This is a genomic window from Pseudomonas sp. GL-R-19, assembly GCF_019956375.1.
Lineage (GTDB): Bacteria > Pseudomonadota > Gammaproteobacteria > Pseudomonadales > Pseudomonadaceae > Aquipseudomonas.
The window spans coordinates 1-56,896 of the sequence record NZ_JAHBDJ010000014.1 but is presented as its reverse complement, the minus strand read 5'-3'; the positions used below and the strand labels follow the sequence as shown (position 1 = coordinate 56,896).

Genomic DNA, 56,896 nt, shown 5'->3' with positions numbered 1-56,896 from the left:
CCAGGCCTCGGTAGTGGTATTCGCTGCTGCGCAGTTCCTGTTCAAGGTCGACCCGGCGGGCGATTTCCGAGCTCAAGCGGCGGTTGATGCGGATAACCACCGCCAGCACGGTAGAAAGCAGCAGCAATCCGGGCAGGCCATACACCAGCAGGTCATTCCAGAAAGTTCGATGATCGAGGACGTTGCCGACCCAATGTTCCTGAATAGCGCTGATTTCAGCGGGGCTCATGTCCGCCAGGACTTTGTCGAGAATGCCGACCAGCATCTTGTTGTCGCGGGGTACAGCCATGGCCAGTTGATAGCGATAGGGGGTTTCACCACTGACATACAACCCATCGAGCTTGAGTTGGCGCAGGCTCCAGACGCTGGAAGCCAGATCGCCCACCACGGCGTCCACTTCGTCGGTGGCCAGCGCCTGTAGCGTCGAGCTGACGTTGGGCATCGCCACCAGGTTCAAGTCGGGATGGTGGGTGCGCAGCAGTTCGTGGGGAGCGTAGTTTTCCACTACAGCGATTTTCAGGCCGTACAGGTCTTGCAGGTTATGTGGCTGGGGGCCCCCGACATGGGCCAGGATGACAATCGGAAAATCCAGATAGGGGCGGGTGAACGACAGGTATTTCTGGCGTTCAGGGGTCGACATGATGCCCGGCAGCAAGTCCAGTTTGCCCTTTTTGGCCTGTTCCAGGACGGCGGTCCAGCTCACCGGCTCGATGGGTGTGAGCCGGGTTGCCAGCCTTTTGCGGATGACCTCGATGTAATCCGCGGCAAGGCCCTGGTAGCGGCCCTCATCGTCACGAAACTCGAAGGGCGGCCACGAGGCATCGACACCCAGGCGCAATTCCGGGTGACCCGCCAGCCAGCTACGTTCTTCGTCGGTTAGAGTCAGCGCGCCAGCCGTTGCGGTCCAGGTCATCAGCGACAGCAAAAAAAGCACGGTCGGCAGTCTGGGCATAACGGTCTCGTTATGGCTCGGGGGAATGTTTCGAGTGTAGACGGCTACAGGGCGGAGGGGGGGAGCGGGGGGATTTAATCTGTACAAAGCAAAACCCCCGGCCTGGGCCGGGGGTTCTGTGATCACTCGTCGAGGAAGGAGCGCAGATGCTCGCTTCTCGTCGGGTGGCGCAGCTTGCGCAGCGCCTTGGCTTCGATCTGACGAATCCGCTCACGGGTCACGTCGAACTGCTTACCAACCTCTTCGAGGGTGTGGTCGGTATTCATGTCGATACCGAAGCGCATGCGCAGTACCTTGGCTTCACGGGCAGTGAGGCCGGACAGCACTTCGCGAGTCGCTTCCTTAAGGCTCTCAACGGTTGCAACATCGATTGGCGACTGCATGGTCGAGTCTTCGATGAAGTCACCCAGGTGGGAGTCTTCGTCATCACCGATCGGGGTTTCCATGGAGATCGGCTCTTTTGCGATCTTCAATACCTTGCGGATCTTGTCCTCAGGCATTTCCATGCGTTCGCCCAGCTCTTCCGGGGTCGGTTCGCGACCCATTTCCTGCAACATCTGCCGGGAAATGCGGTTGAGCTTGTTGATCGTCTCGATCATGTGCACCGGAATACGGATGGTGCGGGCCTGGTCGGCGATCGAGCGAGTGATCGCCTGACGGATCCACCAGGTGGCATAAGTCGAGAATTTGTAGCCGCGGCGGTATTCGAACTTGTCTACCGCTTTCATCAAGCCAATGTTGCCTTCCTGGATCAGATCGAGGAATTGCAGGCCACGGTTGGTGTACTTCTTGGCGATGGAGATCACCAGGCGCAAGTTGGCTTCAACCATCTCTTTCTTCGCGCGGCGGGCCTTGGCCTCACCGATCGACATGCGACGGTTGATGTCCTTGATCTCGGCGATGGTCAAACCGGTTTCGGCTTCCAGCGCGGTCAGCTTCTGCTGGCAACGGATAATGTCCGGCTGCAGACGACCAATGGCTTCAGCGTATTTGCCTTTGCCTTTGGCCAGGGCATCACTCCAGCTTTCGTCGACTTCGTTGCCCGGGAACTGGCGCAGGAAGTCGGCACGCGGCATGCGTGCATCACGAACGCAGAGCTGCATGATTGCGCGCTCTTGCTGACGCAGGCGATCGAGGGCACTGCGAACACGCTCGACCAGGCCTTCGAATTGCTTCGGCACCAGTTTGATCGGCATGAACAGCTCGGCCAGGGCCAACAGCTCGGCAATTGCTGCCTTGTTGTTGCGACCGTGCTTTTTCAGCGCCTTGCGGGTGATTTCCATCTGATCGGCCACAGCGCCGAAGCGCTGTGCAGCGATGACTGGATCCGGACCGCTTTCGGCTTCTTCCTCGTCATCCGAGGCCTCACCGTCTTCGTCGTCGGAATCGTCATCCGCCTTGACGGCTTTCGCGTCAATCGGCGGCGGCACTTCTGCCGCAGGCGGCGCGATGCCGTCGTCCGGGTCGATATAACCGCTCAGGACGTCAGACAGGCGACCACCTTCGGTGGTGACGCGGGTGTACTCGGAGAGAATATGATCAACCGTGCCGGGGAAGTGCGCGATTGCGCTCATCACCTCACGGATGCCCTCTTCAATACGCTTGGCGATTTCGATTTCGCCTTCACGTGTGAGGAGCTCCACCGTACCCATTTCGCGCATGTACATGCGCACCGGGTCGGTAGTGCGACCAATGTCGGTCTCGACCGCAGCCAACGCTGCAGCGGCCTCTTCGGCTGCGGCTTCGTCGGTATCGGCGTCGGCCAGCATAAGGGAATCCTTATCTGGCGCAACCTCGAATACGTTGATCCCCATGTCATTGATCATGCGGATGATGTCTTCCACCTGTTCCGGATCTGAAATATCCTCCGGCAGGTGGTCGTTGACCTCCGCGTAAGTCAGGTAGCCCTGCTCACGACCAAGGGTGATCAACTCTTTGATACGAGACTGCTGTTGCGCTTTTCCGGACATAACACCCTATCCACTGAAGGTCTTGGCGGGCAAAAAACAAGCCGAGGATTATACCTGAGCAATGACCTCACGCGCCAGTTGAGGTCGGGTTTGATGCGGAAACATTGCGACTCAAGAGGTCGCGCAGTTGATTTTTCTCTTCGCTGGTCAATTCGCTTTGACGTGCTTTTCTAAGAAGTTGTTCCAGGTTTCGCTCGCGTTGGCGGGCCGACAAGCTAGTAATGGTGTCGAAAAACTGTTGTTCAAGGTTGTCTCCATCAATCAGCCATTCCTTTTCCGCCAGGGCTTTGAGCAGGCGGCCTTGTTCTGTGCCGTGCCAACGGGCAATCAGCTGAATTGAGTTTAGCTTGGGATTCTTCTGCACGGCTTCGAGCAGCGCCACCAGCAATTGTGTGTTGGTGTGATCTTCGGCGGCGAAGTGCCCGGCATCCTCGACTTTTTCGGCCAATTGCGGGTGATGCAGCAGCGTGCGCAAGGCGGCGAGGGTTGGCGGTTCTACGGCGGCGGGCACCCGTGGCGCGCGGGGTTGATCGCGATCACCGCCTCGCTTGCCATTCTTGTCCCATGGTTTCTTGTCCCATTTCTTGCCTCCTGCACCCGGTTTCTTCGGCGTCCATTCCTGCTGCGGCACATACATTTCCTGTGCCTGCGGCTGATGATAGTCGCTGTAATCGGGCATTGCGTCGTAATCGATGCCCGGGTCGTAGGCCGGCGGTGCTTCTTGCGGGGCGCTTTGTGCCAGCTGGCTCACTGCTTCGCCGCTAAGACCGGTGATTTCGCTCAGGCGCTGACGCATCAAGGTGCGCAGGTTGGCGCCGGGGACTTTGTCGATCAGTGGCGCGGCGAGGGTGGCCATGTGGGCCTTGCCCTCGAGCGAGCGCGGGTCGGCTTCTTCCGTCAGCTGCTGGAAGAAATAATCGGCCAGAGGCTGTGCGTGCTGGTTGATCCGTGCGCGGAAGGCATCGGTGCCTTCGGAGCGGACCAGGGTGTCCGGGTCTTCGCCTTCGGGCAGGAACAGAAAACGTGCGCGACGACCGTCCTGCAGGCTCGAAAGTGTCGCTTCCAGCGCCCGCCATGCCGCATTGCGACCGGCCTGATCGCCGTCGAAGCAGAACAGCACGCTGGGCACGACGCGAAACAGTCGCTTGAGGTGTTCCTCGCTGGTAGCGGTGCCCAGGGTCGCAACGGCATTGCGCAGGCCTTGCTGGGCCAGGGCTATGACGTCCATGTAACCCTCGACGACGATGATCTCGTCGAGATTGCGGTTGGTCTTGCGCGCTTCGTACAGGCCGTAGAGTTCCTGGCCTTTATGGAAAACCGGAGTTTCCGGGGAATTCAGGTACTTCGGCTTGTCGTCGCCCAATACCCGGCCGCCAAAGGCGATGACGCGCCCGCGACTGTCGCGGATCGGGAACATCACGCGGTCGCGGAAGCGGTCGTAACGTTTGCCGCTTTCGGCGTTTTCGATCAGCAGGCCGGCATCGATCATGGCTTTTTGTTGCAGGGTATCGCTGCTCAAGTGCTTGAACAGGTTGTCCCAGCCAGGCGGAGCAAAACCCAGGCCGAAGTCCCTGGCAATTTCGCCGGTCAGCCCGCGCCCTTTCAGGTAGTCCACGGCGGCCTTGCGCGATGGATGACTTTTCAGGGCCTGGCGATAAAAGTCGGCGGCGGCGCTGAGTAGCGGATACAGCGGCGAATCGGTTGGCTGTCGCGGTTTATGCGGGCGGCCGCTTTCTTCGCGGGGGATTTCCATACCGGCGGCTTTGGCCAGCTCTTCGACGGCCTGGACGAAATCCAGGTTGTCGTGGTCCATGATGAAGCCGAGGGCGTTGCCGCCAGCGCCGCAACCGAAGCAGTAATAGAACTGCTTGTCGGGGCTGACACTGAACGATGGAGTCTTTTCCTTGTGGAACGGGCAGCAGGCGGTGTGGTTCTTGCCGGCCTTTTTCAATTGCAGGCGCGAGCTGACCACATCGACGATGTCGGTGCGGTTCAGAAGGTCGTCAATGAAGCTCTGGGGAATTAACCCGGCCATGGCGTTCTCGTCATCTGCGCTGAAAGGAACCCGAAACGTGCGGCGATCGAACGCGGTCATTGTTTGAGGCGCGCAAAGTGTGCGGCTCGACCAGTGTCGTCTGCGTAATCGCTGTCGGGAAGTGTATCTGCCGAAAATCCACTGACGTTAATGCCAATCAGTATTCGACTGTTTGAATGTGTTGCGCTGAATCCGCTGTGGCCAATCATAGGCCCCGGATAGCTCATCATCTGGCACGCAAGCAGGTGCCTTGGGCTGATCGTCGTGAGAGGAATCAGTGGGTGTGCTCGTCAGTAGCCTTGAAAGGCTCGTCAGAAAAGACGTGCACCGCTGGCAAAAGAGCCAGGTCTGACGTGGTGAAGCAGATTTGTCTCGGTCGCGTCTGCGGCTTTGACGGTGAAGCATCAAGCGTTTTACGCAAATGCCATAAGCCCGGCTGAGGGCCGGGCTTGGCAGAAGCTTGCTACGATCGTCTGTGTATTAGTACAGACGAACGGCGCGGCGCTGTTCGCGCTGAACTTTCTTGGCGTGACGCTTAACAGCGGCTGCTGCTTTGCGCTTACGCTCAGAAGTTGGCTTCTCGTAAAATTCGCGGCTACGAACTTCAGCCAGTACACCGGCTTTTTCGCAGGAGCGCTTGAAACGACGCAGAGCTACGTCGAAGGGTTCGTTCTCTTTTACTTTGACGGCTGGCATCCAGAGCTACCTTCATTCATTACCGGGGTCAACATCCTCGCGGCAAAAGAGCACTTGAAGACGTCGGTTTTTAAGGGTTGCGGATGTTAACCCCTCATCGCTCGGAATGCAAAGCCTCTGATCGAAAACCGCTGGTCGGGGCATCACGCGACGACTATTATGCGCGCCTTCGAATTCAGCCTAAACAAGGCGCAAACCCATGCTAGTACTGGGATTAGAAACCTCCTGCGACGAAACCGGTGTCGCACTTTACGACAGTGAGCGCGGCCTGCTGGCCGATGCGCTGTTCAGTCAGATCGACCTGCACCGCGCCTATGGCGGCGTGGTACCGGAGCTGGCTTCGCGCGATCACGTCAAACGCATGCTGCCCTTGATTCGTCAGGTGTTGGCCGAGGCCGACTGCGTGCCGACCGAGATCAATGCGATCGCCTACACCGCGGGTCCTGGCCTGGTGGGCGCGTTGCTGGTAGGGGCTTCCTGTGCTCAGGCGCTGGCCTTTGCCTGGGGCATTCCGGCCCTTGGCGTGCATCACATGGAAGGCCACTTGCTGGCACCGATGCTGGAGTCGCAACCGCCGGAATTCCCGTTCGTCGCTTTGTTGGTCTCGGGTGGCCATACGCAACTGGTTCAGGTCGACGGAATTGGTCAGTACACGCTCCTGGGCGAGACCCTGGATGACGCTGCCGGCGAAGCCTTCGACAAGACGGCCAAGATGATGGGCCTCAATTATCCGGGCGGACCGGAGATCGCTCGCCTTGCAGAGCAGGGTGTTGCAGGACGTTTCGTCTTCCCGCGTCCGATGTGCGACCGCCCGGGCCTGGATTTCAGCTTCAGCGGCCTGAAAACCTTTGCATTGAACACTTGGCAGCAGTGCGTCAGCGCCGGGGACGACGGCCAGCAAGCCCAATGCGACATCGCGCTGGCGTTCCAGCAGGCCGTGGTGGAGACTTTGACCATCAAGTGTAAGCGCGCCCTGAAAGCCGCCGGCATGAAACGCCTGGTGATCGCTGGGGGCGTCAGTGCCAACAAGGCGTTACGCACTTCCCTGGAAAAAATGCTCGGGGACATGAAGGGTGATGTGTTTTATGCCCGTCCGCAGTTCTGCACCGATAACGGCGCGATGATCGCCTTTGCCGGTTGCCAGCGCTTGCAGGCCGGTCAGCAGGAAAGCCTGGCGATCAGTGTGCAGGCGCGTTGGCCGATGGAGCAGTTGTCGGCGTTGTGATGAGCGGCGCTCATGCCCGGCAACTAAAAGTGCCGTTCGCGCCCGGCAAACAGGTCGCGTAGATTGCCGCGATGGCGCCAGACGATCAGCCCGGTGAGCGTGCTCATGGGCAGCAGGGCTGCAGGCTCTTGCCAGGCCAGCAACGGCAGGGTCAGCGGCGTGGCGATCAGGGCGGCCAGGGAGCTGGTACGGGTCAGGTAGAACGTCAGGAGCCAGGTACAGACCGCCAGAAGGGCTGCGGGCGGGTACAGTCCCAGTAACATGCCGGCAGCGGTGGCGACACCTTTGCCACCGCGAAAGCGGAAGTACAACGGAAACAGATGACCGATGACGGCATAGACGCCGATCCAGGCTTGCTCCTGCTGCGAAAGGCCCGCAAGACGCGCAATCAGTACCGGCAGCAGGCCTTTGCAAAGGTCGCCGAGCAGGGTCAGGGTGGCGAGCTTCTTGCCGGCCAGGCGCAACATGTTGGTGGCACCGGCATTGCCAGAACCACTCATTCGCGGATCCGGGTTACCGGTCAGGCGGCTGAGCAAAATGGCAAAGGACAGAGAGCCGAGCAGGTAGGCGAGGATCGCCAATAACCAAAACATGCTAACTATTCCGGGCGAGGAAGCCCTGATTCTAACGGCGCATTGCGCCCTTGTCGTGTAGCGGAGAGAAGTGCTTGGACAGAGTGTTTATCGAGGGCCTGGAAGTCGACACGGTGATTGGTGCCTACGACTGGGAGCGAAGCATCCGACAGTGCTTGCGTCTTGATCTGAGCTTCGCCTGGGATAATCGCCCGGCCGCAGTCGGTGATGACCTGACCCTGGCGCTCGACTACGCCAGTGTTTCCTCGCGCATCCAGGTGTTTGCCGAGCAGGCGCAGTTCCAGCTGGTTGAAACCTTTGCCGAGCGCCTGGTTGAAGTGCTGATGAGCGAATTCAAGATCACCTGGGTGCGCCTCAAGCTGACCAAGCCAGGTGCGATTCCTGCCGCCACCGGCGGCGTGGGTGTGGAGATCGAGCGCGGATGTCGCTGACTCAGGTGTACCTCGGGCTCGGTAGCAATATCGAGCGTGAAACCCATTTGCGGGCAGGGCTCGATGCATTGGCGGAGTTCCTGGTGGATATCCGCTGTTCGGCGGTGTTCGAAAGCCAGCCGGTGGGTATCAAGAGCGGGCCGTTCTTCAATTTCGTGGTGTCGGCGTATACCGATCTGCCATTGATGGAGCTGGATCGGCGGCTGAAATTCATTGAGGCAGATAACGGTCGTTATGCCCCGGATCGCCGAGGTTTGCCGCTGGATATCGACGTGTTGCTGTTTGGTGATCTGGTGGGCAACTTCGATGGCTTGATCTTGCCGCGGGCAGAAATTCTGAAAAATGCGTTCGTTCTGTGGCCGTTGTCGTTGATAGCGCCGGATCGCGTGCACTTGGGTGTAGGCAAGAGCTTTGCGACCTTGTGGAGTGAAGCGCAGATTGATCAAGTGTTGGCGCCAGTGGCTTTCGAGTGGTGTGGTAAACAGCTGACACCCTCTGATTTACTGTAAGGCAAAAAGATCGCAGCCTTCGGCAGCTCCTAAAGGTAAAAAGATCGCAGCCTTTGGCAGCTCCTACAAGGATTGATGCGTCCTGTAGGAGCTGCCAAAGGCTGCGATCTTTTATCCTGTTCAGGCTTTTTCTTTGTGGGTCTTCAGCGCCTTCAGCCGCTCACGCTTGATTGCCTCCCCCAGCTCCGGTCCCTTGAAGCCTTGCTCCAGCAACGGCTGAACTGCCACGTTGCGAGCAGCGGTTGCTGCGCCGCGCAAATAATCCGCCTGTGGATAACTTTTTTCTTCCAGCCCTTTGCGCCCACGCGCATCCATTTCACATGCTGCGATGAACTCCTCGAACCGCTGTGGTCGACGGAAAACGTCGAAGCTTTGCAGCAGTTCCAGCAATGTCGATGGCTTCAGCTCATGGGCGCGATGCCCGTGGGTGTGATACTCGCCCACCAGCAGAGCCAGTTCCTGGCAGTCTCTCGGCACCTTGAAGCGCTCATTGACCGCTTTGATCAGCTTCAGCCCCTTGAACTCGTGGGCAATGTGTCGCGGCCATTCCTGCTCTGGCGTCAGGCCTTTGCCCAGGTCGTGCAGCAGGCAGGCCCAGCGTACGGTCAGTGGTTGTTTGTGTATGGCGGCTTGCTGCAAAACGCTGAGGGTGTGCGCGCCGGTATCGATTTCCGGGTGATGGGCCGGGGGTTGTGGTACGCCGAACAGCGCGTCGACCTCGGGCATCAGTACCTTGAGTGCGCCGCATGCGCGCAATACCTCAACAAACACCTGTGGCTGATCTTCCATCAGCGCGCGGGAAATTTCCTTCCAGCTGCGCTCCGGGGTCAGCGCCTCAAGTTCGTTTGACTCGCTGAGTTGGCGCATCAGCTCCAGGGTTTCCGGGGCAACGGTAAAGCCCAGCGTCGCGTAGCGCGCCGCAAAGCGGGCAACACGCAGGACCCGGAGCGGATCTTCGGCAAATGCCGGGGAAACATGGCGAAGCAGGCGTGCTTCGAGATCTCGCTGGCCGTGGTACGGGTCAGTCAGGTTTTGCTGATCGTCTTCGGCCATGGCGTTGATGGTCAGGTCGCGACGGATCAAGTCTTCTTCGAGGGTGACTTCAGGGCTGGCGTGAAAAGTGAACCCGCCGTAACCGCGCCCGCTTTTGCGCTCGGTGCGGGCGAGGGCATACTCCTCACCGCTTTTTGGATGAAGGAAAACCGGGAAGTCCGCGCCCACCGGGCGAAAGCCCTTGGCGAGCATTTCTTCGGTGGTGGCGCCGACCACGACCCAGTCGATATCGGTAACCGGTTTGCCCAGCAGGCGATCACGAACTGCGCCGCCGACTTTATAAATACGCATAAAAAACCTCCGTTAGCTCGACAGGATAACCGTTGCATCGAGCTTTCGGAGGCGTAAAGCGGATCAAAGATGGATGACGGCCAGGTCCAGTCGGCCGTAATCACCTTCGCTGTGCTCGCTTCTGGGTGGAACATGGTGGGTTTTCATCACCTGATCGCCTTGCAGGGTTTCCAGGTGAATATCGAAGCCCCAGAGGCGGTGCAGGTGTTTGAGTACTTCTTCGGTGGAATCACCCAGCGGTTTGCGGTCGTGTTGCTGGTGCCGCAGGGTCAGGGAGCGGTCGCCACGGCGGTCGATGCTGTAAATCTGCACGTTGGGCTCGCGATTGCCCAGATTGTATTGCGCCGCCAGGGTTTCACGGATGATGCGGTAGCCTTCTTCATCGTGGATCGCTGGCACCAGCAGATCGTCCTTTTGGTCGTCATCGAGAATGCTGAACAACTTCAGGTCTCGGATCACCTTCGGCGACAGGTACTGCAGGATGAAGCTTTCATCCTTGAAGCTGCTCATGGCGAACTTGATGGACGATAGCCAGTCGGTGCCGGCAATTTCCGGGAACCAGTGGCGATCTTCCTCGGTGGGCTCTTCGCACATGCGCCGGATGTCCCGGTACATGGCAAACCCGAGAGTGTAGGGGTTGATGCCGCTGTAGTAAGGGCTGTCGAAGCCCGGCTGAAAGACCACGCTGGTGTGGGATGTCAGGAACTCCATCATGAAGCCGTCGGTGACCAGGCCTTCGTCGTACAGGTCATTCATCAAGGTGTAGTGCCAGAACGTTGCCCAGCCTTCGTTCATCACCTGGGTCTGACGTTGAGGGTAAAAATATTGAGCGATCTTGCGCACGATCCGCACGATTTCCCGTTGCCATGGTTCCAGTAGCGGAGCGTGTTTTTCGATGAAGTACAGGATGTTTTCCTGAGGTTCGGCGGGGAAGCGTGCGTTGTCCTTGTCGCTGAACTTGTCCGCGCCCTTGGGAATGGTTCGCCACAGATCGTTGATCTGCTTCTGCAAATGCTCTTCCCGATCCTTTTGCCGGCGCCGTTCTTCCTCAGCAGAAATCGGGTAGGGGCGTTTGTAGCGGTCGACACCATAGTTCATCAGTGCGTGGCAGGAGTCGAGCAGGTCCTCGACCGCGTCGATACCGTGGCGCTCTTCGCATTGCATGATGTACTGCTTGGCAAACACCAGGTAATCGATGATCGAACTGGCGTCGGTCCAGGTGCGGAACAGGTAATTGCCTTTGAAAAAGCTGTTGTGCCCGTAGCAGGCATGGGCCACCACCAGCGCCTGCATGCAGATGGTGTTTTCTTCCATCAGGTAGGCGATACACGGGTCGGAGTTGATCACGATCTCGTACGCCAGGCCCATCTGGCCGCGGGTGTAGGATTTTTCAGTACTGAGGAAATGTTTGCCGTAGGACCAGTGGTGATAACCCAGTGGCATGCCAACGGAGGCGTAGGCATCCATCATCTGTTCGGCGGTGATCACTTCGATCTGGTTGGGGTATGTGTCGAGGGCGTAACCCGCCGCAATACGACTGATTTCGCGGTCGTACGCCTGGATCAGCTCGAACGTCCATTCGGAGCCGGTGGAAATGGGTTGGCGCTTCTGCTCTTTGGCGGTCATGTCACTAACCTGCGCTGGAAGAGTTCACGGAAGACCGGATAGATATCCCCGGCCGAGACCAGTTGTTGCTGGGCAAAAGTGTCGGAAAAGGCTTCGGCGATGCGTTCGTACTCGAACCACAGGGCCTGGTGTTCGCGCGGGGTGATCTCAACGTAAGTGTAGTACTGCACGAATGGCATGATCTGGTTGATCAGGATGTCGCGGCAGATCGGAGAGTCATCGTTCCAGTTGTCACCGTCGGAGGCCTGGGCGGCGTAGATGTTCCACTCGTTGCTCGGATAACGCTCGGCCATGATCTCCTGCATCAGTTTCAGGGCGCTGGAGACGATGGTGCCGCCGGTTTCCCGGGAGTAGAAAAACTCCTCTTCATCCACTTCGCGGGCACTGGTGTGATGGCGGATGAACACTACGTCGATCTTTTCGTAGTTCCGCTTGAGAAACAGGTACAGCAGGATAAAGAAGCGCTTGGCGATGTCCTTGGTCGCCTGGGTCATCGAGCCGGACACGTCCATCAGGCAGAACATCACAGCCTTGGAGCTGGGGTTGGGTTGCTTGATGAGCAGGTTGTACTTGAGGTCGAATGTGTCGAGAAACGGTATGCGGTGAATGCGCGCGCTGAGTTTTTCTATTTCAGCTTCTATTTCCTGAATATCGCCGAAGTTGTCTGGTTCTTCCTGCTTGATTCGCAGAAGTTCTTCCTTGGCTTCGCGCAGTTTTGCCCGGCTGCTGCCGGACAGGGCGATTCGCCGGGCGTGGGCTGAACGCAGGGTGCGGATGATGTTGATCCGCGACGGGTTGCCCTCGTTGCTGATCCCGGCCCGCACGGTCTTGAAGGTATCTGTGCCGGTCAGGTTGCGCTTGACCAGGTTGGGCAGTTCGAGATCCTCGAACATGAATTCGAGGAATTCTTCCTGGGTGATCTGGAAGACGAATTCGTCCATCCCTTCACCGGAATTGCCGGCCTTGCCGGGGCCTCGGCCGCCACCGCCTCCCGGTGGACGGGCGATATGTTCGCCACTGGTGAATTCCTTGTTGCCCGGGTGCACGACCGTCTGCTTGCCGCCGCGACCGTGGTGGAGCACCGGCTCGTCGATGTCGCGGCCGGGAATGCTGATTTGTTCGCCGTGTTCCATATCGGTAATGGAGCGCCGGCTGACCGCCTCTTCGACAGCCTTTTTGATGTGGTCACGGTAACGCCGCAGAAACCGCTGACGGTTCACCGTGCTCTTGTTCTTGCCATTGAGACGTCGGTCGATCACATAGCTCATGACTGCTCCTTAGAAGCTGTCCTGAAAGGGGCGAGCGGTGATACAGCATCGAACCGAGAGCCGAGGGATATTGAACGCTCCCCCAAGCGCTTTGGATGCTGCCTGAACTCGCTACCGACTTTCGAACACCTCCCAGAGGCCTGTGTAACAGAAAAGCCCACACAGGTCTCTGGCTGACGACAACCGGTCTGACCGGCAGCGGGTTATTGTGATTTTCTGACTCGCAGGTACCACTCGGACAGCAGTCGTACCTGTTTGTCGGTGTAACCGCGCTCGACCATCCGTGTGACGAAGTCGTTGTGTTTTTGCTGGTCCTCTTTGCTGGCCTTGGCATTGAAGCTGATGACTGGCAGCAGGTCCTCGGTGTTGGAGAACATTTTCTTCTCGATGACCACCCGCAGTTTTTCGTAGCTGAGCCAGGTCGGGTTCTTGCCGTTGTTGTTGGCCCGGGCACGCAGGACGAAGTTGACGATTTCGTTGCGGAAATCCTTCGGATTGCTGATGCCGGCCGGTTTCTCGATTTTCTCCAGTTCTTCGTTCAACGCTACGCGGTTGAGGATCTCGCCGGTTTCCGGGTCGCGGTATTCCTGGTCCTGGATCCAGAAGTCGGCGTACAGCACATAGCGATCGAAGATGTTCTGGCCGTACTCGCTGTAGGACTCGAGGTAGGCGGTCTGGATCTCCTTGCCGATGAATTCGATATAGCGCGGTGCCAGGTACTCCTTGAGGAAGCGCAGATAGCGTTCACGGGTCTCCGCCTGGAACTGTTCCTGTTCGATCTGTTGTTCCAGCACGTAGAGCAAATGTACCGGGTTGGCGGCAATTTCGTGCGGATCGAAGTTGAACACCTTCGACAGGATCTTGAACGCGAAACGGGTGGAAAGACCGTTCATGCCTTCGTCGACACCGGCGTTGTCGCGGTATTCCTGGATCGACTTGGCTTTCGGATCGGTGTCCTTGAGGTTCTCGCCGTCGTACACGCGCATCTTCGAGTAGATGTTGGAGTTTTCCGGCTCCTTGAGGCGCGAGAGCACGGTGAACTGAGCCAGCATCTTCAGGGTGTCCGGCGCGCAATGAGCCTTGGCCAGCGAGCTGTTGAACAGCAGCTTGTCGTAGATCTTCACTTCGTCACTGACCCGCAGGCAGTACGGCACTTTGACGATGTAGATCCGGTCGATGAAGGCTTCGTTGTTCTTGTTGTTGCGGAAGGTATGCCATTCCGATTCGTTGGAGTGGGCCAGCAGGATCCCGGTGAACGGAATCGCGCCAAGACCTTCGGTGCTGTTGTAGTTGCCTTCCTGGGTAGCCGTAAGCAATGGGTGCAGCACCTTGATCGGTGCCTTGAACATTTCGACGAATTCCATCAGGCCCTGGTTGGACCGGCACAGTGCGCCCGAGTAGCTGTAGGCATCGGCGTCGTTCTGTGGGAATTCCTCCAGTTTGCGGATATCGACCTTACCCACCAGTGCCGAGATGTCCTGGTTGTTTTCATCGCCCGGTTCGGTCTTGGCTACGGCGATCTGGTTGAGGATCGACGGATAGAGTTTGACCACACGGAACTGGCTGATGTCGCCGCCGAATTCGGCCAGGCGTTTGGTGGCCCATGGCGACATGATGGTATTGAGATAGCGCCGTGGAATGCCGAAGTCTTCCTCGAGGATCGCGCCATCTTCGGTGGCGTTGAACAGACCCAGGGGTGACTCGAAAACCGGCGAGCCCTTGATCGCATAGAAGGGTATTTTTTCCATCAGTTGCTTGAGCTTCTCGGCCAGGGACGATTTACCGCCACCGACGGGGCCAAGCAGGTAGAGGATCTGTTTCTTCTCTTCCAGGCCCTGAGCGGCGTGGCGGAAATACGACACGATCTGGTCGATGCATTCTTCCATCCCGTGGAAGTCTTCAAAGGCCGGATAGCGGCGGATCACCTTGTTGGAAAAGATTCGCGACAGTCTCGAGTTGGTCGAGGTGTCGAGCAGCTCCGGTTCTCCGATGGCCAGCAGCAGACGCTCGGCGGCGGAAACATAGGCGCTGCGGTCTTTTTTGCACAGCTCCAGGTACTCTTGCAGAGAGAGTTCTTCCTGGCGCGTGGACTCGAAGCGTTGTTGGAAGTGGCTAAAGATACTCATGACGTCACCTCGCTCGATACGTGGAGCCGACGCCGGATCACTCAGTCGATGCTGGCAGCAACCGAACAGGCGGTTGCTGTTTACCCCCCAGAACTCCCTCAAGGCTTACCGCCCCGAAAGCTACTCCCGATGATCCGTGCGCCGGTGTACCGGCTCTCCCCTGTTTTGGATGGCCTGCGCTTAAGGATAGTTGGGAATTCGGCAGGGAAAGGCAAGATGCGTAATTGTTTGTGGCAGACCGTTCGTCTGCCACCGCGCCAGCCCGCGGGAGCCGGGGCCTGCAACGTTACAAAAAAATTATTCGGAGGTGCCTTGCGCGGTTTCTGCTGGATAGGTCGTACGCCACAACTCGAATCCGCCATCCATGCTGTAGACGTCGGAGAAGCCCTGGCTGATCAGGTAGGCGGCCGCGCCCTGGCTGGAATTGCCGTGATAGCAGACCACCACGGTCGGTGCGTCGAGGTCGGCACCCTGGATGAAAGCGTGCAGGGAATGATTGTCCAGATGCCTGGAGCCTGCGATGTGCAGGGCGGCAAAAGTGGCCGGGTCGCGGACGTCGACCACCACCGCGCCTTGTTCGCGCAGGGCCTGGGCCTGTTCCGGGGGGATACGTTTGAATTCGCTCATGGCGGGCTCCTGTGGCTCGGCTGATTGGGCAGTCTAGCGCGGGGCGCCGGCTGACGATATTTGGGGTATGGATAAGGCGACTGGCGGCACGGCATGACCGTGTTCGTCGCATTTGCACGAAAGGCGCTCACCGCTGTCGACGTTCATCAGGGTCAGTGCGCCGCCCCAGACGCAACCGGTGTCGAGCGCCGAGATGCCCGGCTCGTCGCACTTGCCTTCCAGTGCTGCCCAGTGACCGAAGATGATTTTCACATCCCTGGTCTTGCGCTCCTTGTGCTGGAACCAGGGCTTGTAGCCGGCGGGCGCGGTATCGAGGCCTTCCTTGCTCTTGAGGTCGAGTTTGCCGTCGGCGGTGCAAAAACGCATGCGCGTGAAATAGTTGGTGATCACCCGCAGACGCGGCACGCCTTTGAGGTCGTTGTCCCATTTCGCCGGATCGTTGCCGTACATGCCATCGAGGTAAGGCGGCAACAGGTTGTCGTCACGCAAGGCAGTCTCGACTTCGGCAGCGCACTTCAAGGCTTTGCGCAGCGACCACTGGGGTGGAATGCCGGCATGGACCAGCGCAATGTTGCGCTGTTCGTCATAGTGCATGAGCTTTTGCTGGCGCAGCCATTCGAGCAGTTCGGCGCAATCCGCCGCTTCAACGATCTCGCGCAGGGTATCGGCCTTCTTCAGGCGTTCGATGTTGCGTCCGGCCGCCAGCAGGTGCAGGTCGTGGTTGCCGAGCACGCACACCAGCGATTCGCGAATGCTGTAGAGGAAGCGCAAGGTTTCCAGAGACTGCGGGCCGCGGTTAACCAGATCTCCCACCAGCCACAGACGATCCCGTTGTGGGTCGAACGCCACTTGTTTGAGCAGGCATTGCAGGGCTTGAAGGCAGCCTTGCAGGTCACCAACCGCGTATGTCGCCATCAGTGCAGGGCTCCGGGCACCGCCAGGCGGAAGGGCGCGATGATGGCATCGAAATGTTTGCCGTCGTCGGAAAGCATCTGATAGGTGCCTTGCATGGTGCCGACCTTGGTGGTCAGGACCGTGCCGCTGCTGTAGGTGTGGCTCTCGCCAGGCTCGATCAACGGCTGCTGACCTACCACGCCAGCGCCGCGCACTTCTTCGACATGCCCGTTGCCATCGGTGATGACCCAGTGCCGTGAAAGCAGTTTGGCGGGTATCTGGCCATTGTTTTGCACGGTGATGGTGTAGGCGAAGGCAAAGCGGTCGTGCTCGGGTTGCGATTGGTCTGCCAGATAGCGGGTGACGACGCTGACGTCGACCTGATAACGAGGATCGGACATGCAAGGGGCCTTAAAAACGAAGCGGGACGCGGGGCGTAGCTGATGGGTTCAGTCTAGGCCAAGTATCGGGTAGTAGACCAGAGTGGTGTCCTACCCGATAGCGCTCATCGCCTGTCAGACTGCAACAGGTGTTTGTGGTGCCTGCTCGCTGAGCTTGTCGGCCAGACGCACGAAGGCGGCCAGGTCGAGTTGCTCGGGGCGCAGGCTGCCGTCGACGCCGGCGGCTTCGATTTCGGCATTGCTCAGCAGCAGCTTGAGGGTGTTGCGCAGGGTTTTGCGGCGCTGGTTGAACGCTTCGCGCACGACGCGCTCCAGCAAGCGGTGATCCTTGGCCGGGTGCGGCAGCACTGCGTGGGGTACCAGGCGCACGATGGCCGAGTCGACTTTCGGCGGCGGGTTGAATGCCCCCGGGCCAACGTTGAAAAGGTGCTCGACCCGGCAGTGGTACTGAACCATGATCGACAGGCGGCCCCAGTCACCTCCACCAGGACCGGCAGCCAGGCGCTCGACCACTTCCTTTTGCAGCATGAAGTGCATGTCGCGGATCAGGTGCGAGTTGTGCAGTAGGTGAAAAATCAGTGGCGTGGAGATGTTGTACGGCAGGTTGCCGACCACGCGCAGGCTACCTGGCGCGGCATTCAGGCTGTTGAAGTCGAACTTCAGTGCATCGCCCTGATGCAGATTGAAGTTGCTCTTGCTGGCAAACTGCTGGTTGAGGATCGGGATCAGGTCCTTGTCCAGTTCCACCACGTCGAGTTGCGCGCCGCTGCTGAGCAGGCCTTGGGTCAGTGCGCCCTGGCCCGGTCCGATTTCCAGCAGGCGGTCGTCGCTCTTGGCATGAATGGAGCGCAGGATACGGTCGATAACGCCAGCATCGTGCAGGAAGTTCTGGCCAAAGCGTTTGCGCGCCTTGTGTTGGTAGTGCTCGGTCATAAACGGGTCTCGGCCATCTGGTAGGCTGTTTCCAGGGCGACTTGCAGGCTGCCGGTGTCGATCTTGCCGCTGCCGGCCAGGTCCAGGGCTGTGCCGTGGTCGACCGAGGTGCGGATGATCGGCAAGCCGAGGGTCACGTTGACTGCTGCGCCGAAGCCTTTGTACTTCAGCACCGGCAGGCCCTGGTCGTGGTACATCGCCAGCACCGCATCGCAGTGCTCCAGATATTTGGGGGTAAACAGAGTGTCGGCGGGCAGGGGGCCGCGAAGGTCCATGCCCTCGCCGCGCAAGCGCTCTAATGTGGGTTCGATGATATCGATTTCTTCATGGCCCAGGTGTCCGCCTTCGCCGGCATGGGGGTTGAGCCCGCAGACCAGGATACGTGGCTGGGCGATGCCGAATTTGTTTTGCAGGTCGGCGTGCAGGATTCGCGTGACGCGTTCCAGGCGCTCCGGCGTGATTGCATCGGCAATCTCGCGAAGGGGCAGGTGAGTAGTCACCAGAGCCACGCGCAAGCCGCGTGTGGCCAGCATCATCACCACTTGCGCGGTGTGGGTCAGGTCGGCGAGGAATTCCGTGTGCCCGGAAAAGGCGATACCGGATTCGTTGATCACGCCTTTGTGCACCGGTGCGGTGATCATGCCGGCAAAATCCCCGCTCAGGCAGCCCTGGCCGGCCCGAGTCAGGGTTTCCAGAACGAAGGCAGCGTTGGCCTTGTCCAGTTGCCCGGTGACGACCTTGGCATTGAGCGGTGTATCCCAGACATACAGGCTGTTGGCGGGCGCGGGTGCATCCGGCCAGTTGTCCGGTTTTACCGGCAGCAAGTCGACAGCCACGCCCAGTTGCGCGGCCCGCTCAGTGAGCAGGTCGCGGCTGGTAATGGCAATCAGGGGGTAGGGCTGGGCTTGCGAGGCGAGCAGCAGGCACAGGTCGGGACCTATGCCGGCTGGTTCACCGGGTGTCAGCGCGAAACGTTGGGGTTTCACTGCGCTGCCTGGTCGGCGCCAGGGAGTTTGATTTCCACGTACGCTTCGTCACGGATCTGACGCAGCCAGGTTTGCAGCTCTTCGTCGTATTTGCGGTTACGCAAAACGGTCATTGCTTGCTGCTCGCGAGCCTGTGTGGTGCTGTCGGTGGCGCGACGGCCAAGGACTTCCAGGACGTGCCAGCCGTATTGAGTCTGGAACGGCCTGGACAGTTGACCTTGCGGGGTCTTGGCCATCACCGCGCGGAACTCGGGCACCAGCGCGTTCGGGTCGACCCAGCTCAGGTCGCCACCGTTGAGGGCAGAACCCGGGTCTTCCGAGTAGTTTTTCGCCAGCTCGCCGAAGTCTTCGCCAGACTCGATACGGCTGTAGAGCGACTCGGCCAGGGCCTTGGTCTTCGCTTCGTCGCGGATTGGGCTCGGTTTGACCAGGATGTGGCGCACATGCACTTCATCGCGCATCTGGGTCTCGCCGCCACGCTTGCCGAGAATCTTCAGGATGATGAAACCGCCTGGCGTGCGCATTGGCTGGGTGACATCACCTACCGGCATGGTGCTCAGCAGGCGATCGAACGGCGGAGGCAATTGAGCGGCTTTACGCCAGCCCATGTCGCCACCTTCCAGTGCGGTTTCGCTGGCAGACTTGGCGATGGCCAACTGACCGAAGTCAGCGCCCTGCTTGAGCTGCTGGTAAATCGCATCGGCCTGTTTGGCTGCATTCTGAATCGCATCGGAGTTGGCGCTTTCCGGCGTAGGAATCAGGATATTGGCCAGGTGGAACTCTTCGGACAGCTGCATTTTGCCCAGGTCTGACGCCAGGAAGTTCTTCACTTCCTGCTCGGAGACCTGAATGCGCTCGGCAACCCGACGTTGGCGCACACGGCTGATGACCATTTCGCGGCGGATCTGCTCACGTGCGTCGTCATAGGACAGGCCGTCGCGAGTCAGGGCGGCGCGGAACTGCTCGACCGACATGTTGTTGCGCTGGGCAATGGTGCCGACTGCCTGGTTCAACTCTTCATCGGTAATGCGGATGCCGGAACGATCGCCGATCTGCAATTGCAGGTTTTCGACGATCAGGCGCTCAAGTACCTGCTGCTCCAGCACGCTGGCCGGCGGCACGGCAGAACCACGCTTGGCAATGGTTTGCTGAACGTCATGAACGCGCTGGTCCAGTTGGCTCTGCATGACCACGTCGTTGTCGACGATGGCCACCACCTTGTCGATGGACTGTACGGCGGCGCTGGCCGCCGTACTCAGGAGCAGCGCGCCCAGCATCAGCGGGCGCAGACAATCAGAAAGCTTGGTCTTCACGTTCACGATAACCTTGAATGCCTTTGTCGAGGAAACTCTCTGCCTTGGCGCCGGTAAGGCCGCCGAGTCCCTTCAGAACAATTTGGAGGAAGACGCCATGGTCGCCTTTTTCGTTTTGCGGTGCTTGCTGGCTGAACTCGTCATAATCAACGAAGTAACGGTTGATCAGGCGCAGTTTCCAGCAGCAGTTGTCGTACTCGAAACCACCGAATGCATCCAGGGTACGGTTGCGATTGTAGTCATACTGCCAACGGCTGATAGCGCTCCATTGCGGCACGATCGGCCAGATCACCGAGAAGTCGTGCTGTTCGATCTTGTAGTAATCCTTCACGAAGCCAGGCTGGCCAGGGGTGCCGTAGTCGCCACCGCCCACAGTCCATTTACCGGTGTTCTGGTCGTAACGGACCTGGTCATTGCGATAGCGGTAGCCGAAGTTGACGATCTTGTTCGGATTGTCTTCAGGCTGGTAGTGGAACATCGCGCTGCCCGAGCGAGGGCTGCGGCTGTCCGGGTCCCAGTTGTAGTCGGCTGTGGTGCGCCAGTCGCGGTTCCAGCGATATTCGTATTCCAGTGCGTACGGCGAAACGCTGGCATGGGCATCGGCGCGGGTTTTTGCATCGATACCCGGCAACTGAACTTCGCGGTCCTTGAAGTATAAGGCCTGGCCGACACTGATGCGTTGACGCTCGAAACCGTTGTCTTCGATCCAGCGGCTGGTCACGCCCAGGGACAGTTTGTTCTCGTCGCCGACACGGTCGGAGCCGGAGAAACGGTTGTCACGGAACAGCGACGCATAATTGAAGGTGTATTCGGTGGTATCGAATACCGGGATGTCTTCCTGGTCGACCTCAGGTACGTACAGGTAGAACAGGCGCGGTTCGAGGGTCTGGCGATAGTTCTTGCCGAAATACTGGGTATTGCGATCGAAGTACAGGCCGCTGTCGATGCTGGCGATCGGCACGCCGCGATTCTGGTTGCTGTCAAACGTTCCCAGGAGCTTGTCCTGTTCTGCGGTCTGACTGGCAATCTGACCTTTGCCAGTGCTGTCCAGATCCAGTTGGTACTGGGTGTACTGGTACTTGAGCTTCGGTGTCAGGAAACCGTACGTCGTGTTCATCGGCAGGCTCATGGCAGGCGCGAGATTCAGGCGGTCGCCATTGGCGCGAGCCAGACCTTGAACGTTGGTATCGAGACGGGGAGAGCCAACACCGTCTTCATCGAAGTATGTTCCGTTCTGCAGATCCCGGTCAAACCGCACGAGTTCAGTGTTGTACGTGAAGTCCAGGCCTTCCGGATGATAAGGCAGCATGCCGTCGAGCGTGAGCTGCGGCAGGCGGTCGTACGGCGTAATGTTCGACACGCTCGCCAGTTCGTATGCCTGGGCGTTCACGCGAGCGGAATAGCTGTCGCCACGATAGGTCACGGAACCCTGTTGGTTCACGTAGTCACTGCTTTTCACGCCAATCTGGTCGGTCTGCAGATCCTGGAAGTAATACGGATCGCTGATCTTGGTGTAGTCGACTTGCGTGAGCACTCGGGAGTCGAGACCGCCCTTGTGCTGCCAGTTGTACATGTAGCGGGTTTTTTCGGCGTCTGACTGCTTGTCGCGCTCGTCGCTTTCGTCGTTGAGGTACGCCGCACCGAACTGGCCTTCGCTGGACTTGGTCAGGTAGCGGAATTCGCCTTCCATCAACAAGCCGTGCTTCTCCATGTAGCGCGGGTACAACGTGGCATCGTAGTTCGGCGCCAGGTTGAAGTAGTACGGGGTGACCAGCATGAAGCCGGTATCGCTGCCGGTGCCAATGGTCGGCGGCAGGAAACCGGACTGGCGACGGTCGTCGATCGGGAAATAGATGTACGGCGTGTACAGGACCGGAATGTCCTTGACCCGCAGCGTCACGTTGGTCGCTGTCCCGAAACCGGTGGCCGGGTTCAGGGTGATGTTGTTGCCCTTGAGTTGCCAGGCGTTGCTGTTCGGTTCGCACGTGGTGTACGTACCATCCTTGAGGCGGATGATCGCGTTCTCGGCACGCTTGGCGTACAGCGCATTACCGCGGACGCGGGATTTGTGCATCACGTATTCGGCGTTGTCGACCTTGGCTTCACCGGTGTCGAGCTGCACGTCGGCATGGTCGCCGACGATCAGCGCGCCGTTGTCGCGAATGCGCACGTTGCCGTTCAGGTCGCCACGGCTTTCGGCCTGGTACAGGTTGGCTTCGTCGGCTTCGACCTGCATGCTGCCCTGGCGCATGACAACGTCGCCGGCCAGGGTCGCGACCTGCTCATCCTGCTTATAGCGGGAGGCTTTTGCGCCGATAAAGGTTGGAGCGTCACTTTTATTCGTCTTGTCATCCATGCCAGGACGAATCGGTTCGATATAGGAACCAGAGCAATAAGGACCGGTTTCGGCCAATTGTGCGGCGGTGAGCTGCTCGCGGGGAACCCAGTCGAGGTGACTGTAGTCTGCGCTACGTGACTTCAGGCCACGGCCTTTGGATTCGGTGACCAGCACCGGCTTGGCGCCAGCGTCTTCGCTGGAGCCGCTCTCGGCCGGGGCTTCGCCGGTGGCGGAAACTGCGCTGCCGTCATGAACGGGACGCGGTGGCAAAGCCGCCGCCGGCGCCTTTGGCGCACAGTCCCAGGAACCCGAAGCAGAGACTGAACAGTCAAACTGTTCCGCGGCGACCACATAGGAAGTGGCAAGGGGTTGCAGCGCCAGCAAACTGCCGGTAACCAACAACGGAAATTTTTTACGAAACGCGGGGGATTTCAATGCCATCTTATTAGTCCGGGCTTCCTGCGTGCCATCTGCCCGCGGTGTGGGCCGCACGCCTCTCGATGGTCTGAAAAAGATGCTGGATAATAAAGCATGACCCGCTTGACGGCTAGCGCCGTCGGAGACCCTTGCAATGCCTGATCAAGATGTACGCTTGCAACACCTGAAAGTTTGGCTCGATGAACAATTGGCGACCTTTTTTGCCGAGCAACGTTGGGGTGCCGTCCCCCCGTCCACGTTGACTGCGGCCAGCAGCGACGCGAGTTTTCGGCGGTATTTTCGCTGGGAAGGCGGTGGCAAAAGTTTCATCGTGATGGACGCGCCGCCACCCCAGGAAAACTGTAAACCCTTCGTGGATATCGCCTTTTTGCTGGCGAAATCCGGAATAAATGTGCCGAAAATTTATGCCGAAGATCTCGAGCGCGGTTTTCTTTTGCTCAATGACCTGGGCAACAAGACCTATCTGGACGTCATCGACAGCGAAAACGCCGACAATTTGTTCAACGATGCCCTGCGAGCATTGCTGGCTTTCCAGCAGTTGCCGATGATTGCGCCATTGCCGAGCTATGACGTGGCCTTGCTGCGTCGTGAGCTGGAACTGTTCCCCGAGTGGTACGTGAAGCGCGAATTGGGCATTGAATTCGACGCGGCGCAGCAAGTGCTCTGGCAGCAGGTCAGCGAACTGTTGATCGACAGCGCCCTGGCACAGCCAAAAGTCCTGGTGCATCGCGACTACATGCCGCGCAACCTGATGCTCAGCGAGCCCAATCCCGGTGTGCTGGATTTCCAGGATGCGGTGTATGGCCCGGTGACCTACGACGTGACCTGCCTGTTCAAGGATGCATTTCTCAGCTGGCCGCAAGAACGCGTTCACGGCTGGCTCGAAAGCTACTGGCAGCAAGCGGGCGCCCTCGGAATACCGGTTCAGCCCGACTTCGAGGACTTCCTGCGGGCCAGCGATTTGATGGGTGTGCAACGCCATCTGAAAGTCATCGGCATTTTTGCGCGCATCTGCCATCGCGACGGCAAACCGCGTTACCTGGGTGATGTGCCGCGTTTCTTTGCGTACATAGAAGCAGTGATCGCTCGCCGCCCTGAACTGGCCGAGCTGGATGTGTTGCTGGCCAGTCTGCGCGCCGGAGTGAAAGCATGAAGGCAATGATTCTGGCTGCGGGAAAAGGCGAGCGCATGCGCCCGCTGACCCTGACCACGCCAAAACCGCTGGTTCGTGCAGGCGGTGTGCCGCTGATCGAATATCACCTGCGAGCACTGGCCGCGGCCGGGTTCACCGACATCGTGATCAATCACGCCTGGCTTGGTCGGCAGATCGAAGACTACCTGGGCGATGGATCGCGCTATGGCGTGAGCATTCAGTACTCGGCGGAGGGTGAGCCCCTGGAAACCGGCGGCGGGATTTTCCGCGCCTTGCCGTTGCTGGGGGATGAAGCGTTTGTGGTGGTCAATGGCGACATCTGGACCGATTACGACTTCAGTGTGCTGCATCAACCCATCAGCGGCCTGGCGCACCTGGTACTGGCCAGCAACCCGCCCCATCATCCGGCCGGGGACTTCAGCCTGGTCGGAACCCGGGTGACCGACGGGCAGCCGCAAGCCGACACTCTGACCTACAGCGGCATCGCCGTGTTGCATCCGCAGCTGTTCGACGGTTGCACCGCGGGGGCCTTCAAGCTCGCGCCGCTGTTGCGCAAAGCCATGGCTGAGGGGCAGGTGACCGGCGAGCAATTGAGGGGGCACTGGGTCGATGTCGGCACTCACGAGCGTCTGGCCGAAGTTGAAACATTAATAGAAGCGAGCCGCTGACATGCTATGGCCAGGGACTCTGATCGGAGCCGGAGCGGGTTTTGCCATAGCCAGCTTTCCGGGGGCCATGCTCGGCGCATTGTTGGGGCAGGCGCTGGACCGGCGCTTGCACCTGCAGAGCTGGGGGCACTTGCGGGAAAAACTGGGCGGTCGCCCGGTGTTGCGTAACGATGAATTACTGTTTGTCCTGTTGGGGCGCCTGGCCAAGTGCGACGGCCAGGTGATGACCGGGCACATCGATCAGGCCCGAGCGGAAATGCGTGCGCTGGACATGTCCGAGCCGGCCCAGCGTCGTGCGATTGCTGCGTTCAATCGCGGCAAATCGGGCCGCGACCGGCTACGCGGTTATCTGCGTCGCCTGAGTGCCCAGCCCCATGCGGCGGAGGGCGTGTTGCGCGCCTGCTGGCGAATGGTCTGGGCCGATGGTCGTGCCGGCAGCAGCGAGCGTGAATTGATCGGCCAATGGGGCCAGTGGCTGGGCTGGACGCCACACCAGGTGCAGGCGCTGGCCCACGACTATGAGCCGCAGAAGCGGCCATTGGCCAACAGCGTGCCAAGTTATCAGGACGCCTTGAGGCTCTTGGGGGTGTCGGCCACTACTGAACCGGCGCAGATCAAGCGTGCCTATCGGCGTCTGCTCAGTCGCCATCATCCGGACAAGATTGCCGGCAGTGGCGCGACGGCGTTGCAGGTGCGTGAGGCTACCGAGCGAACGCGTGAGCTGCATAACGCCTACACACTGATTCGGGAGCGGCGGGATTTTCGCTAGTAAGGAAGGTTCGCGTTGTTTGTGGCTGCCCCATCGCGAGCAGGCTCGCTCCCACAGGGGATCTTCTAACGCTGGAGATCTGATGTGGGAGCGAGCCTGCTCGCGATGAAGGCGCCTCGGTCTGTCAATTAGCCAGGTTCTGCGGATTCAACCAGCCCCGCACCCGCCGGAACAGTTGCTCCTGTTCGGCCTTGGTATCGGGCAACGCCTTGAGCGCGACCTGGCTGAATGCCGATGACTTCAAGCGCTTGCTGGCCTGCAGGCGTTCCAGTGCTGCGTTGCGATCTGGCGCTTTGTCCTTGTAGTAAATATCCGCGGTCGGCAGTTTCAGGGTCGGGGTCAGCTCCGCCAAACCGGGCTTCGCTGCCACCGGTGTCCGGGCGGCGACCATCACCAGCTTTTCGACTTGCGACGGTTGCTTCTCGCTCAGGTAACGCGTGGCCCAATAGGCGCCGGAACCATGCCCCAACACCACGATACTGCGGGCGCTTTGCTGTTCGGCGAAGGCGAGTGCGGCGTCGATCCGGGCGAAGATGCGCTCGGCATCGGCCTTGGACTGCTCCTCAGTGGTTTCGGCGATGACTTTGTCGGCCACATCGGCCTCGCCTCCGGCTACCTGTTCGATGGGGGCCGCAGTGGTCGAGTCTTTGCTGCCGGTTTCGGGGGCCTTGGGAGCTGGCGCTGCTTCTACGATACGTGGCGCAATGGCATCGCTTTGCAGGTCCGGCAAGGTGATACTCAGGCTGCTCCACTCGGCGTCCGGCAGTTTGCGCCGCAAAGGACCGACCGCTTGCGGCCAGTCAACGGTTTCGCCGGCGCCGGGGATGATAATCACCGCGCCTTTGGGGTCGGCGGTATTGGCCGGTTTCCACAAGGCCAGAAACGTGTCGGTGCCCGCTTGCAGTTGTTGCTGTTCCTGAGCCGGAATTTTTCGCTCAAGTGCAGTCGCTTCTTCCTGACTACGCTCAGGCAACGGCTGACGTTCGAGTGGTTTTTCTTCGGCGGTTTTTTCTGCTGCTGCAGGCGCCGGGTCGGCCGCCTCGACGGAAAAAGCGCATGGCAGGATCAGCGACAGGCACAATGCTGGCAGTGCCAGGCGGTAGACAGGGGGCATCGGATATTCCAGGCCAGAAGTTGTTCCGGCAGCCTAATGGGTTGGTCAGTATTTGTCAGTGTGTGAGAGTTCAATGATGCGTTTACGCTGCCTGTGGGTTATCGGCTGTTTGTGGTTTCCCTTGATGGGTTGGGCGGCGGCCATGCCCCCGGAGCGCGTTGCCCAACTGACTCCGAAACAACAGCACTGGCTGGCGCAGCAGGACGAGTTGCGGGTCGGCGTGGTGTTGCAGGCGCCCTATGCGCAATATGATCGCCGCTTGCAGCGCCTGTCCGGGGTGAATGTCGACTTGATGAAGTGGCTGGCAAAGACCCTCAACGTCGAACTGAGCTGGCGCAACTTTCCCGACCTTGAGCAACTGGAGGCGGCTGCACGCGAGGGCGAAATCGACATCGCCCCGGGGCTGACCCAAACCCCTGGCGGATTGCGCCTCTGGCAGTTTTCCGACCCTTACATGCGAGTGCCGCAACTGGTGGTCAGCGACCAGAAAAGCGCGGGCGCTGTCGAGCTGGAAAAGCTCGACAGCCAGACCCGCGTTGCCGTGCGCATGCCCAGCGCCATCGCCGATTACCTGCGTAGCAACTATCCGCACCTGAATCTGCAAGGCGTCCCGATGGAGCGTCAGGCATTGCAATTGCTGACTGGCCAGCAGGCGGGTTATGCGGTGGTTGATGAGGCGCAATTAGGGCGCCTGTCCGTCGAGCCGGAGTTCGCCGGGTTGGTGGTGGTCGGGGATGTCGGCTTGCCGCAGCTGCTGCGAGTGGCCACGCGCCGCGACAAGCCGGAACTGGCGGGCATCGTCGAAAGTGCATTGCGGGCTATCCCGGCCAAGGACCTGGAGCAATTGCACAATCAATGGCTGCAACCCAAGTACCCGCGGCTCACCGAGTCCCCGGGTTTCTGGCAAAACCTCTGTTTATTGCTGGCCGTGCTGGCGTTGAGCTGCATGGCCATCGTGTTCTGGCAGCGTCGCCAGCAGCACAGCCTGGAACAACGCTTGATGGCCGCGCAGGAAGACATTGCCTTGCGCGCCGCCAGCGAAGAGGCATTGCGGCTCACCCAGTTTTCCATCGATCAAAGCACCGTCGGTATCCTCTGGGTCAACTGGGACAGCCACGTGCGCTACGCCAACCGCGCGGCGGAAAGCATGCTTGGCTATTCGGCTGGTGGGATCATCGATCGGCCCTTGATCGATTTCGAACCCAGCCTGCACATGGACCGCTGGCTGAACCTGTGGAAGCGCGCCCGGGCCAGTGAAGAAGGCCCGCAAAGCTTCGAAACCAATTGCGTGCGCGCCGACGGCAGCATTCTGCCGACCGATGTCTCGTTGAGCTTTCTGCGCTTTCGCGATGGCGAATACCTGGTGGTTTACCTCAACGACGTCACCGAGCGGCGCCGCGCCCTGGCCGCCTTGCAGGAAAGCGAGGCGCGGCTGCAAGGCATCGCCGCCAATGTTCCGGGGCTGGTATTCCGCCTGGAGCGAGCGCCGGTGACCGGTCAGATCGACTTTGCCTACATCAGCGAAGGCAGCGAAAGCCTGGTGGGTTATTCGCCGGCCACGCTGGCGCATCGCGACAAAGGTCTGCGCAGCCTCGTGCATCCGGATGACAGGGCCAGCTATCACCAGACCCAGGATCATGCGCTGGATACCGACAGCGACTGGTCGTGGCAGGGGCGAATTCTCACGCGCCAAGGCGAGCAGCGCTGGGCGGAAATCAAGGCCATCACCCGTCGGCTGGAAGACGGAGCCTATGTCTGGGACGGGATCGTCTGGGACATCAGCGAGAGCAAGCGCATCGAACTGGAATTAGCCAGCTCCCGGGAACAACTGCGTGAGTTGTCCGCGCACCTGGAAAGCGTGCGCGAGGAAGAAAAAGCGCGCATTGCCCGGGAAGTTCACGACGAGTTGGGTCAGATGCTCACAGTGTTGAAGCTGGAAACGTCCATGTGCGAACTGGCTTACGCGCAGCTTGATCCGGGTCTGAACGAGCGCTTGAACAGCATGAAGCGCTTGATCGCTCAGTTGTTTCAGTTGGTCCGTGATGTGGCCACGGCATTGCGACCGCCGATTCTCGACGCTGGCATCGCCTCGGCCATAGAGTGGCAGGCCCGCCGATTCGAGGCGCGCACGCAGATCCCGTGTCTGGTGCAGGTGCCGGACAATTTGCCAGTGCTCAGCGACGCCAAGGCTATCGGCCTGTTCCGGATCCTTCAGGAAGCGCTGACCAATGTCATGCGCCACGCCCAGGCGCATACTGTTGAACTGACGCTGGCGCTGGAAGGTGACGAGTTGTGTCTGACAGTCAGCGATGATGGCGTGGGATTTGTCGCCGCGCCAGGCAGGCCAACATCCTTTGGGATCGTCGGCATGCGCGAGCGGGTGTTGATCCTGGGCGGCGAGTTGTCGCTGGAGAGTGAACCGGGTGAGGGCACGACATTAGAAGTGCGCGTGCCTTTGGACGAAGCCTGAAGATTTTTTGGTGTCTGTGCCGACGCTTTTGCGAGCAGGCTCGCTCCCACAGGGGGAACGCATTCCAAATGTGGGGGCGAGCCTGCTCGCGATAGATCTTGAATCTGGAGAAGTCTGTGATCCGTGTACTGGTAGCCGAAGACCACACCATCGTCCGTGAAGGCATCAAGCAGCTGATTGGCCTGGCCAAGGACCTGCTGGTGGTGGGGGAGGCGAGCAATGGCGAGCAGTTGCTCGACACCTTGCGTCATGTGCCCTGCGAAGTGGTGTTGCTGGACATCTCCATGCCGGGCGTCAACGGTCTGGAAGCGATTCCGCGGATTCGCGCGCTGAACAATCCGCCGGCGATCCTGGTGTTGTCGATGCACGACGAAGCGCAGATGGCCGCCCGGGCGCTCAAGGTTGGAGCGGCGGGTTATGCGACCAAGGACAGCGATCCGGCACTGTTGCTGACAGCCATTCGCAAAGTGGCGTCTGGCGGGCGTTATATCGACCCGGAACTGGCCGACCGCATGGTCTTCGAGGTCGGCCTGACCGACTCGCGTCCATTGCATTCGCTGCTCTCCGAGCGCGAATTTTCAGTGTTCGAACGCCTGGCCCAGGGCGCCAACGTCAACGACATCGCCCAGCAACTGGCGCTGAGCAGCAAAACCATCAGCACGCACAAGGCGCGGCTGATGCAGAAGCTCAACATCACCTCGTTGGCGGAACTGGTGAAGTACGCGATGGAGCACAAGCTCCTCTAAACAACACCGCCTTACACTGTGGGAGCGAGCCTGCTCGCGAAGGGGCCCGATCAGTCAATATTGATACCGACTGACAGTCCGCCTTCGCGAGCAGGCTCGCTCCCACAGGGATCTCCATCAGTCATTGAATTGTGCACATATCCAATAGCGACGTGCCTGACGAGCTGCTTTTGCCGTGACTTGTGGCTTGCAGCCAACCACTCGCCGCTGCATTTGCCAAAACACGCCATCCTTGTAGGGCAATCCCTACCCACAACCTTCCATCCGGCTGAGGCGAATCTCTCTTGCCCCCCGATTTGCGCGGTCCCCAGCGTCCACTAGGCTTAATCCCACAGCAGTCATCAATAACAAAGGTGTGGGTATGAGCCAGGTCGATTCAAGTGCAGGGGCCAATGATGTTCTGGTCAGCTTTCGTGGAGTGCAGAAGAGCTACGACGGCGAGAACCTGATCGTCAAAGACCTCAACCTGGACATTCGCAAAGGCGAATTCCTCACCTTGCTCGGACCGTCCGGCTCCGGCAAGACCACCAGCCTGATGATGCTCGCCGGCTTCGAAACGCCGACCGCGGGCGAAATCCTGTTGGCGGGGCGCGCCATCAACAACGTGCCACCGCACAAGCGCGACATCGGCATGGTGTTCCAGAACTACGCATTGTTCCCGCACATGACGGTGGCCGAGAATCTGGCGTTTCCGCTGACCGTGCGCGGCATGAACAAGAGCGACGTCAGTGCCCGGGTCAAGCGGGTGCTGAGCATGGTCCAGCTCGATGCCTTCGCCCAGCGCTACCCGGCGCAGCTTTCCGGCGGTCAGCAACAGCGTGTGGCATTGGCCCGTGCGCTGGTGTTCGAGCCGCAACTGGTGCTGATGGACGAGCCCCTCGGCGCACTCGACAAACAACTGCGTGAACACATGCAGATGGAGATCAAGCACCTGCACCAGCGCCTGGGCGTCACCGTGGTCTACGTGACCCACGATCAGGGCGAAGCCTTGACCATGTCCGACCGTGTGGCGGTGTTCCATCAGGGCGAAATCCAGCAGATCGCGCCGCCGCGCACCCTCTACGAAGAGCCAAAGAACACCTTCGTCGCCAACTTCATCGGCGAGAACAACCGCCTCAATGGCCGCCTGCACAGCCAAACCGGCGACCGTTGCATTGTCGAGCTCGGACGCGGTGAAAAGGTGGAAGCCCTGGCGGTTAACGTCGGCCAGACCGGTGAGCCGGTGACCCTGTCCATTCGTCCGGAGCGAGTGAGCCTCAATGGCTCCAGCGACCAATGCGTCAACCGCTTCTCCGGGCGAGTCGAGGAATTCATCTATCTGGGCGACCACGTCCGGGTTCGCATGGAAGTCTGCGGCAAGACCGACTTCTTCGTGAAACAACCGATTGCCGAGCTTGATCCCTCGCTCGCCGTCGGCGACGTGGTACCGCTTGGCTGGGAGGTCGAACACGTTCGCGCGCTCGACCCACTTCTAGAGGCGAACTGATCGCCCCGCAATACCAACACCAACCCTGCACGTGGAGAGAACAATAAATGTTGAGATCCCTGAAATTCACCGCTTTGGCACTGGGCATGATGGGCGCGACACACGCAATGGCGGCCGGCCCGGACCTGACCGTGGTGTCCTTTGGCGGGGCGAACAAGGCGGCTCAGGTCAAAGCCTTCTACGCACCGTGGGAAGCGGCAGGTAACGGCAAGATCGTGGCCGGTGAGTACAACGGCGAAATGGCCAAGGTCAAGGCCATGGTCGACACCAAAAGCGTGTCCTGGGATCTGGTAGAGGTTGAGTCGCCGGAACTGTCCCGTGGTTGCGACGAAGACATGTTCGAGCAGCTCGATCCGAAGTTGTTCGGCAAGAACGAAGACTACGTCAAGGGCGCCATCCAGCCTTGCGGCGTGGGTTTCTTCGTGTGGTCGACTGTACTGGCCTACAACGCCGACAAGCTGAAAAGCGCACCGACCAGTTGGGTGGATTTCTGGGATACCAAGCAGTTCCCGGGCAAGCGTGGCCTGCGTAAAGGTGCCAAGTACACCCTTGAATTCGCACTGATGGCCGACGGCGTTGCGCCGAAAGACGTCTACAAAGTGCTGGCCGGTAAAGACGGTCAGGACCGCGCATTCAAGAAGCTCGATGAGCTCAAGCCGAACATCCAGTGGTGGGAAGCCGGCGCACAACCGCCGCAATATCTCGCTTCCGGCGACGTGGTCATGAGCTCGGCCTACAACGGTCGTATCGCTGCCGTGCAGAAAGAAAGCAACCTGAAAGTCGTGTGGAACGGCGGTATCTACGACTTCGACGCATGGGCCATTCCGAAAGGTCTGGACAAGGCACGGGCCGAAGCGGCGAAGAAGTTCATCGCTTACTCGGTGATGCCACAACAGCAGAAGACCTACTCGGAAAACATCGCCTACGGCCCGGCCAACACCCAAGCCGTACCGTTGCTGTCCAAGGATGTCCTGAAAGACATGCCGACCACCCCGGAAAACATCGCCAACCAGGTGCAGATCGACGTCAGCTTCTGGGCTGACAACGGCGAGCAACTGGAGCAGCGCTTCAATTCCTGGGCTGCCAAGTAAGACCGCACCGCGGGCTTACGCTGTAGGAGCGAGCTTGCTCGCGAAAGCGGTGGGTCAATCAACACAGATGTTGAATGTGCTGGCCTCTTCGCGAGCAAGCTCGCTCCTACAGGTTGCGGTGTTTCAACACAACAGGGGCGGTTCGCCGCCTCTGTAACGATCAAAGATTCCCGGAGTACGTCATGGCTATCGCCGTTCCCCTGAACGAGGGCACCAGCCCCACCTTGAAGCAGCGGCTCAAGCACGCCGAGCGGGTCAACCGCTGGAAGGCCCAGGCGTTGATCGCGCCGCTGGTGCTGTTTCTGTTGCTGGTGTTCCTGGTGCCGATCGTGGCGCTGCTCTACAAAAGCGTTGGCAACCCGGAAGTGGTCGGCGGAATGCCGCGCACCGTGACCGCCATCGCCAGTTGGGACGGCCGCGGCCTGCCCGCTGAACCGGTTTACAAAGCGGCGGCCGAAGACCTCGCCGACGCTCGCAAGAACCAGACCCTGGGCGATCTGTCCAAGCGCTTGAACATGGAGCTGGCCGGCTACCGCAGCCTGCTGACCAAAACCGCCCGCGCCTTGCCGCTCGCCACTGAGCCGGCCTCTTATAAAGAAGCGCTGGAAGGCCTCGATGAGCGTTGGGGCGACCCGGCCTACTGGCAAGCGGTACGCCGCAACACCAGCAGCATCACTCCGTATTACCTGCTGGCGGCCGTCGATCATCGCATCGACGACCTCGGCGAAATCGCTCCCGCCACCCCGGATCAGGCGATCTACCTCGACATCTTCGCCCGCACCTTCTGGATGGGCCTGATCATCACCGTGATCTGCCTGGTGCTGGCGTATCCACTGGCTTACCTGTTGGCGAACCTGCCGTCGCGCCAAAGCAACCTGCTGATGATTCTGGTGCTGTTGCCGTTCTGGACGTCGATTCTGGTACGGGTCGCGGCGTGGATCGTGTTGCTGCAATCGGGTGGCTTGATCAACAGCGGCCTGATGGCCATGGGCATCATCGATAAGCCGATCGAGCTGGTGTTCAACCGCGTCGGTGTCTACATCTCGATGGTGCACATCCTGCTGCCGTTCATGATCCTGCCGATCTACAGCGTGATGAAAGGCATCTCGCCGACCTACATGCGCGCCGCGATTTCCCTCGGCTGCCATCCGTTTGCCAGTTTCTGGCGGGTGTACTTCCCGCAGACCTATGCCGGTGTCGGCGCCGGTTGCCTGTTGGTGTTCATCCTCGCCATCGGCTACTACATCACCCCGGCATTGCTGGGCAGCCCGAACGATCAAATGGTCAGCTACTTCGTCGCCTTCTACACCAACACCAGCATCAACTGGGGCATGGCGACCGCACTCGGTGGATTGTTGCTGCTGGCGACTGTGGTGCTTTATCTGATTTACAGCTGGCTGGTGGGCGCGAGCCGCCTGCGCCTGAGCTAAGGGGAGAACGAAATGCTGAGTCCTTATATGTCGCCCATCGAACGGGTGTGGTTCTACAGCTTGCGGATTCTCTGCGGCTTGATTCTGTTGTTCCTGATCCTGCCGGTACTGGTGATCATTCCGCTATCGTTCAACTCCGGCAGTTTTCTGGTCTATCCGCTGCAAGGCTTTTCGCTGCACTGGTACCAGGACTTCTTTGCCTCGGCGGAATGGATGCGTTCGTTGAAGAACAGCATCATCGTGGCCCCGGCGGCGACGGTACTGGCCATGATCTTCGGCACGCTGGCGGCGATCGGCCTGACCCGAGGCGATTTTCCAGGCAAGCCGCTGGTGATGGCGCTGGTGATTTCGCCGATGGTGGTGCCGGTGGTGATCATTGGTGTGGCCAGTTACCTGACCTTCGCTCCACTGGGATTCGGCAACAGCTATACCTCGCTGATCGTCGTGCATGCGGTGTTGGGTGTGCCGTTTGTGATCATTACCGTGTCGGCGACGTTGCAGGGGTTCAATCACAACCTGGTGCGGGCCGCTGCGAGCCTGGGCGCTTCACCGTTGACCACGTTCCGCCGTGTGACCTTGCCACTGATCGCGCCGGGCGTGATCTCGGGGGCGTTGTTCGCCTTCGCGACTTCGTTCGATGAAGTGGTGGTGACGCTGTTCCTCGCAGGCCCTGAACAAGCGACCCTGCCACGGCAGATGTTCAGCGGCATCCGCGAAAACCTCAGCCCGACCATCGCTGCAGCCGCGACGCTGCTGATTGCCTTCTCGGTGATCCTGCTGCTGACCCTGGAATGGCTGCGCGGGCGAAGCGAGAAACTGCGTACTGCGCAGGTCTGACGGATCACCCGATCAACTGTAGGAGCGAGCCTGCTCGCGATGAACTTCAACGACAACGCGGGAAATCTGACACCCCGCGGCGCTCTCAGGTTCATCGCGAGCAGGCTCGCTCCTACAGGTGTTTTTGGTGGTTTTGGGCAGGGCCGGTCATTCACGACCTGAATGGAAGACAACCCGCAATCCCCAGCTACGATTGTGCCCAGCTCCCCTACCTACAAGAGACTGCGCACATGAGTCTTTCCTCTTTCAAAATCGCTCACAAACTGATCACCGGCGCAGGTGCCATCGAGTAATTGTCTGCCGAGCTGGCGCGTCTGGACATCGACAACCCACTGATCGTCACTGATGTCGCATTGGTGAAATCCGGCACAGTAGAACTGGCACAGGTGCAGATTGGCGAACGCAGATCGAGCGTTTGATTCCTAACAATCCTCGTAAGTTGAGTGCCGTCGATATCGAAAAGATCTATCGCGCGGCGTACCAGGGCTTCTGCCGTTGATGGGTGATGGCAAGGTCCAATCATCGCGCTCACGGTGCGCGCGTCAAAGTATGAGGTATACAATGCGCGCCATCGTGATTCTGCTCAGAAAAGGTGCGTCATGCAGCCCTTCGTAATTGCTCCGTCGATTCTCTCCGCCGACTTCGCCCGCCTGGGTGAAGAAGTGGACAACGTCCTGGCCGCCGGCGCCGACTTCGTGCATTTCGACGTCATGGACAACCACTACGTACCGAACCTGACCATCGGCCCGATGGTCTGCTCGGCACTGCGCAAGTACGGCGTGACCGCGCCGATCGACGCGCACCTGATGGTCAGCCCGGTGGACCGCATCGTGGGCGACTTCATCGAAGCTGGGGCGACTTACATCACCTTCCACCCGGAAGCCACCCAGCACGTCGACCGCTCTCTGCAATTGATCCGCGAAGGCGGCTGCAAGTCGGGCCTGGTGTTCAACCCGGCGACCCCGCTGGACGTACTCAAGTACGTGATGGACAAGGTCGACATGATTCTGCTGATGAGCGTCAACCCGGGTTTCGGCGGGCAGAAGTTCATCCCCGGCACCCTCGACAAACTGCATGAAGCGCGGGCGTTGATCGATGCCTCCGGCCGTGACATTCGCCTGGAAATCGACGGTGGCGTGAACGTGAACAACATTCGCGAAATCGCGGCGGCCGGTGCCGACACCTTCGTCGCCGGCTCGGCCATCTTCAATGCGCCAAACTATCAGGAAGTCATCGACAAGATGCGTACCGAACTGGCGCTGGCTCGCCCATGAGTGGCTTTGAGCAGCTGTTCCCGGGGAAACTGCCGCGGCTGGTGATGTTCGATCTGGACGGTACGTTGATCGACTCGGTCCCGGATCTGGCAGTGGCTGTGGACAAGATGCTGCTCAAACTCGGTCGTAAGCCCGCCGGTCTGGACGCGGTACGCGAATGGGTCGGAAACGGCGCGCCAGTGCTGGTGCGTCGTGCGCTGGCTGGTGCTATCGATCATTCGGCGGTCGATGACCATGAGGCCGAACGGGCGCTGGAGTATTTCATGCAGGCTTATGGCGAGGGCCATGAGTTGACCGTGGTTTACCCCGGTGTGCGCGACACGCTCAAATGGCTGAAAAAGCAGGGCGTCGAGATGGCGCTGATCACTAACAAGCCAGAGCGCTTCGTCGCACCGCTGCTGGACCAGATGAAAATTGGTCGTTACTTCCGCTGGATTATTGGCGGCGACACCCTGCCACAGAAAAAACCCGACCCGGCCGCGCTGTTTTTCGTGATGAAAATGGCCAACATTCCGGCTTCGCAGTCGTTGTTCGTCGGCGATTCGCGCAGCGATGTGCTGGCGGCGAAAGCGGCGGGGGTCAAATGCGTGGCCTTGAGCTACGGCTATAACCACGGCCGGCCGATTGCCGAAGAATCGCCGGCACTGGTGATCGACGACCTGCGCAAGCTAATTCCCGGTTGCCTCGCTACGGCCGCTGAGATAACGTTGCCCGACGCTTCTCAATTCCTTTCTGGAAACGCCATCGTGGTGGTCACTCGCAAACTCTGGATGAAAGTCATGAAGGCCCTGGCCCGCTGGCGTTGGCGCGCCTGACTTGATTCTGGCCGATTATCCGGCGCGTTTGCATACCTGACTGTTCGACCCTCAAGCCACGAGGCACCTCATGATCCGCGAAGAATTCCTGCGTTTGGCCGCTGCCGGCTACAACCGCATCCCGCTTGCCTGTGAAACCCTGGCCGACTTCGACACGCCGCTGTCGATCTACCTGAAACTGGCCGACGAGCCCAATTCCTACTTGCTGGAGTCCGTACAGGGCGGCGAGAAGTGGGGCCGTTACTCGATCATCGGCCTGCCGTGCCGCACCGTACTGCGGGTTCACGATCATCACGTCAGCGTGACCGTCGATGGAGTCGAGACCGAAAGCCACGACGTGGAAGACCCGCTGGCCTTCGTCGAAGCTTTCAAGGCTCGCTACAACGTGCCGACCATTGCCGGCCTGCCGCGTTTCAATGGCGGCCTGGTGGGTTACTTTGGTTATGACTGCGTGCGTTATGTGGAGAAGCGTCTGGGCAAGTGCCCGAACCCGGATCCGCTGGGCGTGCCTGACATTCTGCTGATGGTCTCCGACGCCGTGGTGGTGTTTGATAACCTGGCCGGCAAGATGCACGCAATCGTCCTGGCCGACCCGGCGCAGGAAGACGCCTTCGAACAAGGTCGCGCACGCCTGGAAGATCTGCTGGAAAAACTCCGTCAGCCGATCACCCCACGCCGTGGCCTGGACTTCAGCAAGCAACAATCGGCTGACCCGGTGTTCCGCTCCAGCTTCACCCAGGACGATTACGAAAAAGCCGTCGACACGATCAAGGAATACATCCTGGCCGGTGACTGCATGCAAGTCGTGCCGTCTCAGCGCATGTCGATCGACTTCAAGGCGGCGCCGATCGATCTGTATCGCGCGCTGCGCTGCTTCAACCCTACGCCTTACATGTACTTCTTCAACTTCGGCGACTTCCACGTCGTCGGCAGTTCGCCGGAAGTGCTGGTGCGGGTCGAAGATAACCTGATCACCGTGCGCCCGATTGCCGGCACCCGTCCGCGGGGCGCCAACGAAGAGGCTGACCTGGCGCTGGAAAAAGACCTGCTGTCCGACGACAAGGAAATCGCCGAACACTTGATGCTGATCGACCTCGGTCGCAACGACACCGGTCGCGTATCGGAAATCGGCTCGGTGAAACTCACCGAGAAAATGGTCATCGAGCGTTACTCCAACGTGATGCACATCGTGTCCAACGTCACCGGGCAACTGAAATCCGGGTTGACGGCCATGGATGCACTGCGAGCGATTCTGCCGGCGGGCACCTTGTCCGGCGCACCGAAGATTCGCGCGATGGAAATCATCGACGAACTGGAGCCGGTCAAGCGTGGCGTCTACGGCGGTGCGGTCGGTTACTTTGCCTGGAACGGCAACATGGACACCGCCATTGCGATCCGCACGGCGGTGATCAAGAACGGCGAACTGCACGTGCAGGCCGGTGGTGGCATCGTCGCCGACTCGGTGCCGGCGCTGGAATGGGAAGAAACCCTGAACAAGCGCCGCGCGATGTTCCGCGCCGTTGCCCTGGCGGAACAAACCCCGAATACCTGATCCACGCAAAACCTACTGTAGGAGCTAGCTTGCTAGCGAAGGAGTGTCAGCAACACAGTGTCGACTGACATACCTTCGCTAGCAAGCTAGCTCCTACAGGGGATTTGCGTACACCAAAAAAACGCGGCGCCTGTGAGGGCGCCGCGTTTTTTATTGGCTGCACATCAGAAGTCCAGCGCAACACCTACGTTGATGCCCTGTTGGGTGAAATCGTCGTCCTTGCGGATGTTGTAGCTGGCGCGCAATGCCAGGTCCTGGGTGAGGTTGTGGCTCACGCCCAGATTCACACGTTGCAAATGACTTTGCGGGGTGTAGCCTTCCAGCGTGAACTGGTTGTTTGGCAGGCTGTTGAGGTTGATGCTCACGTCCTGGGTATCATCGTTGTACTCACGTTCGACTGCTGCTTCGCCAAAAACCTGGGTTTGCGGGGTGATCTGGTATTTGCCCTGCAGGCCAGCGCCAAGACGCCGGGAAATACGCTCCTGATCGGCGAAGGTCAGTGCCGTGGAGTTGTTGCCGTCCTCCGAGTAACCGTCGACTTGCACCTTGGCGAAATCGGCGCTGACAAACGGCGACAGGTGCCAGGGGCTGCTGGCTTGTTGCGCAATGTCGTAACCCAGGCGAGCGCTGAAGGCCTCGACGTAGCCGCTGGTATCGCCTTTTTCGCTGCGTTCGTTGGCGCCCAACTGGAATTTACGCTTGAGGCTGTCGTAATCCAGATGCCCGGCCGTCAACGCCGCGTCGGCCCACACACGGTTTTGCTGGTACTGGGCGAATACCGTGCCCAGGTAAGTGTTGAGCTTGTAGTCGGAATCGTTGCTGCCGGCTTCGAGTTTCTGGTTATAGAAACCGGCCACCAAACCGACGCGCCATGCATCGTCAAGGCGATAGCTGCCACCGATGTTCAGGTTGGCTCCGTTGCCGTCGGCGCTTGCCACGCTGTCCTGACCGTCAAAGTCCTGATGCTGTCCGCCGCCGGAAACAATGGCTCGCCATTGGCCGACACCTTGCCAGTTTTCCCAATCGGCCAGCCACTGGTTGCGCAATTCATCCTGATGCGCGCGCACGGTGCCTTGGGCCATTTCCGGCAGTAATGTCAGCTCCCACGGCGCTGCCAGCAGGGAATACGCGTAATCGGCAATCAGGCGCTGCCCGGCTTCGGTGGGATGCACGGAGTCGTTGTAGATCAGCTTGGTCGGGTCTGGTGTGGCGCTGTTGATGCCGTAACGGGTGTTTTCGGTGCAGCCGCTGCCGCTGAAGCATGTGGCGATGAGATTCTGGTCGGTGGCCAGGCCAAACTGCACCGGGTTGGCGAACGTCTCTTTGAGCAGTACCGGAATGTTGAGCGGGATAATTTCTGCATTGATGTTCTGCAGTCGACTTACCAGTTCAGTATTGAACTGGGCGCTGAGTTGGGACGTGAACGCTTGCAGCGGGGTGCCATTGAACGCCGGGGTAAAGCCGATATCGGGCAGCAACCAGACCATGACGTATTTGGCACCGGCGGTTTGCAGCGTCTGCACGCTGTCGGCCAGGCGGTCGGCGGCGGCACTGGCCTGTGGCAGGCTGGTGACGCGTCCTTGCAGGAAGTCGTTGCCGCCACCCGACAGGTAATACAGTGCGTTCGGGTCGGCACGGAAGTTATTGGATGGAAGATAGCCGGCCCGGGTGCGTTCGCCGGTGGCGGAGATGCTGGTAATCGAATCAAGAATCTGGTCGGTACGGTAGCCGCCTACAGCCCAGTTGTTACCATCAGGCAGGCCTTCGTTGGCGCGAACGGCTGAAGCAGAGGATGCCGTCTGGTCCGCTGAAAACCCCAGTTTTCCGCCCAGAATCTGTGTGGAGTTGAGCGAGCGGACTTCGCCGCTGCCATCCAGGTACACCGGCCCCGTCCGGTTGGTGAAGCGCTGTGTCGCCCCGGCTGGCCCGCCCGTGTCGGCAAAGGTCCCTGCATCGTTGAGGCTGTCCCCGAAGACAACGAAATTTGTATAAGGATTGGGTGCGGCGTTCGCCTGGGCGCATGCGATCGCGAGCAAGCATCCTGCGAGCGGTACAAACAACGACTGTTTGATCATGAGCAAGTCCGTTTATTTATTGTTTTAGTGAACGAAACGACAGTACCAAAAACTCCCGGCCTTTTGCCATCTGTCGCGAAGCCTTTGATAGTTTCGCGGGCAGTGCCCCCGGCGATATTGCGCGCTCTGCCCAGCTAAGTTACTGTGCCGGGACGTACGAACGAGACCTTCCCCGTGTTGATCATCAGTAAACTCCTGGATCAAGTCATCAAGGCACACGCCCGCTGGCGTTGGCGCGCCTGAATTCTTTTGCCGGCCTCGCCGGACCTGTATCGCTTTGCCTTCTTTACCTGTTTGAAATGCCGCTTTGCTGGCGCTACTCCGGCACCTGACAAAGCGCAGCGCTCTGCGGGTAAATCATTCGAAGGCCATCTTTAAAGTCAGTGAATTCAAGAGGTTCTATACGCCATGTTGCTGATGATCGATAACTACGACTCCTTTACCTACAACGTTGTGCAGTACCTGGGCGAGCTCGGCTCCCTGGTCAAAGTCGTGCGCAACGATGAACTGACCATCGCTGAAATCGAAGCCCTCAACCCAGAGCGCATTGTTGTGTCCCCCGGTCCTTGCACCCCGACCGAAGCCGGCATCTCGATTGAAGCGATCAAGCATTTCGCCGGCAAACTGCCGATTCTTGGCGTCTGCCTCGGTCACCAATCCATCGGCCAGGCCTTTGGCGGTGATGTGGTGCGCGCCCGCCAAGTGATGCACGGTAAGACTAGCCCGGTATTTCACGAGGACAAGGGTGTATTCGAAGGCTTGAATCGTCCGCTGACGGTGACCCGCTATCATTCATTGATCGTCAAGCGCGAAACCCTGCCCGATTGTCTGGAGCTGACCGCCTGGACCCAGCTCGAAGACGGCTCGGTCGACGAGATCATGGGCCTGCGTCACAAGACTCTGAACATCGAAGGCGTGCAGTTTCACCCTGAGTCGATCCTCACCGAACAGGGCCACGAACTGTTCGCCAACTTCCTCAAACAAACCGGCGGCACGCGCTAAGGACTTATCATGAACATCAAGACAGCCCTGGGCCGTATCGTCGATCACCTCGACCTCAGCACCGATGAAATGCGCGATGTCATGCGCGAAATCATGACCGGGCAATGCTCGGACGCGCAGATTGGCGCGTTCATGATGGCCATGCGCATGAAGAGCGAAAGCATCGACGAAATCGTCGGCGCGGTGTCGGTGATGCGTGAGCTGGCGGACAAGGTCGAGCTCAAGACCCTCGACGGTGTGGTCGATGTGGTGGGCACCGGCGGTGACGGTGCGAATATCTTCAACGTGTCGACCGCTGCTGCGTTCGTGGTTTCCGCTGCTGGCTGCACCGTGGCCAAGCATGGCAACCGTGCAGTCTCGGGCAAGAGCGGCAGTGCTGATCTGCTGGAGGCGGCCGGTATCTACCTGAACCTGACCCCAGTGCAAGTGGCGCGTTGCATTGACAACGTTGGTATTGGTTTCATGTTTGCCCAGACTCATCACTCTGCGATGAAATACGCCGCCAGCCCGCGCCGTGAACTGGGTCTGCGGACCTTGTTCAACATGCTCGGTCCGCTTACGAATCCGGCCGGTGTGAAGCATCAGGTGGTCGGCGTATTCACCCAGGCCCTGTGCCGGCCGTTGGCGGAAGTGCTGCAGCGTTTGGGCAGCAAGCACGTGCTGGTGGTGCATTCGAAGGATGGTCTGGACGAGTTCAGCCTGGCTGCGCCGACGTTTGTCGCTGAGCTGAAGAATGGCCAGATCACCGAGTATTGGGTCGAGCCGGAAGACCTTGGCATGAAGAGCCAGAGCCTGCATGGCCTGGCGGTGGATAGCCCGGCGGCGTCCCTGGAGCTGATTCGCGATGCCCTGGGCAAGCGCAAGACTGAGAACGGTCAGAAAGCGGCCGAGATGATCATGCTCAATGCCGGTGCCGCGCTGTACGCAGCCGACCATGCCAGCAGTTTGAAAGAGGGCGTTGCACTTGCGCACGATGCGCTGCACACCGGTCTAGCTCGAGAGAAGCTCGAGGAACTGGGTGCGTTCACCGCGGTATTCAAAGTGGAGAATGAGGGATGAGTGTACCGACGGTTCTGGAAAAGATTCTGGCGCGCAAAGTCGAGGAAGTCGCCGAGCGCAGCGCTCGCGTCAGCCTCGCTGAGCTGGAAAGCCTGGCCAAGACGGCCGATGCACCCCGTGGTTTTGCCAAGGCCTTGCTGGCTCAGGCCAAGCTGAAGCAACCGGCAGTCATTGCCGAAATCAAGAAAGCCTCGCCGAGCAAAGGTGTGATCCGCGAGAACTTCGTTCCCGCCGACATCGCCAGAAGCTACGAGAAGGGCGGCGCGACCTGTCTGTCGGTACTCACCGATATCGATTATTTCCAGGGCGCTGACGCCTACCTGCAGCAGGCCCGCGCGGCGTGCCAGCTGCCGGTGATCCGCAAGGACTTCATGATCGATCCGTACCAGATCGTCGAGGCCCGGGCCCTGGGTGCCGATTGTGTGCTGTTGATCGTTTCCGCGCTGGATGACGTGAAAATGGCCGAACTGGCAGCCGTGGCCAAAAGCGTCAACCTCGATGTTCTGGTGGAAGTCCACGACGGCGACGAGCTGGAGCGGGCCTTGAAAACCCTCGACACTCCGCTGGTTGGTGTGAACAACCGCAACCTGCATACCTTCGATGTCAGCCTGGAAACCACTCTCGACCTGTTGCCGCGTATTCCTCGCGATCGTCTGGTCATCACCGAGAGCGGCATTCTCAACCGCGCCGATGTCGAACTGATGGAAATCAGCGATGTCTACGCGTTCCTGGTCGGCGAAGCGTTCATGCGCGCCGAAAGCCCGGGTACCGAGTTGCAGCGTCTGTTTTTCCCTGAGCGCGGTGTGCCTGTCAGCGGCTCTACACTCGACTGATTATTTGCAGGCCGAATCGACCCCATCCGAGCAGGCTCGCTCCCACAAGGGATTGGCTAATGCCAAAGATCCAATGTGGGAGCGACGGTGCGGCGATCCGACCTGCTCGCGATGGCAGCATAAGATGCACCACAGACTGACCGTCCTATGGAAGACCTTATGATCTCACCTGTTTCCCTGACTATCGAAGCCGGCCTGCAAGCCGAACAGGATCTGTTGGCCTCGGTCTGTGCCGGCAACGCGGACTTCGGTCTGTTGTTCTGGCAACCGAGTGACCAGGCATTAGTGATGCCGCGTCGCTTGAATCGCTTGCCAGGCTTTGAATCCGCATGTGAAATCTCGGCAGCGGCAGGCTGGCCAGTGTTGTTGCGCGATACCGGCGGAGAGCCCGTTCCGCAATCCGACACCACGATCAACATCGCTCTGGTCTATGCACCGCCGCGCAGCGAAGGTGACCTTAACCGCATCGAATCCGGCTACCGGCGTCTATGCGATCCAATCTGTCGGTTGCTGGATGAGTTGGGTGGCACTTCGTCCCTGGGTGAAATCGAAGGCGCTTTCTGTGACGGTCGCTTCAACGTCAACCTCGATGGTCGCAAGATGGTCGGCACCGCCCAGCGCTGGCGCCAGAGTCAGGGTGGGCAGCGTCCGGTAGGACTGGTGCACGGAGCGATGCTGATCGATAACGAGCGAGCGTCAATGGTCGCCGCGGTCAATCGTTTCAACGAGGCCTGCGGTTTGGAACAACGAGTACGCGCCGAAAGCCACATCGCGCTGCATGAGAAGTTCGCCGCACCCGATGCACTGGCGCGCCTCGACGAACTCTACCGGCTGATGCTGGCGCAGATATTCAGCGGCTAGGTTTTCGAGCTTATCGCGTACCGAAAACCACCATGGTCTTGCCTTTGACGTTCACCAGTTCGCGTTCTTCCAGATCCTTGAGGACGCGACCGACCATCTCCCGGGAACAACCGACTATCCGCCCGATTTCCTGACGGGTCACCTTGATTTGCATGCCATCGGGGTGAGTCATGGCGTCTGGCTGTTTGCACAGCTCCAGCAGGCAGCGGGCAACGCGGCCGGTCACGTCAAAAAATGCCAGGTCACCGACCTTGCGCGTGGTGTTGCGCAGGCGCTGTGCGATTTGTCCGCTGAGGACGTAAAGAATTTCCGGATCCAGCAGGGATAACTCGCGGAATTTTGCGTAGCTGATTTCCGCGACTTCGCATTCAACCTTGGCCCGCACCCAGGCGCTGCGCTCCTGCTCCAGGCCGGCTTGCTCAAACAGGCCCAACTCGCCGAAAAAGTCTCCGGCGTTCAGATAGGAAATGATCATTTCCCGGCCGTCGTCATCTTCGATCAGGATGGTGACTGAGCCTTTGATGATGAAGAACAGCGTTTCCGAGCGGTCGCCGGCACAAATGATGCTGCTCTTGGCCTGATAACGGCGGCGCTGGCAATGCATCAACAGCTTGTCGAGGTTCTTGATCTTGGGGTTGGGGGCAATCGCAACCATGGTTGTATCCCGAAAAGACTGCACGGTGTGTTTGGTTTTTTATGAATAGCGAACGCTGGGGAAAAGCTGGCAATGCGCCATTGAATTGGCGTCAGCTTAACAGACACTTCCTGCAATATTCGAGCATTTACCTACAAGGCAGTGGGATATGTCCTAAGACGCCGGGCGCCGTCAATCACAGGGCCTGTGCTAAGCTGGCGACCCTTTTTTATACAGTGGAGTCTTGGCGATGAAGGCACGCATCCAATGGGCTGGCGAAGCCATGTTCCTCGGCGAATCCGGTAGCGGTCATGTCGTGGTCATGGACGGTCCGCCCGATGCCGGCGGACGTAACCTGGGTGTCCGGCCGATGGAAATGCTGCTGCTGGGTGTCGGCGGTTGCAGCAATTTCGATGTGGTCAGTATCCTCAAGAAGTCCCGCCAGGCGGTCGAAAGCTGTGAAGCTTTCCTTGAAGCCGAGCGTGCGACCGAAGATCCAAAGGTTTTCACCAGGATCCACATGCACTTCGTGGTCAAGGGCCGTGGGCTGAAAGAAGCCCAGGTCAAGCGCGCCATCGAATTGTCTGCCGAGAAGTATTGCTCGGCCTCGATCATGCTCGGCGCGGCAGGCGTGGCAATTACCCACGACTACGAGATCATCGAACTCGGTTGAATCGACATTCAACTATCATAAAAGCAGTGCAGACTCTGGCGAACACAAGCTGACGTCTGCATAATGCGCCACTTTTTTCAGGGTAGTGGCCCGTCAGCCGACAGGCCTCGCACCCGAGCAGACAACCAAAATCGCCATCGCGAAGAGGTGTTAACCGTCCTACGCAGGTGCGTTGTTCGCATTTGACGGGCATGCTTGATCACGCGGCCGGGCCGCAAACACATAGAGAGTTTTTAACGGTGAAAAGCAAACTCAAGCTCCACGGGTTCAATAACCTGACAAAGACCTTGAGCTTCAACATCTATGACATCTGCTACGCGGAAACCCCGCAAGACCAACAGGCTTACGTCGAGTACATCAATAAAGAGTACAACGCGAAACGCCTGACGCAGATCCTCACGGAAGTTGTCGATATCATTGGTGCCAACATCCTGAACATTGCCAGTCAGGACTATGAGCCGCAGGGCGCCAGCGTCACGATCCTGATCTCGGAAGAGCCGGTAACCCCGACCGACAGTCAGATCGAAGAATCCCCGGGCCCGCTGCCTGAAATCATTCTTGCTCACCTCGACAAGAGCCACATCACGGTGCACACCTACCCGGAAATCCATCCGGTCAGCGGTATTGCAACCTTCCGTGTGGACATCGACGTATCGACTTGCGGGGTCATTTCACCGCTTAAAGCGCTCAACTTCCTGATTCACCAGTTCGATTCGGACATCGTGACTGTGGATTACCGTGTGCGCGGCTTCACCCGTGACGTTGAAGGCAAAAAGCACTTCATCGACCATGAGATCAATTCGATCCAGAACTACCTCTCCGAAGACACTTACGACGCGTACCAGATGACCGACGTGAACGTGTACCAGGAAAACCTGTTCCACACCAAGATGCTGCTGAAGAACTTCGAACTGGATAACTACCTGTTCGGCGACGCCACCAGCAACTTGTCCTCTGAGCAACGCGCCCAGGTGACCGAGCGGGTGAAACACGAAATGCTCGAAATCTTCTACGCGCGCAATATGGCGTAAGATTCTCGGACACAAAAAAGGCGACTCCCTCACGGTAGTCGCCTTTTTTATTGCCGGAATGCATTCACTGTGGGCGTTGGCTTGCCCGCGAAGAGGCCCTGCCAGGCAACCGAAAGATCAGATCCGATAAGTACTCTTGGTCATCACCTTGGCCATCAGGCTCATCCCGAATTTCACCGGTGCCGGAAACCGGAAACCGCCAGCCTCCAGCGCACTTTCGGCATGCTGTTCTTCATCGATGCGCATCTGCTCAAGAATCGCCCGGGATTTTTCATCCTCGGCCGGCAATTGCTCCAGATGTTCGTTCAGGTGTTTGCACACCTGGTCTTCCGTTGCCGCCACGAACCCCAGGCTGACTTTATCGCTGATCAGGCCGGCCACCGCGCCAATCCCGAAAGACATGCCATAAAACAGCGGATTGAGGATGCTGGTGTGGCTACCCAGTTGATGGATGCGTTGTTCGCACCAGACCAGGTGATCGATCTCTTCTTCGGCGGCATGCTCCATCGCGGCACGCACTTGCGGCAGCTTGGCGGTCAGCGCTTGCCCCTGATACAGCGCCTGGGCGCAGACTTCGCCGGTGTGGTTGATGCGCATCAGGCCGGCAACATGGCGCGTGTCTTCATCGCTCATTTTCGCATCCGGCTGCACGATGGCGGGCGACGGACGGTACGGCTGGCCGCTGAAGGGCAGCAAGGTGCGCATCGCGGCATCGGCTTGCAGCAGAAGGCGGTCGATTGGCGAGTAGTGACGTTGGGTAGTCATGCTGACCTCCGGAAGAATCTCGGCGGCCAGTTTAACCCAATCGGCCAGGGAAGGTTTGCGCTGGGTCAAGATCAAAAGATCGCAGCCTTCGGCAGCTCCTACAGAGGTTCGCGATACACATAGGAGCTGCCGAAGGCTGCGATCTTTTGAGAACCTATGCTCAGCCCGGCGGCCAGTGCATCTGGCGCTGACCCAGCACGTGCATATGAATGTGATAGACGGTTTGCCCGCCTTCTTCATTGCAGTTCATGACGACGCGGAAACCTTTTTCGCAGCCCAGTTCCAGAGCCAGACGCTGCGCGGTGAACAGAATATGCCCGGCCAGCGCCTTGTCGTCCTCGGTCAGGTCGTTCAAGGTGCGAACCGGTTTCTTCGGGACCACCAGAAAATGTACCGGTGCCTGTGGGGCAATGTCGTGGAAGGCCAGTACCTGGTCGTCCTCGTAAATGATCTTCGCCGGGATTTCCCGGTTGATAATCTTGGTGAACAGAGTATCCACAGCTGTTTTCTCCGATGTTTGGGCTGGGCTGAGTGTACTCATGGCGTATGCCTGCGCCCAGCCTTTTACCTTGAGTTGGATCAGCGCGGGCAGTACGCCTTGTTGATCATGCCGGCGATGGTGCGAGTCAGCCAGCGCGAGCCGAGCCGCGGCAGGAAGGCGAACCAGCGGTTGCGCCGCCCGGGAATAATGATCGCTTTATTCTTTTCCAGTGCGCGCACGGTGTAGAGCGCCACTTCCTCGGAGCTCATCAGCAGTTTGCTGTTGGCCAGTTTGTCGCTATCGAGTTGTGCGGTACGGAAAAACGCCGTGCGGGTCGGTCCGGGGCAGAGCACCGAAACCTTGATCGCACACTTTTTCAGCTCGACGCGCAATCCTTCGGAAAAGTGCAGCACATACGCCTTGCTGGCGTAATAGGTGCTCATCCACGGCCCCGGCTGAAACGCTGCCACCGAGGCCACATTCAGAATCTGCCCGCCGCCTTGCAGGGCCATGCTGTTGCCGATGGCGTGGCACAGGCGGGTAAGGGCGAGGATGTTCACTTCAATCAGGTCTTGCTCGGTCATCCAGTCCTGGGCCAGAAACGGGCCGCAGGTGCCGATACCGGCGCAGTTGACCAGCAGATCGATCTGCCTGTCGCCTTCTTCCAGCTCCAGCAGGAACCCGGACAAGCGTAGCGGTTCGCCCAGGTCACAGGCACGGAACAACACTTCCACGCCGAACCTTTGGGTCAGTTCAATCGCAATACTTTCCAGCTGATCACGTTGGCGGGCCACCAGAATCAGGCTGCGGCCGCGCCGGGCCAGCGCTTCGGCCATTGCCAGGCCGATGCCGCTGGAGGCGCCAGTGATCAGAGCGTAACGGGTCATGCAGTTCTCCATCGCAACAGCTCCGCGCCGCGACGCAGGTGTCACGGGCCAGGAGCGCTGTTCATTCTTTCGCAGAGTCTACAGGGGGCTGGGCCTCTTCGGCTGCATCGTTGGTGGAATTTGGCACCGGTTCGACCTCGACGTCGATTTCATCGGTGGTGACCGAACTGCTTTCGTAGCTGCTCTGCGCGGCGTTTTCGTATCCTTCCCGTATCGCCGTGAGACCACCGGCCAGCGAGCCGAACAGAACCAGCGCGATAACGATCAGCCACAGCGAAGACAATACCTTGACCGCGGTACTGTTCGGCGGAGGCGGCGGGCCGTAGCGGTTGGCAGTGTCGTTGCCCGGTACGACCATGATCACGAACGGAAAGAAACTGCCAACAAATGGCACCAGGTTCAGCAGCCACAGCCAGCCGGACCAGCCGACATCGTGCAAGCGTTGAACGGTGATCTGGATGCTGACGAATACAAATCCGGCGAAGAGGATCAAGGCCAGCAAGCTGCCCAATATCAGGCCGGCGGTCGAATTCGCGCCGATGAGAGCCAAGGCGACTAAGGCAAACACCCCGCAAACGGCCAGGAGCACAGTTGACAGCACCAGCGTCCAGGCGAGGTAACGCAAGCGCCCGATACGGCCATCGAAACTGAATGGCTTGAGCGTGGCGAATTCCGCCACGGCTTCGCCGACGGGGGCGCGAGGCGGCGCGTAAGGGAACTGCGGATCTGCCTGGGCAGCCTGGCTACTGGCCGAGGTGTGGTCGTGAACGTCGGCGAGGTTCAGCACGATCGGCGTCTCGGCTTCGATGCGGGCGTCGATACCGGTTTTGCTCAGCGCCTGGAGATAGGTCTGGGCATCGGCTTGCGACAGGTTGCGTTTGAGCGCTACCGGACGCCCGGTGAACAGGCGCTCGATGGCCGTGACATCGCTTTTGAACAACTCAGCGAGATTGAGCTTTGCCGTGGTGATGTCGACACCGGGCAGCAAGGCGCCCTCGAATACGATCTTGAAATGATTTTCGCCCATGTGCGAAGCATCCTTGTCGCGAGAGGTTGAAAGAAGAATGTTGTGCCCGGGCGAGAGTAAGGCCAGCCGGGCAAGACTGGCCAAGGTTTGCTGTCAGCTCGGCCAGCGTTTGGTCAACTGGGCAGCCTGTTCCAGGGCTTTGCGGTACTCCGAGTCGAGACGTGCAATCAACTGCTCGACGCTCGGCAAGTCCTCGATTTCTCCCACTCCCTGGCCTGCAGACCAAACGGTTTTCCAGGCTTTGGCCTCATCGCTCACGGGTTTTAGCTTGGAGCCGAAGTTGATCTCGCCCTTGCCTTGCAAGGCGGCCATGTCGAAACCGGCTGCTTCCAGACTCTGGCGCATGAAGCTCGCGGGGACACCTGATACGGCTGGAGTATGGATGATGTCTGCCGCTTTGGATGTCAGCAGCATTTCTTTGTAGGCGTCAGGTGCGTGACTTTCGGTTGTGCCGATAAATCGTGTACCAAAGTAGGCCAAATCCGCGCCGAGCAGTTGGGCGGCAAGAATTTCGTGGCCGTGGTTCAAGCAGCCGGCCAGCAACAAGGTCTTGTCGAAAAACTGGCGGATTTCGGCAATCAGCGAGAACGGGCTCCAGGTCCCTGCGTGGCCACCGGCCCCGGCAGCCACAGCGATCAAACCATCCACGCCGGCTTCGGCCGCTTTCTCGGCATGACGACGAGTTGTCACGTCATGGAACACCAGGCCGCCGTAGCTGTGCACCGCGTCGACCAGTTCTTTTACGGCACCGAGGCTGGTGATCACGATCGGTACTTTGTGTTCGACGCAGATCTGTAGATCCGCCTGTAAACGAGGATTGCTGTTATGGACGATCAGGTTTACGGCATAAGGCGCGGGGTTTTCCAGTGTCGCCAGCCCGGCTTCGATTTCTTCCAGCCAGGCCTTGAAACCGCTGCTTTCGCGCTGGTTCAGCGCCGGGAAGCTGCCGACCACGCCCTGGCGACAACAGGCGAGTACCAATTGCGGATTGGAAATCAGGAACATCGGCGCCACCACCACGGGCAGACGCAAACGTTGTTCAAGCAGAGCGGGCAGCGACATTGGAAGTACCCCGGTGAGTTGTGCCTGTTGGATTTAGAACGGTCGAACGACGACCAGAATTACGATAGCCAGCAATATCAGAACCGGCACTTCATTGAACCAGCGATAAAAGACATGGCTGCGGGTGTTCTCGCCACGGGCAAAACGTTTTACCTGCGCGCCACACATGTGGTGGTAGCCGATCAGAATCACCACCAGTGTCAGCTTGGCGTGCATCCAGCCACCCTGAGTGAAGTAGGCGCTGGGGTTGAGGCTGATCAACCAGCCGCCGAAGATCAGCGTAGCGATCATTGCTGGCCCCATGATGCCGCGGTACAGCTTGCGTTCCATGACGCTGAAGCGTTCCTTGCTGATCGTGTCTTCACTTTGTGCGTGATAAACGAACAGTCGTGGCAGGTAGAACAGGCCGGCAAACCAGCACACGACGCTGATGATGTGAAGCGCTTTGAGCCACAGATAGAGCATTTTTAGTTATTCCCCAATTCACGGTACTGGGAATATAGAGGCTTGAGCGTCCGCACGTCACCTTGGCGGTTGTCGCAGGCGCGCGCGGCCCCTATTATCGACGGCTTTCCAGTGGGTTCGTTGAGGGCAGGTTTATGGTCAAGGTCGGTATCGTCGGCGGCACGGGTTACACCGGTGTCGAACTGCTGCGTCTGTTGGCGCAACATCCGCAGGCTGAGGTGGTTGTCATCACTTCCCGATCCGAGGCTGGCCTGGCCGTGGCCGACATGTACCCGAACCTGCGAGGGCACTACGACGGCCTGGCGTTCAGCGTTCCGGACATCAAGACCCTGGGTGCCTGCGATGTGGTGTTCTTCGCCACACCGCACGGTGTTGCCCATGCCCTGGCGGGCGAACTGCTGGCGGCCGGGACCAAGGTCATCGACCTGTCGGCCGACTTCCGATTGCAAGACGCGGATGAATGGGCCAAGTGGTACGGTCAGCCGCACGGTGCACCGCAGTTGCTGGATGAGGCGGTCTATGGCTTGCCGGAAGTCAATCGCGAGCAGATCAAGAAAGCGCGACTGATTGCCGTGCCGGGCTGCTACCCGACTGCAACGCAATTGGGTTTCCTGCCATTGCTCGAAGCCGGCCTTGCCGATACTGCGCATCTGATTGCTGACTGCAAATCCGGTGTCAGCGGCGCCGGTCGTGGTGCTTCCGTAGGCTCGCTGTACTCCGAGACATCGGAAAGCATGAAGGCCTATGCGGTCAAAGGGCACCGTCATTTGCCGGAAATCCGCCAGGGCCTGCGTCGTGCAGCAGGCAAGGACGTCGGCCTGACCTTCGTTCCGCACCTGACTCCGATGATTCGTGGCATTCATTCCACGCTCTATGCAACCGTTGTTGATCGCTCGGTGGATCTGCAGGCGCTGTTTGAAAAGCGTTATGCCAACGAACCGTTCGTCGATGTGATGCCTGCCGGCAGCCACCCGGAGACGCGTAGCGTGCGTGGTGCCAATGTTTGCCGTATCGCGGTGCATCGTCCGCAAGACGGCGACCTGGTGGTTGTGTTGTCGGTGATCGACAACCTGGTCAAGGGAGCGTCGGGTCAGGCCGTGCAGAACATGAACATTCTGTTCGGGCTGGATGAGCGTCTGGGCCTGTCCCACGCAGGCATGCTGCCGTAAGGTTTATCGCGTACAGCAAAAGGCCCGTCTGACGGGCCTTTTTGCATTTCGGGCCGGCGATTGGAGTGGTTGATATACCATAACAATAGTTGACCGCTTTTCTAGGAGAAGCGGATAATGCGCGTCATCACGCAATATGACGGCGTTACGCCGGGAGATAGTCAGCATGAGCGTCGAATCCTTCACCCCCACGGCTTTGCAATTCACCCACGGTGCCGCGCACAAGGTGAAGAGCCTGGTCGATGAAGAGGGGAATGATCGCTTGAAGCTGCGCGTATTCGTTACGGGCGGCGGTTGTTCAGGTTTTCAGTACGGCTTCACCTTCGATGAAGAAGTGGCCGATGACGACACCATCGTCGAGCGCGAAGGTGTGAGTCTGGTGGTCGATCCGATGAGCTTCCAGTACCTGGCGGGTGCCGAGGTGGACTACCAGGAAGGTCTGGAAGGTTCGCGTTTCGTCATCAAGAACCCGAATGCGACCACCACCTGTGGCTGCGGTTCTTCGTTTTCGATCTGATCAGCGCACCTGTTTCACAGAACGCCGCACGACCCCAGGGTCTTGCGGCGTTTTGCTGTGTGGAGGATTTATGCGGGGTAGATGGCGCCCAGTACGCGCAAGCCGCGGGCACCGGTAACGCTCGGACGGTTGGCTGCGATGCCTTCGAGGCAGCAATGAGCCAGCCACGCGAAGGCCATGGCTTCGACCCAGTCGGGGTCTACGCCGTAAGTGGCAGTGCTGCTGACACTGGCGTTTGGCAGTAGGCTTGCCAGGCGGTTCATCAACGCGGTGTTGTGGGCGCCACCGCCGCAGACCAGTAGTTCCTGCGTGTCTGCCTGGGCGCTTTGCAGTGATTCGATGATGGTCAGCGCGGTCAGCTCAAGCAGCGTCGCCTGAACATCTTCGGCGGCGTAGGCTGGCAGTTGTGCCAGGTGCTGTGTCAGCCAAGGCAGGTTGAATACTTCCCGTCCGGTACTCTTCGGGCCTTTGGTTACGAAGAACGGATCGCTGAGCAGCTCATTCAATAGAGCCGGTTCAACCTTGCCGCTGGCGGCCCATTGGCCGTCGCGGTCATAGTTGTCGCCACGTTGCTGATGAATCCAGGCGTCCAGCAGGACATTGCCCGGGCCGCAGTCGAAACCGGCAACAGGCTTACCGGGTTCGATCAGGCTCAGGTTGCTGAATCCACCGATGTTCAGCACGGCACGATTGCCGGGACGCTCTTCAAACAAGGCTTCGTGAAAGGCGGGAACCAGCGGTGCGCCTTGTCCGCCGGCAGCGACGTCGCGGCTGCGGAAGTCGCTGACCACGGTGATGCCGGTCAGCTCCGCCAGCAGGGCCGGGTTGCCAATCTGCACGGTAAAACCGCGTGCCGGTTCGTGGCGGATGGTCTGGCCATGGCTGCCAATCGCACGAATGTCGTCAGGCTTCAGTTGCTGCTGAGCGAGAAGGGCATGAATCCCTTGGGCTGCCAGTTTCACCCAGCTCTGCTGGGCGATGGCGGAGCGGGCAATTTCGTCCGGGCCGCTGGCGCACAAGCCGAGCAGCTCGGCGCGCAGGGGATCGGGCATCGGGATGTAGTGGGAGGCGATCAGTCGGATCGCCGGGGCTTGCTCGATCAGTGCGATGTCCAGGCCATCAAGGCTGGTTCCGGACATCACACCTATATAGAACGCCATGACTTAGCGCTTGCTCGAAGCCAGCAGAGTGGCTTTTTCCTGTTCCATGCGCGCCATCAGTGGCTGGCTTTGGGCGAGGAAGCGTGGGCGTTCCGCCTTGGCAATCGGATCGGCCATTGGCAGTTTCTGGCCCAACGGGTCGACGTGCACACCATTGACCTGGAACTCATAGTGCAGGTGCGGCCCGGTGGAGAGACCGGTGGTGCCGATATAGCCAATCACCTGGCCCTGTTTCACCGTGCCGCCAGTCTTCACGCCTTTGGCGAAGCCTTGCATGTGGCCATAGAGCGTAGTGTAGGTATTGCCGTGCTGGAGGACCACGGTATTGCCGTAGCCACCACGGCGACCGGCCAGCAAGACCTTGCCATCACCGGCTGCCTTGATCGGCGTGCCGCGCGGTGCTGCGTAGTCGACGCCTTTATGGGCGCGGATCTTGTTCAGGATCGGGTGTTTGCGGCCCATGGAAAATTTCGAGCTGATACGGGCGAAGTCCACCGGTGTGCGGATGAACGCCTTGCGCATGCTGTTGCCGTCAGCGGTGTAGTAGCTGCTGTTGCCTTGTTTGTTGGTGTAGCGCACGGCGGTGTAGGTCTTGCCGCGGTTGGTGAAACGCGCCGACAGGATCGGGCCAGTGCCGACGGCCTTGCCGTTGACCACCTTCTGCTCGTAGATCACGTCGAACTCGTCGCCCTGGCGAATATCCTGGGCGAAGTCCACGTCGTAGCCAAACACACTGGCCATGTCCATGGTCAGGCTGTGAGACAGGCCCGCTCGGGCCGCGGACTGCGACAGTGAGCTGTTGATCACGCCATGGACGTAAGCCGAGCGCACGGTCGGTTTGGCGGTAATGCGATTGAAGGTGTAGCCCTTGTCGTTCCTGGTCAGGCTGATGCTTTCGAGATCGTTGAGCTTGCTGTGCAGGTTGGTCAACTGGCCGTCAGGACTCAGTTCGAATTCGAGTTTTTGCCCGTGCTTGAGCTGGCTGAACTGCTTGGCCTGCTTGTCGCTGGCCAGTATTTCACGCACCGAGGTGGCTGGGAGGCCGACCTTCTCGAACAGTGTAGAGAGGGTGTCACCCTTGGTGACGATCACTTCCCTGTGGCTGGCCGGCTTCTTTTCTTCGACGACCGGCGCAGGTGCAGGTTCGGCTTGAGCGGTTTCCTGGGTGTCTTCGGCGCTGTTGTCGATCTGCGCGAAGGGGGAGGTTGCTGGTTCATTTGTGGCTTGAACGGCGTCAGCAGCGTCTTGATCTTGTGTCAGTTGTTCAGCAGGACTTTCCAGTTCAAGACTCAGGGTTGTCTTTTTGGCTTCGACATCGCTGGAAGGGAATACCAGAAGCGCCAGGCTGAGAAGGGCGGCGATGCCACTTGCGGCAAGCAAGTGGGTCTTCGGGTAAAGCGGCGGCGCTTTAGACGATTCTGTGGTCATAAGTGGTTTTGACTTTGAAAAAGATGAATTGGAAAAGATGAATGACATGATGAAGATGAAATAACTGTATAAAATATAACCAAATCATCTCTGAAGCAAGTCCGCAGGCACTCTGTCTGCGGATTGGCGTCCGTGCGCCGGGCAAACCTTGTATTTGACGCGCGATCTTGTATGGTTGGTTCCCTTTGAATCTGAGCCTTGCGGGTCTGTTATGAAGTCGGTTGAAGAGCAGCTAGCGCTGATCAAACGTGGTGCGGAAGAACTGTTGGTCGAGTCCGAGCTGATTGAAAAGCTCAAGCGTGGCCAACCGCTACGTATTAAGGCGGGCTTCGATCCAACGGCTCCGGATCTGCACTTGGGTCACACCGTGCTTATCAATAAGCTGCGCCAGTTCCAGGAGCTGGGGCATCAGGTGATCTTCCTTATAGGCGACTTCACCGGGATGATCGGCGATCCGAGCGGTAAGAGTGCCACGCGCCCGCCGCTCACTCGTGAGCAGGTCCTCGAGAATGCCGAGACCTACAAGACTCAGGTCTTCAAGATTCTGGACCCGGCAAAGACCGAAGTGGCATTCAACTCCACCTGGATGGATCAGATGGGGCCGGCCGACTTCATTCGCCTGACTTCGCAGTACACCGTGGCTCGCATGCTCGAGCGCGATGACTTCGACAAGCGCTACACAACCAATCAGCCAATCGCCATTCATGAGTTCCTTTATCCGCTGGTTCAGGGTTACGACTCGGTAGCTCTGCGCGCAGATGTCGAGCTCGGTGGTACTGATCAGAAGTTCAACTTGCTGATGGGGCGTGAGCTGCAGCGTGGTTATGGTCAGGAAGCCCAGTGCATTTTGACCATGCCGCTGCTTGAAGGTCTGGACGGCGTTAAGAAAATGTCCAAATCCCTGGGCAACTACGTCGGTATCCAGGAAGCGCCGGGTGTGATGTACGGCAAGCTGGTTTCCATTCCGGATGTGCTGATGTGGCGCTACTTCGAGTTGCTCAGCTTCCGCTCCATGGATGAGATCAATGCGTTCCGCGCTGATGTAGAGGCGGGTGCCAATCCGCGCGATATCAAGATCAAGCTGGCTGAAGAGATCGTTGCGCGTTTCCATGGTGAGGAGGCTGCGGCCAGTGCTCATCGTGCTGCCGGTAACCGCATGAAAGATGGCGAGCTGCCGGAAGATCTGCCGGAAATCGAATTGACTGCTGTCGAGGATATGCCGATCGCTGCTGTCCTTAATAAAGCAGGGCTGGTTAAGAACTCGGCGGTGGCGCGGGATCTCCTGGGTTCCGGTGGTGTGCGTATAGACGGTGAGGTTGTCGATCGCACCTTTATATATGCACTGGGCGCGACCCATGTTTGCCAGGCCGGGAAGAAGGCATTTGCGCGTATTACGCTCAAATCCGAATAAGGCTGAAATAAAGGGTTGACGGCGAATTTTAGAAGCCTATAATTCGCCCCACTTCCGGCGCAGTCGAAACGGAAAACTCCTTGGTAAACAAAGAGTTACGCAGTTTTCGGCAGCAGGTTGCTTCAGGTCATCGAAGCCAAAAGGGAGTTGAAAAAGAGGTGTTGACAGCAGCGTGTAACGCTGTAGAATTCGCCTCCCGCTGACGAGAGATCTGAAGCGCAAGTGGTTGAAGTTGAAAAGGAAACT

Annotated in this window: 51 protein-coding genes and 1 pseudogene (1 of these 52 cut by a window edge); 25 read left to right on the top strand and 27 right to left on the bottom strand. The window is 59.3% G+C overall.

Going from position 1 to position 56,896, the window contains the following annotated elements; translation table 11 throughout:
• The 4 genes from KGA83_RS09210 to rpsU form a co-directional block, all read right to left on the bottom strand.
• Positions 1-952 carry the start of a bifunctional diguanylate cyclase/phosphodiesterase gene (locus tag KGA83_RS09210; protein ID WP_108216914.1) on the bottom strand. 2,795 nt of this gene lie to the left of the window's left edge, so the window shows 952 of its 3,747 coding nt (coding positions 1-952); the start codon lies at positions 950-952; its stop codon lies beyond the left edge, outside the window.
• A gap of 122 nt (positions 953-1,074) precedes the next feature.
• On the bottom strand, positions 1,075-2,922 hold the full coding sequence (rpoD, locus tag KGA83_RS09205; RefSeq protein ID WP_108216913.1) for an RNA polymerase sigma factor RpoD: 1,848 nt from the start codon (positions 2,920-2,922) through the stop codon (positions 1,075-1,077).
• Between the two features lie 67 nt (positions 2,923-2,989).
• On the bottom strand, positions 2,990-4,957 hold the full coding sequence (gene dnaG / locus KGA83_RS09200; protein ID WP_008017402.1) for a DNA primase: 1,968 nt from the start codon (positions 4,955-4,957) through the stop codon (positions 2,990-2,992).
• A 480-nt stretch (positions 4,958-5,437) separates the two neighbouring features.
• The gene (gene rpsU, locus KGA83_RS09195) at positions 5,438-5,653 is read right to left on the bottom strand and encodes a 30S ribosomal protein S21 (RefSeq protein ID WP_002551877.1); all 216 of its coding nucleotides are present in this window, start codon (positions 5,651-5,653) and stop codon (positions 5,438-5,440) included.
• Positions 5,654-5,852: 199 nt separating this feature from the next.
• Here rpsU and tsaD point away from each other — a divergent pair, with 199 nt between their 5' ends.
• The gene (tsaD, locus tag KGA83_RS09190; protein WP_108216912.1) at positions 5,853-6,878 is read left to right on the top strand and encodes a tRNA (adenosine(37)-N6)-threonylcarbamoyltransferase complex transferase subunit TsaD; all 1,026 of its coding nucleotides are present in this window, start codon (positions 5,853-5,855) and stop codon (positions 6,876-6,878) included.
• A gap of 23 nt (positions 6,879-6,901) precedes the next feature.
• On the opposite strand, the gene plsY is transcribed toward tsaD, so the two are convergent.
• Positions 6,902-7,471 (bottom strand): glycerol-3-phosphate 1-O-acyltransferase PlsY, encoded by a 570-nt coding sequence (gene plsY, locus KGA83_RS09185; RefSeq protein ID WP_108216911.1) that lies wholly within the window; start codon positions 7,469-7,471, stop codon positions 6,902-6,904.
• A 74-nt stretch (positions 7,472-7,545) separates the two neighbouring features.
• Between plsY and folB the strand changes: the two genes are divergently transcribed.
• A complete protein-coding gene (folB, locus tag KGA83_RS09180) occupies positions 7,546-7,902 on the top strand; it encodes a dihydroneopterin aldolase (RefSeq protein WP_223529506.1) in 357 nt (118 codons plus the stop codon).
• Positions 7,893-8,411 (top strand): 2-amino-4-hydroxy-6-hydroxymethyldihydropteridine diphosphokinase, encoded by a 519-nt coding sequence (gene folK, locus KGA83_RS09175; protein ID WP_223529504.1) that lies wholly within the window; start codon positions 7,893-7,895, stop codon positions 8,409-8,411. Before folB ends, folK begins: the two co-directional genes overlap by 10 nt.
• Positions 8,412-8,531: 120 nt before the next feature.
• Here the strand turns inward: folK and KGA83_RS09170 are convergent, their stop codons facing one another.
• The 11 genes from KGA83_RS09170 to KGA83_RS09120 all read right to left on the bottom strand — a co-directional run bounded on the left by KGA83_RS09170 (position 8,532) and on the right by KGA83_RS09120 (position 22,708).
• Positions 8,532-9,755 (bottom strand): multifunctional CCA addition/repair protein, encoded by a 1,224-nt coding sequence (locus KGA83_RS09170; RefSeq protein WP_223529502.1) that lies wholly within the window; start codon positions 9,753-9,755, stop codon positions 8,532-8,534.
• A 63-nt stretch (positions 9,756-9,818) separates the two neighbouring features.
• Positions 9,819-11,381, bottom strand: a complete 1,563-nt coding sequence (locus KGA83_RS09165) for a SpoVR family protein (RefSeq protein WP_108216907.1) — start codon at positions 11,379-11,381, stop codon at positions 9,819-9,821.
• On the bottom strand, positions 11,378-12,649 hold the full coding sequence (locus tag KGA83_RS09160) for a YeaH/YhbH family protein (RefSeq protein WP_108216906.1): 1,272 nt from the start codon (positions 12,647-12,649) through the stop codon (positions 11,378-11,380). The genes KGA83_RS09165 and KGA83_RS09160 overlap by 4 nt, the downstream gene beginning before the upstream one ends.
• Before the next feature lie 203 nt (positions 12,650-12,852).
• Positions 12,853-14,775 carry a PrkA family serine protein kinase gene (locus KGA83_RS09155; RefSeq protein WP_108216905.1) on the bottom strand — a complete coding sequence of 641 codons (1,923 nt, stop codon included), beginning with the start codon at positions 14,773-14,775 and terminating at the stop codon, positions 12,853-12,855.
• A gap of 297 nt (positions 14,776-15,072) precedes the next feature.
• Positions 15,073-15,402 carry a thiosulfate sulfurtransferase GlpE gene (glpE, locus tag KGA83_RS09150; protein WP_060541633.1) on the bottom strand — a complete coding sequence of 110 codons (330 nt, stop codon included), beginning with the start codon at positions 15,400-15,402 and terminating at the stop codon, positions 15,073-15,075.
• Positions 15,403-15,435: 33 nt separating this feature from the next.
• Positions 15,436-16,317 carry a symmetrical bis(5'-nucleosyl)-tetraphosphatase gene (locus KGA83_RS09145; RefSeq protein WP_108216904.1) on the bottom strand — a complete coding sequence of 294 codons (882 nt, stop codon included), beginning with the start codon at positions 16,315-16,317 and terminating at the stop codon, positions 15,436-15,438.
• A complete protein-coding gene (apaG, locus tag KGA83_RS09140) occupies positions 16,317-16,697 on the bottom strand; it encodes a Co2+/Mg2+ efflux protein ApaG (protein WP_108216903.1) in 381 nt (126 codons plus the stop codon). The genes KGA83_RS09145 and apaG overlap by 1 nt, the downstream gene beginning before the upstream one ends.
• Before the next feature lie 114 nt (positions 16,698-16,811).
• A complete protein-coding gene (gene rsmA / locus KGA83_RS09135) occupies positions 16,812-17,630 on the bottom strand; it encodes a 16S rRNA (adenine(1518)-N(6)/adenine(1519)-N(6))-dimethyltransferase RsmA (protein ID WP_108216902.1) in 819 nt (272 codons plus the stop codon).
• Complete coding sequence (gene pdxA, locus KGA83_RS09130) at positions 17,627-18,616, bottom strand: 4-hydroxythreonine-4-phosphate dehydrogenase PdxA (protein ID WP_108216901.1); 990 nt, start codon at positions 18,614-18,616, stop codon at positions 17,627-17,629. Before pdxA ends, rsmA begins: the two co-directional genes overlap by 4 nt.
• Positions 18,613-19,935, bottom strand: coding sequence for a peptidylprolyl isomerase SurA (gene surA, locus KGA83_RS09125; protein WP_177413281.1), 1,323 nt, complete (start codon positions 19,933-19,935; stop codon positions 18,613-18,615). The genes pdxA and surA overlap by 4 nt, the downstream gene beginning before the upstream one ends.
• Positions 19,910-22,708, bottom strand: coding sequence for an LPS-assembly protein LptD (locus KGA83_RS09120; protein ID WP_223529500.1), 2,799 nt, complete (start codon positions 22,706-22,708; stop codon positions 19,910-19,912). Before KGA83_RS09120 ends, surA begins: the two co-directional genes overlap by 26 nt.
• A 130-nt stretch (positions 22,709-22,838) precedes the next feature.
• Here KGA83_RS09120 and KGA83_RS09115 point away from each other — a divergent pair, with 130 nt between their 5' ends.
• Genes KGA83_RS09115 through KGA83_RS09105 form a run of 3 tightly spaced genes read left to right on the top strand, consistent with a single transcriptional unit; the run spans position 22,839 to position 25,295 of the window.
• A complete protein-coding gene (locus tag KGA83_RS09115) occupies positions 22,839-23,858 on the top strand; it encodes an aminoglycoside phosphotransferase family protein (RefSeq protein ID WP_108216899.1) in 1,020 nt (339 codons plus the stop codon).
• Entirely contained in the window at positions 23,855-24,526 is a 672-nt protein-coding gene (gene murU / locus KGA83_RS09110) for an N-acetylmuramate alpha-1-phosphate uridylyltransferase MurU (protein WP_108216898.1), read from the top strand. Before KGA83_RS09115 ends, murU begins: the two co-directional genes overlap by 4 nt.
• Before the next feature lies 1 nt (position 24,527).
• Entirely contained in the window at positions 24,528-25,295 is a 768-nt protein-coding gene (locus KGA83_RS09105) for a TerB family tellurite resistance protein (protein ID WP_223529498.1), read from the top strand.
• Between the two features lie 124 nt (positions 25,296-25,419).
• Here KGA83_RS09105 and KGA83_RS09100 read toward each other — a convergent pair whose 3' ends face one another.
• Positions 25,420-26,409, bottom strand: coding sequence for an alpha/beta hydrolase family protein (locus KGA83_RS09100; protein ID WP_108216896.1), 990 nt, complete (start codon positions 26,407-26,409; stop codon positions 25,420-25,422).
• A gap of 73 nt (positions 26,410-26,482) precedes the next feature.
• Between KGA83_RS09100 and KGA83_RS09095 the strand changes: the two genes are divergently transcribed.
• The 10 genes and pseudogenes from KGA83_RS09095 to trpE all read left to right on the top strand — a co-directional run bounded on the left by KGA83_RS09095 (position 26,483) and on the right by trpE (position 38,110).
• Positions 26,483-28,879 carry a PAS domain S-box protein gene (locus tag KGA83_RS09095; protein ID WP_223529496.1) on the top strand — a complete coding sequence of 799 codons (2,397 nt, stop codon included), beginning with the start codon at positions 26,483-26,485 and terminating at the stop codon, positions 28,877-28,879.
• A gap of 116 nt (positions 28,880-28,995) precedes the next feature.
• On the top strand, positions 28,996-29,625 hold the full coding sequence (locus KGA83_RS09090; RefSeq protein WP_008051638.1) for a response regulator transcription factor: 630 nt from the start codon (positions 28,996-28,998) through the stop codon (positions 29,623-29,625).
• A 361-nt stretch (positions 29,626-29,986) separates the two neighbouring features.
• Entirely contained in the window at positions 29,987-31,111 is a 1,125-nt protein-coding gene (locus KGA83_RS09085) for an ABC transporter ATP-binding protein (RefSeq protein WP_108216894.1), read from the top strand.
• 47 nt (positions 31,112-31,158) lie between these two features.
• The gene (locus KGA83_RS09080) at positions 31,159-32,202 is read left to right on the top strand and encodes an ABC transporter substrate-binding protein (protein ID WP_108216893.1); all 1,044 of its coding nucleotides are present in this window, start codon (positions 31,159-31,161) and stop codon (positions 32,200-32,202) included.
• A 182-nt stretch (positions 32,203-32,384) separates the two neighbouring features.
• Positions 32,385-33,632 carry an ABC transporter permease gene (locus KGA83_RS09075; RefSeq protein WP_108216892.1) on the top strand — a complete coding sequence of 416 codons (1,248 nt, stop codon included), beginning with the start codon at positions 32,385-32,387 and terminating at the stop codon, positions 33,630-33,632.
• Between the two features lie 12 nt (positions 33,633-33,644).
• A complete protein-coding gene (locus KGA83_RS09070) occupies positions 33,645-34,469 on the top strand; it encodes an ABC transporter permease (RefSeq protein WP_007986034.1) in 825 nt (274 codons plus the stop codon).
• Positions 34,470-34,699: 230 nt separating this feature from the next.
• Positions 34,700-34,873 (top strand): annotated as a pseudogene (locus tag KGA83_RS09065) (alcohol dehydrogenase); the annotation flags it as partial.
• Positions 34,874-35,068: 195 nt separating this feature from the next.
• Positions 35,069-35,743 carry a ribulose-phosphate 3-epimerase gene (rpe, locus tag KGA83_RS09060; protein ID WP_223529494.1) on the top strand — a complete coding sequence of 225 codons (675 nt, stop codon included), beginning with the start codon at positions 35,069-35,071 and terminating at the stop codon, positions 35,741-35,743.
• Entirely contained in the window at positions 35,740-36,558 is an 819-nt protein-coding gene (locus KGA83_RS09055; RefSeq protein ID WP_108216890.1) for a phosphoglycolate phosphatase, read from the top strand. Before rpe ends, KGA83_RS09055 begins: the two co-directional genes overlap by 4 nt.
• Positions 36,559-36,628: 70 nt before the next feature.
• Positions 36,629-38,110 (top strand): anthranilate synthase component I, encoded by a 1,482-nt coding sequence (trpE, locus tag KGA83_RS09050; protein WP_108216889.1) that lies wholly within the window; start codon positions 36,629-36,631, stop codon positions 38,108-38,110.
• Positions 38,111-38,274: 164 nt separating this feature from the next.
• On the opposite strand, the gene estP is transcribed toward trpE, so the two are convergent.
• Positions 38,275-40,185, bottom strand: coding sequence for an esterase EstP (gene estP, locus KGA83_RS09045; RefSeq protein WP_223529492.1), 1,911 nt, complete (start codon positions 40,183-40,185; stop codon positions 38,275-38,277).
• 408 nt (positions 40,186-40,593) lie between these two features.
• Between estP and KGA83_RS09040 the strand changes: the two genes are divergently transcribed.
• The 4 genes from KGA83_RS09040 to KGA83_RS09025 all read left to right on the top strand — a co-directional run bounded on the left by KGA83_RS09040 (position 40,594) and on the right by KGA83_RS09025 (position 43,940).
• Positions 40,594-41,187 carry an aminodeoxychorismate/anthranilate synthase component II gene (locus KGA83_RS09040; RefSeq protein WP_108216887.1) on the top strand — a complete coding sequence of 198 codons (594 nt, stop codon included), beginning with the start codon at positions 40,594-40,596 and terminating at the stop codon, positions 41,185-41,187.
• A 9-nt stretch (positions 41,188-41,196) separates the two neighbouring features.
• A complete protein-coding gene (gene trpD, locus KGA83_RS09035) occupies positions 41,197-42,246 on the top strand; it encodes an anthranilate phosphoribosyltransferase (RefSeq protein ID WP_108216886.1) in 1,050 nt (349 codons plus the stop codon).
• The gene (trpC, locus tag KGA83_RS09030) at positions 42,243-43,079 is read left to right on the top strand and encodes an indole-3-glycerol phosphate synthase TrpC (RefSeq protein ID WP_108216885.1); all 837 of its coding nucleotides are present in this window, start codon (positions 42,243-42,245) and stop codon (positions 43,077-43,079) included. The genes trpD and trpC overlap by 4 nt, the downstream gene beginning before the upstream one ends.
• 159 nt (positions 43,080-43,238) lie before the next feature.
• Entirely contained in the window at positions 43,239-43,940 is a 702-nt protein-coding gene (locus tag KGA83_RS09025) for a biotin/lipoate A/B protein ligase family protein (RefSeq protein WP_223529490.1), read from the top strand.
• 10 nt (positions 43,941-43,950) lie between these two features.
• Here KGA83_RS09025 and crp read toward each other — a convergent pair whose 3' ends face one another.
• The gene (crp, locus tag KGA83_RS09020; RefSeq protein WP_108216883.1) at positions 43,951-44,595 is read right to left on the bottom strand and encodes a cAMP-activated global transcriptional regulator CRP; all 645 of its coding nucleotides are present in this window, start codon (positions 44,593-44,595) and stop codon (positions 43,951-43,953) included.
• Positions 44,596-44,824: 229 nt separating this feature from the next.
• Between crp and KGA83_RS09015 the strand changes: the two genes are divergently transcribed.
• Positions 44,825-45,247: an OsmC family protein gene (locus tag KGA83_RS09015; protein WP_007994936.1), complete on the top strand. Its 423-nt coding sequence runs from the start codon at positions 44,825-44,827 to the stop codon at positions 45,245-45,247.
• 239 nt (positions 45,248-45,486) lie between these two features.
• Positions 45,487-46,278: an adenosylmethionine decarboxylase gene (speD, locus tag KGA83_RS09010; RefSeq protein ID WP_057396317.1), complete on the top strand. Its 792-nt coding sequence runs from the start codon at positions 45,487-45,489 to the stop codon at positions 46,276-46,278.
• Positions 46,279-46,395: 117 nt separating this feature from the next.
• Here speD and coq7 read toward each other — a convergent pair whose 3' ends face one another.
• The 6 genes from coq7 to hemJ form a co-directional block, all read right to left on the bottom strand.
• On the bottom strand, positions 46,396-47,043 hold the full coding sequence (gene coq7 / locus KGA83_RS09005; protein ID WP_096515638.1) for a 2-polyprenyl-3-methyl-6-methoxy-1,4-benzoquinone monooxygenase: 648 nt from the start codon (positions 47,041-47,043) through the stop codon (positions 46,396-46,398).
• A 160-nt stretch (positions 47,044-47,203) separates the two neighbouring features.
• Positions 47,204-47,542 carry a histidine triad nucleotide-binding protein gene (locus tag KGA83_RS09000; protein WP_007986008.1) on the bottom strand — a complete coding sequence of 113 codons (339 nt, stop codon included), beginning with the start codon at positions 47,540-47,542 and terminating at the stop codon, positions 47,204-47,206.
• 80 nt (positions 47,543-47,622) lie between these two features.
• Positions 47,623-48,411: an SDR family NAD(P)-dependent oxidoreductase gene (locus tag KGA83_RS08995; RefSeq protein WP_223529488.1), complete on the bottom strand. Its 789-nt coding sequence runs from the start codon at positions 48,409-48,411 to the stop codon at positions 47,623-47,625.
• 61 nt (positions 48,412-48,472) lie between these two features.
• A complete protein-coding gene (locus KGA83_RS08990; protein WP_108216881.1) occupies positions 48,473-49,438 on the bottom strand; it encodes a DUF805 domain-containing protein in 966 nt (321 codons plus the stop codon).
• A gap of 93 nt (positions 49,439-49,531) precedes the next feature.
• Positions 49,532-50,500 (bottom strand): NAD(P)H-dependent flavin oxidoreductase, encoded by a 969-nt coding sequence (locus KGA83_RS08985; protein WP_108216880.1) that lies wholly within the window; start codon positions 50,498-50,500, stop codon positions 49,532-49,534.
• A gap of 33 nt (positions 50,501-50,533) precedes the next feature.
• A complete protein-coding gene (gene hemJ, locus KGA83_RS08980) occupies positions 50,534-50,965 on the bottom strand; it encodes a protoporphyrinogen oxidase HemJ (protein WP_108216879.1) in 432 nt (143 codons plus the stop codon).
• A 134-nt stretch (positions 50,966-51,099) separates the two neighbouring features.
• Here hemJ and argC point away from each other — a divergent pair, with 134 nt between their 5' ends.
• Together argC and erpA are read left to right on the top strand one after the other, a co-directional pair.
• Positions 51,100-52,134 carry an N-acetyl-gamma-glutamyl-phosphate reductase gene (argC, locus tag KGA83_RS08975; protein ID WP_108216878.1) on the top strand — a complete coding sequence of 345 codons (1,035 nt, stop codon included), beginning with the start codon at positions 51,100-51,102 and terminating at the stop codon, positions 52,132-52,134.
• 166 nt (positions 52,135-52,300) lie between these two features.
• On the top strand, positions 52,301-52,651 hold the full coding sequence (gene erpA / locus KGA83_RS08970; RefSeq protein WP_007906865.1) for an iron-sulfur cluster insertion protein ErpA: 351 nt from the start codon (positions 52,301-52,303) through the stop codon (positions 52,649-52,651).
• Positions 52,652-52,719: 68 nt separating this feature from the next.
• On the opposite strand, the gene KGA83_RS08965 is transcribed toward erpA, so the two are convergent.
• Together KGA83_RS08965 and KGA83_RS08960 are read right to left on the bottom strand one after the other, a co-directional pair.
• Positions 52,720-53,811 carry an anhydro-N-acetylmuramic acid kinase gene (locus KGA83_RS08965; protein WP_108216877.1) on the bottom strand — a complete coding sequence of 364 codons (1,092 nt, stop codon included), beginning with the start codon at positions 53,809-53,811 and terminating at the stop codon, positions 52,720-52,722.
• A gap of 3 nt (positions 53,812-53,814) precedes the next feature.
• Positions 53,815-55,239 carry a peptidoglycan DD-metalloendopeptidase family protein gene (locus KGA83_RS08960; protein WP_223529486.1) on the bottom strand — a complete coding sequence of 475 codons (1,425 nt, stop codon included), beginning with the start codon at positions 55,237-55,239 and terminating at the stop codon, positions 53,815-53,817.
• Between the two features lie 211 nt (positions 55,240-55,450).
• Here KGA83_RS08960 and tyrS point away from each other — a divergent pair, with 211 nt between their 5' ends.
• Positions 55,451-56,650 (top strand): tyrosine--tRNA ligase, encoded by a 1,200-nt coding sequence (gene tyrS / locus KGA83_RS08955; RefSeq protein ID WP_108216876.1) that lies wholly within the window; start codon positions 55,451-55,453, stop codon positions 56,648-56,650.
• Positions 56,651-56,896: the final 246 nt, after the last annotated feature.

Bases quoted from the DNA above. Each gene is read 5' to 3' on its own strand.
- rpoD (WP_108216913.1), bottom strand. From the start codon at position 2,922: ATGTCCGGAAAAGCGCAACAGCAGTCTCGTATCAAAGAGTTGATCACC.
- dnaG (WP_008017402.1), bottom strand. From the start codon at position 4,957: ATGGCCGGGTTAATTCCCCAGAGCTTCATTGACGACCTTCTGAACCGC.
- rpsU (WP_002551877.1), bottom strand. From the start codon at position 5,653: ATGCCAGCCGTCAAAGTAAAAGAGAACGAACCCTTCGACGTAGCTCTG.
- tsaD (WP_108216912.1), top strand. From the start codon at position 5,853: ATGCTAGTACTGGGATTAGAAACCTCCTGCGACGAAACCGGTGTCGCA.
- plsY (WP_108216911.1), bottom strand. From the start codon at position 7,471: ATGTTTTGGTTATTGGCGATCCTCGCCTACCTGCTCGGCTCTCTGTCC.
- folK (WP_223529504.1), top strand. From the start codon at position 7,893: ATGTCGCTGACTCAGGTGTACCTCGGGCTCGGTAGCAATATCGAGCGT.
- KGA83_RS09170 (WP_223529502.1), bottom strand. From the start codon at position 9,755: ATGCGTATTTATAAAGTCGGCGGCGCAGTTCGTGATCGCCTGCTGGGC.
- KGA83_RS09165 (WP_108216907.1), bottom strand. From the start codon at position 11,381: ATGACCGCCAAAGAGCAGAAGCGCCAACCCATTTCCACCGGCTCCGAA.
- KGA83_RS09160 (WP_108216906.1), bottom strand. From the start codon at position 12,649: ATGAGCTATGTGATCGACCGACGTCTCAATGGCAAGAACAAGAGCACG.
- KGA83_RS09155 (WP_108216905.1), bottom strand. From the start codon at position 14,775: ATGAGTATCTTTAGCCACTTCCAACAACGCTTCGAGTCCACGCGCCAG.
- glpE (WP_060541633.1), bottom strand. From the start codon at position 15,402: ATGAGCGAATTCAAACGTATCCCCCCGGAACAGGCCCAGGCCCTGCGC.
- KGA83_RS09145 (WP_108216904.1), bottom strand. From the start codon at position 16,317: ATGGCGACATACGCGGTTGGTGACCTGCAAGGCTGCCTTCAAGCCCTG.
- apaG (WP_108216903.1), bottom strand. From the start codon at position 16,697: ATGTCCGATCCTCGTTATCAGGTCGACGTCAGCGTCGTCACCCGCTAT.
- rsmA (WP_108216902.1), bottom strand. From the start codon at position 17,630: ATGACCGAGCACTACCAACACAAGGCGCGCAAACGCTTTGGCCAGAAC.
- KGA83_RS09120 (WP_223529500.1), bottom strand. From the start codon at position 22,708: ATGGCATTGAAATCCCCCGCGTTTCGTAAAAAATTTCCGTTGTTGGTT.
- KGA83_RS09115 (WP_108216899.1), top strand. From the start codon at position 22,839: ATGCCTGATCAAGATGTACGCTTGCAACACCTGAAAGTTTGGCTCGAT.
- murU (WP_108216898.1), top strand. From the start codon at position 23,855: ATGAAGGCAATGATTCTGGCTGCGGGAAAAGGCGAGCGCATGCGCCCG.
- KGA83_RS09105 (WP_223529498.1), top strand. From the start codon at position 24,528: ATGCTATGGCCAGGGACTCTGATCGGAGCCGGAGCGGGTTTTGCCATA.
- KGA83_RS09100 (WP_108216896.1), bottom strand. From the start codon at position 26,409: ATGCCCCCTGTCTACCGCCTGGCACTGCCAGCATTGTGCCTGTCGCTG.
- KGA83_RS09095 (WP_223529496.1), top strand. From the start codon at position 26,483: ATGATGCGTTTACGCTGCCTGTGGGTTATCGGCTGTTTGTGGTTTCCC.
- KGA83_RS09085 (WP_108216894.1), top strand. From the start codon at position 29,987: ATGAGCCAGGTCGATTCAAGTGCAGGGGCCAATGATGTTCTGGTCAGC.
- KGA83_RS09080 (WP_108216893.1), top strand. From the start codon at position 31,159: ATGTTGAGATCCCTGAAATTCACCGCTTTGGCACTGGGCATGATGGGC.
- KGA83_RS09075 (WP_108216892.1), top strand. From the start codon at position 32,385: ATGGCTATCGCCGTTCCCCTGAACGAGGGCACCAGCCCCACCTTGAAG.
- KGA83_RS09070 (WP_007986034.1), top strand. From the start codon at position 33,645: ATGCTGAGTCCTTATATGTCGCCCATCGAACGGGTGTGGTTCTACAGC.
- rpe (WP_223529494.1), top strand. From the start codon at position 35,069: ATGCAGCCCTTCGTAATTGCTCCGTCGATTCTCTCCGCCGACTTCGCC.
- KGA83_RS09055 (WP_108216890.1), top strand. From the start codon at position 35,740: ATGAGTGGCTTTGAGCAGCTGTTCCCGGGGAAACTGCCGCGGCTGGTG.
- trpE (WP_108216889.1), top strand. From the start codon at position 36,629: ATGATCCGCGAAGAATTCCTGCGTTTGGCCGCTGCCGGCTACAACCGC.
- estP (WP_223529492.1), bottom strand. From the start codon at position 40,185: ATGATCAAACAGTCGTTGTTTGTACCGCTCGCAGGATGCTTGCTCGCG.
- KGA83_RS09040 (WP_108216887.1), top strand. From the start codon at position 40,594: ATGTTGCTGATGATCGATAACTACGACTCCTTTACCTACAACGTTGTG.
- trpD (WP_108216886.1), top strand. From the start codon at position 41,197: ATGAACATCAAGACAGCCCTGGGCCGTATCGTCGATCACCTCGACCTC.
- trpC (WP_108216885.1), top strand. From the start codon at position 42,243: ATGAGTGTACCGACGGTTCTGGAAAAGATTCTGGCGCGCAAAGTCGAG.
- KGA83_RS09025 (WP_223529490.1), top strand. From the start codon at position 43,239: ATGATCTCACCTGTTTCCCTGACTATCGAAGCCGGCCTGCAAGCCGAA.
- crp (WP_108216883.1), bottom strand. From the start codon at position 44,595: ATGGTTGCGATTGCCCCCAACCCCAAGATCAAGAACCTCGACAAGCTG.
- KGA83_RS09015 (WP_007994936.1), top strand. From the start codon at position 44,825: ATGAAGGCACGCATCCAATGGGCTGGCGAAGCCATGTTCCTCGGCGAA.
- coq7 (WP_096515638.1), bottom strand. From the start codon at position 47,043: ATGACTACCCAACGTCACTACTCGCCAATCGACCGCCTTCTGCTGCAA.
- KGA83_RS08995 (WP_223529488.1), bottom strand. From the start codon at position 48,411: ATGACCCGTTACGCTCTGATCACTGGCGCCTCCAGCGGCATCGGCCTG.
- KGA83_RS08990 (WP_108216881.1), bottom strand. From the start codon at position 49,438: ATGGGCGAAAATCATTTCAAGATCGTATTCGAGGGCGCCTTGCTGCCC.
- KGA83_RS08985 (WP_108216880.1), bottom strand. From the start codon at position 50,500: ATGTCGCTGCCCGCTCTGCTTGAACAACGTTTGCGTCTGCCCGTGGTG.
- hemJ (WP_108216879.1), bottom strand. From the start codon at position 50,965: ATGCTCTATCTGTGGCTCAAAGCGCTTCACATCATCAGCGTCGTGTGC.
- argC (WP_108216878.1), top strand. From the start codon at position 51,100: ATGGTCAAGGTCGGTATCGTCGGCGGCACGGGTTACACCGGTGTCGAA.
- erpA (WP_007906865.1), top strand. From the start codon at position 52,301: ATGAGCGTCGAATCCTTCACCCCCACGGCTTTGCAATTCACCCACGGT.
- KGA83_RS08965 (WP_108216877.1), bottom strand. From the start codon at position 53,811: ATGGCGTTCTATATAGGTGTGATGTCCGGAACCAGCCTTGATGGCCTG.
- KGA83_RS08960 (WP_223529486.1), bottom strand. From the start codon at position 55,239: ATGACCACAGAATCGTCTAAAGCGCCGCCGCTTTACCCGAAGACCCAC.
- tyrS (WP_108216876.1), top strand. From the start codon at position 55,451: ATGAAGTCGGTTGAAGAGCAGCTAGCGCTGATCAAACGTGGTGCGGAA.